The organism is Cupriavidus necator (assembly GCF_040578825.1).
GTDB lineage: Bacteria > Pseudomonadota > Gammaproteobacteria > Burkholderiales > Burkholderiaceae > Cupriavidus > Cupriavidus necator_E.
On record NZ_JBEFLI010000042.1, the window covers coordinates 1 to 55,336 of the forward strand.

At 66.8% G+C, this 55,336-nt stretch carries 54 protein-coding genes, 1 tRNA gene and 1 pseudogene (1 of these 56 cut by a window edge); 37 read left to right on the plus strand and 19 right to left on the minus strand.

Annotated features, from left to right (window positions below):
* From AB1I47_RS20305 to AB1I47_RS20320, 4 genes and pseudogenes are all read right to left on the minus strand, one after another.
* Positions 1-219, minus strand: a pseudogene (locus AB1I47_RS20305) (hypothetical protein); the annotation flags it as partial.
* Positions 216-719 (minus strand): MarR family winged helix-turn-helix transcriptional regulator, encoded by a 504-nt coding sequence (locus AB1I47_RS20310; protein WP_354685527.1) that lies wholly within the window; start codon positions 717-719, stop codon positions 216-218. The pseudogene AB1I47_RS20305 and the gene AB1I47_RS20310, both read right to left, overlap by 4 nt.
* A gap of 111 nt (positions 720-830) precedes the next feature.
* Entirely contained in the window at positions 831-1,832 is a 1,002-nt protein-coding gene (locus tag AB1I47_RS20315) for a tripartite tricarboxylate transporter substrate binding protein (protein WP_354685528.1), read from the minus strand.
* Between the two features lie 167 nt (positions 1,833-1,999).
* Positions 2,000-3,139: a porin gene (locus tag AB1I47_RS20320; protein ID WP_354685529.1), complete on the minus strand. Its 1,140-nt coding sequence runs from the start codon at positions 3,137-3,139 to the stop codon at positions 2,000-2,002.
* Positions 3,140-3,474: 335 nt separating this feature from the next.
* Between AB1I47_RS20320 and coq7 the strand changes: the two genes are divergently transcribed.
* The 18 genes from coq7 to lpxC all read left to right on the plus strand — a co-directional run bounded on the left by coq7 (position 3,475) and on the right by lpxC (position 24,096).
* Complete coding sequence (gene coq7 / locus AB1I47_RS20325) at positions 3,475-4,098, plus strand: 2-polyprenyl-3-methyl-6-methoxy-1,4-benzoquinone monooxygenase (RefSeq protein WP_354685575.1); 624 nt, start codon at positions 3,475-3,477, stop codon at positions 4,096-4,098.
* Positions 4,099-4,517: 419 nt separating this feature from the next.
* Positions 4,518-4,946 (plus strand): division/cell wall cluster transcriptional repressor MraZ, encoded by a 429-nt coding sequence (gene mraZ, locus AB1I47_RS20330; protein WP_116296185.1) that lies wholly within the window; start codon positions 4,518-4,520, stop codon positions 4,944-4,946.
* Between the two features lie 7 nt (positions 4,947-4,953).
* Positions 4,954-5,955, plus strand: coding sequence for a 16S rRNA (cytosine(1402)-N(4))-methyltransferase RsmH (rsmH, locus tag AB1I47_RS20335; protein WP_354685530.1), 1,002 nt, complete (start codon positions 4,954-4,956; stop codon positions 5,953-5,955).
* Positions 5,952-6,269, plus strand: coding sequence for a cell division protein FtsL (gene ftsL, locus AB1I47_RS20340; protein WP_354685531.1), 318 nt, complete (start codon positions 5,952-5,954; stop codon positions 6,267-6,269). The genes rsmH and ftsL overlap by 4 nt, the downstream gene beginning before the upstream one ends.
* Positions 6,266-8,071: a peptidoglycan D,D-transpeptidase FtsI family protein gene (locus AB1I47_RS20345; RefSeq protein ID WP_354685532.1), complete on the plus strand. Its 1,806-nt coding sequence runs from the start codon at positions 6,266-6,268 to the stop codon at positions 8,069-8,071. Before ftsL ends, AB1I47_RS20345 begins: the two co-directional genes overlap by 4 nt.
* Positions 8,068-9,630: a UDP-N-acetylmuramoyl-L-alanyl-D-glutamate--2,6-diaminopimelate ligase gene (locus AB1I47_RS20350; protein WP_354685576.1), complete on the plus strand. Its 1,563-nt coding sequence runs from the start codon at positions 8,068-8,070 to the stop codon at positions 9,628-9,630. Before AB1I47_RS20345 ends, AB1I47_RS20350 begins: the two co-directional genes overlap by 4 nt.
* On the plus strand, positions 9,627-11,027 hold the full coding sequence (locus tag AB1I47_RS20355) for a UDP-N-acetylmuramoyl-tripeptide--D-alanyl-D-alanine ligase (protein WP_354685533.1): 1,401 nt from the start codon (positions 9,627-9,629) through the stop codon (positions 11,025-11,027). Before AB1I47_RS20350 ends, AB1I47_RS20355 begins: the two co-directional genes overlap by 4 nt.
* A 13-nt stretch (positions 11,028-11,040) precedes the next feature.
* Positions 11,041-12,210 carry a phospho-N-acetylmuramoyl-pentapeptide-transferase gene (gene mraY, locus AB1I47_RS20360; protein WP_354685534.1) on the plus strand — a complete coding sequence of 390 codons (1,170 nt, stop codon included), beginning with the start codon at positions 11,041-11,043 and terminating at the stop codon, positions 12,208-12,210.
* 71 nt (positions 12,211-12,281) lie between these two features.
* Positions 12,282-13,793: a UDP-N-acetylmuramoyl-L-alanine--D-glutamate ligase gene (murD, locus tag AB1I47_RS20365; RefSeq protein WP_354685535.1), complete on the plus strand. Its 1,512-nt coding sequence runs from the start codon at positions 12,282-12,284 to the stop codon at positions 13,791-13,793.
* Entirely contained in the window at positions 13,790-15,031 is a 1,242-nt protein-coding gene (gene ftsW, locus AB1I47_RS20370; RefSeq protein WP_354685536.1) for a putative lipid II flippase FtsW, read from the plus strand. The genes murD and ftsW overlap by 4 nt, the downstream gene beginning before the upstream one ends.
* Positions 15,028-16,098 (plus strand): undecaprenyldiphospho-muramoylpentapeptide beta-N-acetylglucosaminyltransferase, encoded by a 1,071-nt coding sequence (gene murG / locus AB1I47_RS20375; RefSeq protein WP_354685537.1) that lies wholly within the window; start codon positions 15,028-15,030, stop codon positions 16,096-16,098. Before ftsW ends, murG begins: the two co-directional genes overlap by 4 nt.
* A gap of 22 nt (positions 16,099-16,120) precedes the next feature.
* Positions 16,121-17,539 carry a UDP-N-acetylmuramate--L-alanine ligase gene (murC, locus tag AB1I47_RS20380; protein WP_354685538.1) on the plus strand — a complete coding sequence of 473 codons (1,419 nt, stop codon included), beginning with the start codon at positions 16,121-16,123 and terminating at the stop codon, positions 17,537-17,539.
* Positions 17,536-18,519 (plus strand): D-alanine--D-alanine ligase, encoded by a 984-nt coding sequence (locus AB1I47_RS20385; RefSeq protein WP_354685539.1) that lies wholly within the window; start codon positions 17,536-17,538, stop codon positions 18,517-18,519. The genes murC and AB1I47_RS20385 overlap by 4 nt, the downstream gene beginning before the upstream one ends.
* A 29-nt stretch (positions 18,520-18,548) precedes the next feature.
* On the plus strand, positions 18,549-19,451 hold the full coding sequence (locus AB1I47_RS20390) for a cell division protein FtsQ/DivIB (protein ID WP_354685540.1): 903 nt from the start codon (positions 18,549-18,551) through the stop codon (positions 19,449-19,451).
* Positions 19,448-20,680 (plus strand): cell division protein FtsA, encoded by a 1,233-nt coding sequence (gene ftsA, locus AB1I47_RS20395; protein ID WP_022536678.1) that lies wholly within the window; start codon positions 19,448-19,450, stop codon positions 20,678-20,680. The genes AB1I47_RS20390 and ftsA overlap by 4 nt, the downstream gene beginning before the upstream one ends.
* 193 nt (positions 20,681-20,873) lie before the next feature.
* The gene (gene ftsZ / locus AB1I47_RS20400; RefSeq protein WP_022536677.1) at positions 20,874-22,067 is read left to right on the plus strand and encodes a cell division protein FtsZ; all 1,194 of its coding nucleotides are present in this window, start codon (positions 20,874-20,876) and stop codon (positions 22,065-22,067) included.
* Between the two features lie 451 nt (positions 22,068-22,518).
* Positions 22,519-23,025: a peroxiredoxin gene (locus AB1I47_RS20405; protein WP_354685541.1), complete on the plus strand. Its 507-nt coding sequence runs from the start codon at positions 22,519-22,521 to the stop codon at positions 23,023-23,025.
* Between the two features lie 153 nt (positions 23,026-23,178).
* Positions 23,179-24,096, plus strand: a complete 918-nt coding sequence (gene lpxC / locus AB1I47_RS20410; RefSeq protein ID WP_354685542.1) for a UDP-3-O-acyl-N-acetylglucosamine deacetylase — start codon at positions 23,179-23,181, stop codon at positions 24,094-24,096.
* A 62-nt stretch (positions 24,097-24,158) separates the two neighbouring features.
* On the opposite strand, the gene AB1I47_RS20415 is transcribed toward lpxC, so the two are convergent.
* Positions 24,159-24,662, minus strand: a complete 504-nt coding sequence (locus tag AB1I47_RS20415; protein WP_354685543.1) for a hypothetical protein — start codon at positions 24,660-24,662, stop codon at positions 24,159-24,161.
* Between the two features lie 282 nt (positions 24,663-24,944).
* Here AB1I47_RS20415 and secA point away from each other — a divergent pair, with 282 nt between their 5' ends.
* The 5 genes from secA to AB1I47_RS20440 all read left to right on the plus strand — a co-directional run bounded on the left by secA (position 24,945) and on the right by AB1I47_RS20440 (position 32,682).
* Positions 24,945-27,722, plus strand: coding sequence for a preprotein translocase subunit SecA (gene secA, locus AB1I47_RS20420; RefSeq protein WP_354685544.1), 2,778 nt, complete (start codon positions 24,945-24,947; stop codon positions 27,720-27,722).
* Positions 27,723-27,875: 153 nt separating this feature from the next.
* Positions 27,876-29,102, plus strand: a complete 1,227-nt coding sequence (argJ, locus tag AB1I47_RS20425) for a bifunctional glutamate N-acetyltransferase/amino-acid acetyltransferase ArgJ (protein WP_354685545.1) — start codon at positions 27,876-27,878, stop codon at positions 29,100-29,102.
* A gap of 126 nt (positions 29,103-29,228) precedes the next feature.
* On the plus strand, positions 29,229-30,140 hold the full coding sequence (locus tag AB1I47_RS20430) for an ATP-binding protein (protein ID WP_354685546.1): 912 nt from the start codon (positions 29,229-29,231) through the stop codon (positions 30,138-30,140).
* Positions 30,137-30,583, plus strand: coding sequence for an NUDIX domain-containing protein (locus AB1I47_RS20435; RefSeq protein WP_354685547.1), 447 nt, complete (start codon positions 30,137-30,139; stop codon positions 30,581-30,583). Before AB1I47_RS20430 ends, AB1I47_RS20435 begins: the two co-directional genes overlap by 4 nt.
* A 59-nt stretch (positions 30,584-30,642) precedes the next feature.
* On the plus strand, positions 30,643-32,682 hold the full coding sequence (locus AB1I47_RS20440; RefSeq protein WP_354685548.1) for an OPT family oligopeptide transporter: 2,040 nt from the start codon (positions 30,643-30,645) through the stop codon (positions 32,680-32,682).
* Positions 32,683-32,704: 22 nt separating this feature from the next.
* On the opposite strand, the gene AB1I47_RS20445 is transcribed toward AB1I47_RS20440, so the two are convergent.
* From AB1I47_RS20445 to pilB, 6 genes are all read right to left on the minus strand, one after another.
* On the minus strand, positions 32,705-32,896 hold the full coding sequence (locus tag AB1I47_RS20445) for a DNA gyrase inhibitor YacG (protein WP_354685549.1): 192 nt from the start codon (positions 32,894-32,896) through the stop codon (positions 32,705-32,707).
* A gap of 17 nt (positions 32,897-32,913) precedes the next feature.
* Complete coding sequence (zapD, locus tag AB1I47_RS20450) at positions 32,914-33,672, minus strand: cell division protein ZapD (RefSeq protein WP_354685550.1); 759 nt, start codon at positions 33,670-33,672, stop codon at positions 32,914-32,916.
* A 310-nt stretch (positions 33,673-33,982) separates the two neighbouring features.
* Complete coding sequence (gene coaE, locus AB1I47_RS20455; protein WP_354685551.1) at positions 33,983-34,621, minus strand: dephospho-CoA kinase; 639 nt, start codon at positions 34,619-34,621, stop codon at positions 33,983-33,985.
* A 51-nt stretch (positions 34,622-34,672) separates the two neighbouring features.
* Positions 34,673-35,572, minus strand: a complete 900-nt coding sequence (locus tag AB1I47_RS20460) for a prepilin peptidase (protein WP_354685552.1) — start codon at positions 35,570-35,572, stop codon at positions 34,673-34,675.
* Positions 35,573-35,574: 2 nt separating this feature from the next.
* The gene (locus AB1I47_RS20465) at positions 35,575-36,846 is read right to left on the minus strand and encodes a type II secretion system F family protein (RefSeq protein WP_354685553.1); all 1,272 of its coding nucleotides are present in this window, start codon (positions 36,844-36,846) and stop codon (positions 35,575-35,577) included.
* A 71-nt stretch (positions 36,847-36,917) separates the two neighbouring features.
* On the minus strand, positions 36,918-38,642 hold the full coding sequence (pilB, locus tag AB1I47_RS20470) for a type IV-A pilus assembly ATPase PilB (protein WP_354685554.1): 1,725 nt from the start codon (positions 38,640-38,642) through the stop codon (positions 36,918-36,920).
* Between the two features lie 157 nt (positions 38,643-38,799).
* Here pilB and AB1I47_RS20475 point away from each other — a divergent pair, with 157 nt between their 5' ends.
* Complete coding sequence (locus AB1I47_RS20475; protein WP_354685555.1) at positions 38,800-39,165, plus strand: VapC50 family PIN domain-containing toxin; 366 nt, start codon at positions 38,800-38,802, stop codon at positions 39,163-39,165.
* Positions 39,166-39,247: 82 nt separating this feature from the next.
* Here AB1I47_RS20475 and AB1I47_RS20480 read toward each other — a convergent pair.
* Positions 39,248-39,324, minus strand: a tRNA-Pro gene (locus AB1I47_RS20480).
* A 143-nt stretch (positions 39,325-39,467) separates the two neighbouring features.
* Entirely contained in the window at positions 39,468-40,397 is a 930-nt protein-coding gene (ispB, locus tag AB1I47_RS20485) for an octaprenyl diphosphate synthase (protein WP_354685577.1), read from the minus strand.
* Positions 40,398-40,927: 530 nt separating this feature from the next.
* On the opposite strand from ispB, the gene rplU reads away from it, so the two are divergent.
* From rplU to proB, 4 genes are all read left to right on the plus strand, one after another.
* On the plus strand, positions 40,928-41,239 hold the full coding sequence (rplU, locus tag AB1I47_RS20490) for a 50S ribosomal protein L21 (RefSeq protein ID WP_006576525.1): 312 nt from the start codon (positions 40,928-40,930) through the stop codon (positions 41,237-41,239).
* 39 nt (positions 41,240-41,278) lie between these two features.
* Positions 41,279-41,539, plus strand: a complete 261-nt coding sequence (gene rpmA / locus AB1I47_RS20495) for a 50S ribosomal protein L27 (RefSeq protein WP_011299102.1) — start codon at positions 41,279-41,281, stop codon at positions 41,537-41,539.
* A gap of 195 nt (positions 41,540-41,734) precedes the next feature.
* Complete coding sequence (gene obgE / locus AB1I47_RS20500; protein WP_354685556.1) at positions 41,735-42,832, plus strand: GTPase ObgE; 1,098 nt, start codon at positions 41,735-41,737, stop codon at positions 42,830-42,832.
* Between the two features lie 95 nt (positions 42,833-42,927).
* A complete protein-coding gene (gene proB, locus AB1I47_RS20505) occupies positions 42,928-44,046 on the plus strand; it encodes a glutamate 5-kinase (protein WP_354685557.1) in 1,119 nt (372 codons plus the stop codon).
* Between the two features lie 89 nt (positions 44,047-44,135).
* Here proB and AB1I47_RS20510 read toward each other — a convergent pair whose 3' ends face one another.
* Both AB1I47_RS20510 and AB1I47_RS20515 read right to left on the minus strand, forming a co-directional pair.
* Positions 44,136-44,717, minus strand: coding sequence for a CNP1-like family protein (locus AB1I47_RS20510; RefSeq protein WP_354685558.1), 582 nt, complete (start codon positions 44,715-44,717; stop codon positions 44,136-44,138).
* Positions 44,710-45,432, minus strand: coding sequence for an RNA pyrophosphohydrolase (locus AB1I47_RS20515; protein WP_354685559.1), 723 nt, complete (start codon positions 45,430-45,432; stop codon positions 44,710-44,712). Before AB1I47_RS20515 ends, AB1I47_RS20510 begins: the two co-directional genes overlap by 8 nt.
* 195 nt (positions 45,433-45,627) lie before the next feature.
* On the opposite strand from AB1I47_RS20515, the gene AB1I47_RS20520 reads away from it, so the two are divergent.
* From AB1I47_RS20520 to AB1I47_RS20540, 5 genes are all read left to right on the plus strand, one after another.
* Entirely contained in the window at positions 45,628-47,349 is a 1,722-nt protein-coding gene (locus AB1I47_RS20520; RefSeq protein WP_354685560.1) for a proline--tRNA ligase, read from the plus strand.
* A 5-nt stretch (positions 47,350-47,354) separates the two neighbouring features.
* The gene (locus tag AB1I47_RS20525; protein WP_354685561.1) at positions 47,355-48,095 is read left to right on the plus strand and encodes a lytic transglycosylase domain-containing protein; all 741 of its coding nucleotides are present in this window, start codon (positions 47,355-47,357) and stop codon (positions 48,093-48,095) included.
* Positions 48,092-48,988, plus strand: coding sequence for a 2OG-Fe(II) oxygenase (locus tag AB1I47_RS20530; RefSeq protein WP_354685562.1), 897 nt, complete (start codon positions 48,092-48,094; stop codon positions 48,986-48,988). Before AB1I47_RS20525 ends, AB1I47_RS20530 begins: the two co-directional genes overlap by 4 nt.
* Entirely contained in the window at positions 48,952-49,818 is an 867-nt protein-coding gene (locus tag AB1I47_RS20535) for an AraC family transcriptional regulator (RefSeq protein ID WP_354685563.1), read from the plus strand. Before AB1I47_RS20530 ends, AB1I47_RS20535 begins: the two co-directional genes overlap by 37 nt.
* A gap of 88 nt (positions 49,819-49,906) precedes the next feature.
* Positions 49,907-50,566, plus strand: coding sequence for a LysE family translocator (locus AB1I47_RS20540; RefSeq protein ID WP_407935875.1), 660 nt, complete (start codon positions 49,907-49,909; stop codon positions 50,564-50,566).
* Between the two features lie 3 nt (positions 50,567-50,569).
* Here AB1I47_RS20540 and AB1I47_RS20545 read toward each other — a convergent pair whose 3' ends face one another.
* Complete coding sequence (locus AB1I47_RS20545; protein WP_354685564.1) at positions 50,570-51,088, minus strand: GbsR/MarR family transcriptional regulator; 519 nt, start codon at positions 51,086-51,088, stop codon at positions 50,570-50,572.
* 99 nt (positions 51,089-51,187) lie between these two features.
* Positions 51,188-51,862 carry a lytic polysaccharide monooxygenase gene (locus AB1I47_RS20550; RefSeq protein ID WP_354685565.1) on the minus strand — a complete coding sequence of 225 codons (675 nt, stop codon included), beginning with the start codon at positions 51,860-51,862 and terminating at the stop codon, positions 51,188-51,190.
* Positions 51,863-52,456: 594 nt separating this feature from the next.
* Between AB1I47_RS20550 and AB1I47_RS20555 the strand changes: the two genes are divergently transcribed.
* The 4 genes from AB1I47_RS20555 (at position 52,457) to AB1I47_RS20570 (ending at position 54,493) form a co-directional block, all read left to right on the plus strand.
* Entirely contained in the window at positions 52,457-52,798 is a 342-nt protein-coding gene (locus AB1I47_RS20555) for a type II secretion system protein GspG (RefSeq protein WP_354685566.1), read from the plus strand.
* Positions 52,799-52,801: 3 nt separating this feature from the next.
* On the plus strand, positions 52,802-53,533 hold the full coding sequence (locus tag AB1I47_RS20560; protein ID WP_354685567.1) for a GspE/PulE family protein: 732 nt from the start codon (positions 52,802-52,804) through the stop codon (positions 53,531-53,533).
* 137 nt (positions 53,534-53,670) lie between these two features.
* The gene (locus AB1I47_RS20565; RefSeq protein WP_354685579.1) at positions 53,671-53,853 is read left to right on the plus strand and encodes a hypothetical protein; all 183 of its coding nucleotides are present in this window, start codon (positions 53,671-53,673) and stop codon (positions 53,851-53,853) included.
* A gap of 25 nt (positions 53,854-53,878) precedes the next feature.
* A complete protein-coding gene (locus AB1I47_RS20570; protein ID WP_354685568.1) occupies positions 53,879-54,493 on the plus strand; it encodes a LysE family translocator in 615 nt (204 codons plus the stop codon).
* A 96-nt stretch (positions 54,494-54,589) separates the two neighbouring features.
* Here AB1I47_RS20570 and AB1I47_RS20575 read toward each other — a convergent pair whose 3' ends face one another.
* Together AB1I47_RS20575 and ffh are read right to left on the minus strand one after the other, a co-directional pair.
* Positions 54,590-55,132 carry a hypoxanthine-guanine phosphoribosyltransferase gene (locus tag AB1I47_RS20575; protein WP_354685569.1) on the minus strand — a complete coding sequence of 181 codons (543 nt, stop codon included), beginning with the start codon at positions 55,130-55,132 and terminating at the stop codon, positions 54,590-54,592.
* A 58-nt stretch (positions 55,133-55,190) separates the two neighbouring features.
* Positions 55,191-55,336 carry the 3' end of a signal recognition particle protein gene (gene ffh, locus AB1I47_RS20580; RefSeq protein WP_354685570.1) on the minus strand. The gene runs 1,249 nt beyond the window's last position, so the window shows 146 of its 1,395 coding nt (coding positions 1,250-1,395); its start codon lies off the right edge, out of view — the gene reads right to left on this strand; the stop codon is at positions 55,191-55,193.

The following is a 55,336-nucleotide window of genomic DNA, read 5'->3' on the forward strand; positions in this document are numbered from 1 at the left end:
ACCCCTGCCCCCGCTCGCGGCCCCCACGCCGACGCTGGTGCCGCCGCCATAGTAGGCGGGGACCTGCGCCACATCCATGCGCGTCAGGAAAGTCTTCTCGGTCACGCGGCCGAGCTGGATGGTGGCGTTTACGGGCGTGACCTGCGGCGGCTGCGGCGTGCTGCATGCGGCCAGCACCGGTGCCAGGCCGCACAGGGTGAGGTAAGTCAGCGTTTTCATGGCGAGATCAGGCCGGCCTTGAGACGGCCCAGCAGTCGGAACAGCGCGCGCCGGTCGGTCTCGGCCAGGCCCGAGAACAGTTGCTCGATCCAGTCCTCGTGCGCGCGCGCCATGCGCGAGAACGCGGCGCGCCCCGCCGGCGTCAGGCGGATCAGGTAGGCGCGCCGATCGCTGGGCAGGGCCTCGCGCGAGACCAGTCCTTCCTGCTGGAGCTGGTCGGTGATGCCGGTAACGTTGCCGCCGGTCACCATCATGCGACGCGAGAGCTCGCCCATCTTCAGCCCTTCGGGATGGCGATCGAGCTGCGCCATCAGGTCGAAGCGGGGCAGCGTGCAGGCGAAATCCTGGCGCAGCCGCGTGCGGATATCGCTCTCGACCAGGTTGGTGCAGGTCAGCAGCCGCAGCCACAGCCGCAGCGCCTCGTGCTCGGTCTGGTCGGCACGGGTTTCAAGGTCCACCGGCGCGCTCTCGGCGCCGGTGTCAGGGGACAGGTTGGGCATCTTCAGGGCAACGGTGCGCGGCGGCCGGTCGGTGGCGCCGAAATTTGATACCTCAAGTATATGCCCGTTACGAGTCCGTGCCTTGACCGCCGGCAAGCAGCCAGGTCGCCGTCAATCCACCTTGGCGCCCGAATCCTTGACCACCTTCGACCACTTGGCCGTCTCGGCGCGGATGAACGCGGCAAACTGCTCCGGCGTGTTGCCGACCGGCTCGGCGCCCTGTGCCTGCAAGCGCTCGCGCACCGCCGGCGCGCTCAGCGCTTTCGTCACTTCCTGGTGGATGCGCTGGATGACGTCGGGCGGCGTCCCGGCCGGCGCCAGCATGCCGAACCACGAGCTGGCTTCATAGGTGGGCAGGCCGGCGGCCTGGGCCACCGTAGGCACGCCCGGCAGCGCCGGCGACGGCTTGGCGCTGGTCACCGCCAGCGCCTTGAGCTTGCCGCCCTTGATCAGCGCCATCGACGAGGGCAGGTTGTCGAACATCACCTGCATGGTGCCGCCGGTCATGTCAATCAGCGCCGGGCCGCTGCCCTTGTACGGGAAGTGGACCATATAGGTCCTGGTCTGGGTCTTGAACAGTTCCCCGGCCAGGTGGATCGAGGTGCCGTTGCCGCTCGACGCCATATTGAGCTTGCCGGGATTGGCGCGCGCGTAGTTGATCAGGTCCCTGACGCTGTCGATCTTGTTCTGCTGCGCAAAGGCGGGATTGATCACCAGCACGTTGGGCACGGCCGCCACCTCGGTGATCGGCGCGAAATCCTTGATCGGATCGAATGGCAGCTTGCCGTACAGCGACTGGTTGATGCCGTGCGTGCCTACGGTGCCCATCAGCAGCGTGTAGCCGTCAGGCGCGGCCTTGGCCACGATGTCGGCGCCGATATTGCCGCCCGCGCCGGGTTTGTTGTCGACCACCACGTTCCACCCCGGCAGCTTGGCCAGCTCCGCCGCCACCGCCCGCGCCAGGATATCGGTGGTGCCGCCGGCGGCAAACGGGACCACCAGCCGGATCGGCTTGGCCGGGTAGGGGTCGGCCGCCAGGCCCGGGTGGCTGGCGAGCGCGGCCAGGCTGGCGGACAGCAGCAGCGCGACGGCGCGCCGGCGATTGACTTGCATGGATGAGTCTCCTGGTGGGCGCCGCTCCCGTGTCCGTTGGCGGCTATGGTGAGTGCATTCTAGTCGGCGGCCCCGGGTGGCGCCGATGAGGTGATGCCCTATGGGCGTGGGGCCGTGCCAATGAAAAAGGCACCCGAAGGTGCCTTTCCAGTTCAGGCCGGGTTTGCTCAGAACTTGTGGCGGATGCCGATGGCGGCGCCGATCATCTTGTCTTCGCCGGTACCCAGGAAGTAACCGTTGGCGAAGCTGATGGCCGAGGTGTCGAAGTTCAGGCCGGCGTTCTTCGCGAAGGCTGCGGTCAGGTACACGTCGGTGCGCTTGGACAGGTTGTAGTCGGCGACGAACGAGATCTGCCAGGGGTTCTTGATGTTGTTGGTGGCGTTGGTGGTGGCGGCGGCCGGGTTGAAGTTCTTGACGTCGTCGTAGTAGTACGCGAGCGTCAGGCCCAGTGCCGGCGTGGCCTGATAGTTTGCACCGACCCAGTAGTAGTTGTCCTTCAGGATCGTATTGTCGTTGGCATGCTTGTTCATGCCCCAGCGATAGCCGGCCATCAGCTTGGCGGGGCCGAAGGCATAGCTGGCAGCGACCGCGGCCTTCTTGAATTCGCCAGTGGCGCCGCCGGCGGTCAGGGTCGGGTTGTACTGGTCATAGGCGCCGGTGATGCCGAACGGGCCGGCTGCCCATGCCACGCCGGCACCGTAGCCGGTGTCGCGGCGGAACTGGCCGGGGACTTCGCCACCGCCGGCAACGCCGTTGCCGAACGACCAGTGCGCGACCGCTGTCACCGGGCCGAACTTGCCGGTGTACTTGGCGGTGTTGTCCGAACGGAAGTTCAGGCCCAGTTGAGCGACCACCGGCTCGTACTGGGTGGCATAGCCGGTCGGCGAAAAGTTGGCCATCATGTCGAACAGCGAGGTGTACTGGCGACCGAAGGTCACGCGGCCCACCTGAGCGCTTTCCAGGCCGACGTAAGCCTGACGACCGAACAGGCGGCCGCCTTGCTGCGAGCGCCCGTCATCCAGGCCGAAACCGCTTTCCATCACGAACAGCGCCTTCAGGCCGCTGCCGAGGTCTTCCACGCCGCGCAGGCCCCAACGCGAACCGGACAGGCCGCCGGACGACATGCGGAAGAGATTTTCCGACGGGCCGGTCGCAAAGCCATTGGCCGCCGACGGCGTAACGCTCGACATATTGCTCACGTATTCGATGTTGGCATCGACCACACCGTAGAGCGTCACGCTCGATTGGGCCTGCGCCGCCCCAGCAAATGCGCCAAGCGCTGCCAGCGCCAGAAGCGATTTCTTCATGCTCGATGATCTCCACTGTAAGAATTATTGGTGACGCTGCAAGGGAACCTCCTTTTGGTCTCCATCCCCCGTACGTCAAACTTCCTGCGAAGTTGCGAAGTAATGTAACAAACAACCTTTCGTTCACCATTCGGTCGCAACCCCCTTGTCTGCTTTTAACAACTCAGGGTTTTTGAGTAGCCATACGCATCAATGCAAGGCGTGGTGCGGGCTGGCGCCGATTAGAGGCAAGCTACAATACGGGTAATCCCGATGGATGCCCTGCATGCCGCGCCGCGGCCATGTACCCCACCATGGCAGGGCGCCCGGGAACCGAGACCAACCGCTTCTGCGACATGGACACCCTGATCAAAGAATTCGACGTGGCATTGCGCGCCATTGCCGGCGCGACCCGCTCCGCGCGCGACAACCCGGCCGACCGGCTGACTCCGGACACCGAACAGATGAGCGCCGACGAACGCCGCCATGTGGCCGGCCTGATGCGCATCAACCATGTCGGCGAGGTGTGCGCGCAGGCCCTGTACCAGGCGCAGAAGTTGACCGCGCGCAATGCAGCCGTACGCGCGCAGATGGACGCCGCCGCGCGCGAGGAAGAAGACCACCTGGCCTGGTGCGCCGAGCGCCTGCGCGAGCTGGGCTCGCGCCCGAGCCTGCTGAACCCGCTGTGGTACGCCGGCGCATTTGCCATCGGCTGGGTAGCCGGCCGCGCCGGCGACCGCGTCAGCCTGGGCTTCGTCGCCGAAACCGAGCGTCAGGTCGAGCACCATCTGGGCGGTCACCTGGACCGCCTGCCCGAGGCCGATGGCCGCTCGCGCGCCATCCTTGAGCAGATGCGCGACGACGAGATCCGCCACGGCGACGCCGCGCGCGATGCCGGTGGCATCCCGCTGCCCGCGCCGGTGCGCGCACTGATGCGCGGCGCTTCGCGCGTCATGACCACCGCCGCCTACCGGATCTGATCGCGTTGGTGCGGTCCGGCCCCGCCTGCCCTTGATTTGCCGGGGCTGGCGGGCAATTGTTGTATCCTTTCCTCGTGTGGCGGGACAGGTCGTCCCCGCGCCGTCGGCAGCTCTCTTCCCGGCAGTTCTCAGGTGGTTTCTCCGCATTCCTCCCTAAGATCTTCATTTCATTAAGGATTCACTTTTTCGGTGCGTGAAGTGTGCGCGCTAAGTCATTGTTCTTATTCACAAATTCTCGTTTGCTGCTGTGCAACCAGCCTTGACCGCCCATATCGCTTCCTCTAAAGTGGGAAATAGTGTGAGGAAGTGTATTTTTGTGTGAAATCGGGCCCCGGCCGTGGGATCATCTCCACAGTCGGGAACAGAAGGATCGAGCGCATGCTGGCCGCCAACGGCGCCGGCAGTGACCGGGAGCAAGCTTGTTTCAGGGAGCATCGGCACTCTCGCTGGATGCCAAGGGACGGATGTCCATTCCGTCGCGGCATCGCGAGGCGCTGCAACAGCAGGCCGAAGGCCGGGTGACGCTGACCAAGCACCCGGATGGCTGCCTGCTGCTGTTTCCCCGGCCCGAGTGGGAAAACTTCCGCACGCGCATTGCCGCGCTGCCGATGGATGCGCACTGGTGGAAGCGCATCTTCCTGGGCAACGCCGCCGACGTGGAGATGGACGGCGCGGGCCGGGTGCTGATCGCCCCGGAGCTGCGCAATGCCGCCATGCTCGACAAAGAGGTCATGCTGCTCGGCATGGGCAGCCATTTCGAAGTTTGGGATGCCGCGACGTACGCCGCCAAGGAACAGCAGGCGATGGCGCAGGGCATGCCCGAAGCATTGAAGAATTTCTCTTTCTGAAGAGGTCATGAGTCCAACCGGAACGCCGGCAACCCCCGCCCTGCGCCATCGCACCGTGCTGCTGGACGAAGCCGTCGATGCGCTGGTCTGGCGCCCCGACGGCGTCTATGTGGACGGCACCTTCGGCAGGGGAGGGCACAGCCGGGCGGTGCTGGCCCGGCTGGGGCCAGACGGGGCCCTGGTCGCGTTCGACAAGGACCCAGCAGCAATCGCAGAAGCGGGCACCATCGGGGATGCCCGCTTCTCCATTGAGCACGCGAGCTTTGCGGCGATGGCCGAGCGCCTGGCCGGGCGCGGCCACGTGGCTGGCGTGCTGCTCGACCTGGGGATCAGCTCGCCCCAGATCGACGAGGCGGCGAGGGGGTTTTCCTTTCGTTTCGAGGGCCCGCTGGACATGCGCATGGACACCACGCGCGGCATCACCGCCGCCCAGTGGCTGGCGCAGGCGGATGAGCAGGACATTGCCAGGGTGATACGAGACTATGGGGAAGAACGGTTTGCTGTACAGATTGCAAAGGCGATTGTTGCTCGCCGCAGCGATCCCGGCGATGGCGGACCCATCGCCACTACTGCCGACCTTGCCGCGCTCGTGGCGAAAGCCGTCAAGACACGCGAGAAGGGTCAGGACCCTGCGACCCGCACCTTTCAGGCTCTACGGATTCACGTCAATCAAGAGCTTGAGGACCTCGAAAGAGGGCTGAAGGCGGCGTATGAACTGCTGCAGGTCGGAGGGCGCCTGGTGGTGATCAGCTTCCACTCGCTGGAGGACCGCATCGTCAAGCGGTTCATGGCGGCGCACGCCCGTCCCCAGCAGGATGCCGACCCCGCGCTGCGGCGCGCGCCGCTGCGCGCGGCCGACCTGCCGCAGCCGACGCTGCGCCTGCTCGGCCGCTACAAGCCCGGCGCCGAGGAGGTGGCCGCCAACCCGCGCGCGCGCTCGGCCGTGATGCGCGTGGCGGAAAAGCTTGCCCCCGCTGTGACACCCGCTGGCGGAGGTGCGCGCGCATGAACCGCCTGACCTTCTTCCTGCTCGCCGCGCTGATCCTGTGCGCGCTGTCGCTGGTGAGCGCACAGCACCAGGCGCGCACGCTGTTCGTCGCGCTCGAGCGCGCGCAGGCGGAAGAGCGCCAGCTCGATGTCGACTGGTCGCGGCTGCAGTACCAGCAGAGCGCGCTCGGCAAGAGCGCGCGCATCGCCGATGCGGCGCGCGCGCAGCTCAAGATGTCGCCGGTCAATCCCGGCAAGACCCAATACCTGTCCGGCATCGTGCTGCCGCCGCCCGCCGAGTCGGCGCCGGCCAGTGCCGCGGAGGCGCGCCGATGAGCATGGCCCGCCCCAATCCGCCCCGCCGCGACCGCACCGGCACCGCCTCGCGCCCGCGCAGCGGCCAGTTCTCGGCCAGCCCGGTGCTGGGCCTGCGCCTGCCGATGTGGCGCTCCAAGCTGGTGGTGTTCCTGATGTTCGCGGCCTTTGCCGCGCTGGCCGTGCGTGCCGCGTGGATCCAGGGGCCGGGCAACCAGTTCTACGAGGCCGAGGGCAAGAAGCGCTTCCAGCGCACGCTGGAGCTGCCGGCCACGCGCGGCAAGATCCTGGACCGCAACGGCCTGGTGCTGGCCACCAGCCTGCCGGTCAAGGCGATCTGGGCGGTGCCCGAAGACGTTCCCAACCAGGTCGAGGCGGCCAAGATCCGCCAGCTCGCCAAACTGCTCGGCATGTCAGAGAAGGACCTGGGCAAGAAGCTGTCCGAAGACAAGGGTTTCGTCTACCTGAAGCGCCAGGTGCTGCCGGACGTCGCCGAAAAAATCGCCGCGCTCAAGATCGAAGGCATCCACCAGACCCCCGAATACAAGCGCTTCTACCCGGAAGGGGAGGCGATGGCGCATATCGTCGGCTTCACCAACGTCGAAGACCGCGGCCAGGAAGGCGTGGAGCTGGCGCGCGAGACCGGCCTGGCCGGCCGCCCCGGCGCGCGCCAGGTGATCAAGGACCGCCTGGGCCGCGTGGTCGAGGACATCGGCATCCTGAAGACCCCGCGCGACGGCGAGGACATCCAGCTCTCGATCGACGCCAAGATCCAGTACCTGGCGTACAACGAACTCAAGGCCGTGGTCGACAAGCACAAGGCCAAGGCCGCCAGCGCGGTGGTGCTCGACGCCCAGACCGGCGAGGTGCTGGCACTGGCCAACTGGCCCACCTACAACCCGAACGACCGTACCCGGCTCTCTGGCGAGCAGTTGCGCAACCGCGTGCTGACGGACACCTTCGAGCCCGGCTCGATGATGAAGCCGATCACCGTGGGCCTGGCGCTGCAGCTCAAGCGCGTGACGCCGTCGACGGTGATCACCACCACCGGCAAGTACCAGTTCGAAGGCGCCACCATCACCGATACCCACAACTACGGCGCGCTGACCGTCACCGGCGTGATCCAGAAGTCGTCCAACATCGGCACGACCAAGATCGCGATGATGATGAAGCCGCAGGAGATGTGGGACATGTACACCAGCATCGGCCTCGGCCAGGCGCCCAAGATCGGCTTCCCCGGCGCGGTGGCCGGCCGCGTGCGCCCGTACAAGAGCTGGCGCCCGATCGAGCAGGCCACCATGTCGTACGGCTACGGCCTGTCGGTGTCGCTGTTCCAGATGGCGCATGCCTACACCATCTTCGCGCATGACGGCGAGCTGATCCCGGTGTCGATGTTCCGCACCAACGGCCCGGCCACCGGCGAGCGCATCCTGTCCCCGCAGGTCGCGCGCGACGTGCGCGCGATGATGGAAACCGTGACCGCGCCCGGCGGTACCGCGCCCGAGGCGCAGGTAATGGGCTACCGCGTCGGCGGCAAGACCGGCACCGCTTACAAGCACGAAGGCCGCGGCTACAACCGCAGCAAGTACCGCGCTTCGTTTATCGGCCTGGCGCCGATGTCGAATCCGCGCATCATCGTGGCCGTCAGCGTGGACGAGCCCACCGCCGGCAGCCATTACGGCGGCTTGGTGGCAGGCCCCGCGTTCGCGGCCATCACGGGCGGCACACTGCGCGCCCTGAATGTCCAGCCCGATTCGCCGATCCGCCAGCTGGTGGTCAGCGACAAGGTGCCGGAAAGCGAACCATGGAGCGCGACGCAATGACGGCCAAGCCCCTGCTCCCGCTCGAGGTCACCGCCCAGGCCAGCAACGCGCTGGCCTGGCTGCGTACCAACGTGGCCCCTGCCGCGCAGCTCACCGGCGATACGCGCCGGCTGGCGCGCGGCGACGTATTCTTTGCCTACGTGCTCGGCAACGCGCGCCTGGCCACCGATGGCCGGCCCTATATCCAGCAGGCGATCGCCGCCGGCGCGGGCGCCATCGTCTATGAGGCCGAGGGTTTTGACTGGCCTTTCGGTGACACCGTGCCGCACCTGGGCATCAGCAACCTGCACCAGCTCGTCGGCCCGATCGCGGCCGGCTGGCATGGCAACCCGGCGCGCGGCCTGGCCGTGACCGGCATCACCGGCACCAACGGCAAGACCTCGTGCAGCCAGTGGCTGGCGCGCGTGCTGCAGGCCGCGGGCATGCCGTGCGCGGCGATCGGCACGCTCGGCACCGGTTTTCCCGGCGCGCTGCAGGCCACCGGCTTTACCACGCCCGACGCGGTGCAGTTGCAGGCAAGCCTCGCCGCGCTGCACGACGCCGGCGCGCGCGCGGTGGCGATGGAAGTGTCCTCGCACGGCCTGGAGCAGGAGCGCGTCGCGGGCACGCATTTCTCGGTGGCGGTGCTGACCAACCTGACGCAGGACCACCTCGACTACCACGGCACCATGGCCGAGTACGAGGCCGCCAAGGAGCGCCTGTTCCGCTGGGACGGCCTGCGCACCGCGGTCATCAACCGCGACGACGCCATGGGCCAGCGCCTGCTGGCGGCGGATGCCGCCGCCGTCGGCGCGCCGCACGTGATCGAATACGGCATCGACGGCCCCGCCGGCGCCACGGTGCGCCGCCCGCGCGGCGAGTGGCTGCGCGCCACCAACGTGCGCGCCACGGCCACCGGCACCGCGTTCCATGTCGACGGCAGCTTCGGCAGCGCCGAGATGGCCACGCCGATGATCGGCGCCTTCAATGTCAGCAATCTGCTGGCGGTGCTGGGCGCGGCGGTCGCCAACGGCGTGGCGTGGAACGCGGCCATTACGGCGCTGCGCGCGCTGACGCCGGTCGAAGGGCGCATGGAGTTGTTCGGCGCCAACGGCGGGGCGGATGCGCCGCTGGCGGTGGTCGACTACGCCCATACGCCCGACGCGCTCGAACAGACCCTGGCCGCGCTGCGCCCCGTGGCGCAGGCGCGCAACGGCCGGCTGTGGTGCGTGTTCGGCTGTGGCGGCGACCGCGATCCGATCAAGCGCCCGCTGATGGGCGCGGTGGCCGAGCGCCTGGCCGATGAAGTCATCCTGACCAGCGACAACCCGCGCAGCGAGGATCCGCAGGAGATCCTCGACGCCATCGCCGACGGCATGGCCGATCGCGCGCGCGGGCGCCAGATCGAAGACCGCGCCGCCGCCATTCTCTATGCCATCAAGCACGCGGCCGCGGCCGACGTGGTGCTGGTGGCGGGCAAGGGCCACGAGGCCACGCAGGAGATCCAGGGCCGCAAGCGGCCGTTCTCCGACCGCGAACACGTACGCCTGACCCTCGGCACACGGGGGGTATCGGCATGAGCCAGTCCATCATGACCACCTTGCAGCAGGCCGCCGGCTGGATCGCCGGCGCGCGCATTTCGGGCGACGGCGCCGTGGCGTTCTCGCGCGTGCATACCGACAGCCGCACCGTGGAGCCCGGCGACCTCTTCGTCGCGCTCAAGGGCGAACGCTTCGACGCGCATGACTTCATTGCCGATGTGGTCGCGCGCGGTGCCGCCGCGGTGCTGGTCAGCCGCGAGGTCGACAGCGGCGTGCCCGCCATCGTCGCGCCCGACACCCGCATCGCGCTGGGCGAGCTGGGCGCCGGCTGGCGCCGCCAGTTCGCGCTCCCGGCCGTGGCGGTGACGGGCAGCAACGGCAAGACCACGGTCAAGGAAATGATCGCGGCGATCTTCGCCGCGGCGGTGGGCGAGGACCAGCGCCTGGCCACCGGCGGCAACCTGAATAACGATATCGGCCTGCCGCTGACGGTGCTGCGGCTGCGCGCGGCGCACAAGCTGGCGGTGCTCGAGCTCGGCATGAACCATCCGGGCGAGACCGTCTACCTGGCCGGCATCGCCCAGCCCACCGTGGCGGTGATCACCAACGCGCAGCGCGAGCACCAGGAGTTCATGGTCAACGTGGAAGCCGTGGCGCACGAGCACGCGGCCGCGATCGCGGCGCTGCCGGCCGACGGCGTGGCGGTGTACCCGCTCGACGCGGAAAGCGGCGGCGCCTACGCCCCGGTGTGGCGCGAAGCTGCCGGCGCGCGCCGCGCGCTGTCGTTCGGCACTTCACAGAGGGCCGATGTGCATGCCACCGTGGCGCTGGTCGACGGCGTGCAGGTGATGCAGGTGCGCGCACCGGGCCATGCATTTGAAGTCAGGCTCGCGCTGCTGGGCGAGCACAACGTGCGCAACGCGCTGGCCGCGATCGCCTGCGCGCTGGCGGCGGGCGTGCACGTGCCGGCGATCCAGGCGGGCCTGGCTGGCTTCAAGGCGGTCAAGGGCCGGCTACAGGTCAAGTACACGCCGCGCGGCAAGGTGGTGATCGACGATTCGTATAACGCCAACCCCGACTCCATGCGCGCCGCCATCGACGTGCTGGCCGGCTTTGCCGCGCCGCGCGTGCTGGTGCTGGGCGATATGGGCGAAGTAGGCGACCAGGGCCCGGCGTTCCACGAGGAGATCGGCGCCTACGCGCAGGCGCGCGGCATCGACACGCTGTGGGCAACCGGCGAACTGGCCGTGCATGCGGTGCAGGCCTTCGGCGCGGGCGCCCGCCATTTCGGCACGGCCGAGGCACTGGTCGGGGCACTGGAGGAAGACAGCGGGGGCATGGTGGCGCAGGCGGGCGCCGTGCTGGTGAAGGGATCGCGCTTCATGCGCATGGAACGGATAGTCGCGGCGCTGGTCGCAGACTCTTCCGCACATTAAATAAGACAACACGATGTTATTGGCTCTGGCCCAGTGGCTGCAAAACGACTACAGCTTCCTCCGGGTCGTCAACTACCTGACTTTCCGCGCGGTGATGGCCAACCTCACCGCGCTGCTGATCGGCCTGACGTTCGGGCCGTGGGTGATCCGCAAGCTGACCGAACTGAAGGTAGGCCAGGCCGTGCGCACCATCGGCCCGCAGACGCATTTGGTGAAGTCCGGCACGCCGACCATGGGCGGCGTGCTGGTGCTGGTGTCGATCGCGGTGTCGACGCTGCTGTGGTGCGACTGGGGCAACCGTTTTATCTGGGTGGTGATGCTGGTCACCTTCGGCTACGGCGCGATCGGCTGGGTCGACGACTACCGCAAGGTGGTGTATCGCGACCCGCGCGGCATGTCGAGCCGCGAGAAGTTTTTCTGGCAGACGCTGATCGGCCTGGTGGCCGCGGTCTACCTGGCGTTCTCGGTGTCGGAAAGCAGCAATGTCCGGGTCTGGGAGCTGTTCCTGAACTGGGTCGAGGGCGGGCTGTCGCTGGACATGCCGTACAAGTCCAACCTGATCGTGCCCTTCTTCAAGGAGATCAGCTACCCGCTGGGCGTGGCCGGCTTCATCGTGCTGACCTACCTGGTGATCGTGGGTTCGAGCAACGCCGTCAACCTGACCGACGGCCTGGACGGGCTGGTGATCATGCCGGTGGTGCTGGTCGGCGGCGGGCTGGGCGTGTTCGCCTACGTGATGGGCAATGCGGTCTACAGCAAGTACCTGCTGTTCCCGCATATCCCGGGTGCGGGCGAGCTGCTGATCTTCTGCTCGGCGCTGGGCGGGGCGGGACTGGCCTTCCTCTGGTTCAACGCGCACCCGGCGCAGGTGTTCATGGGCGATGTGGGCGCGCTGGCGCTGGGCGGCGCGCTGGGCACGGTGGCGGTGATCGTGCGCCAGGAGATCGTGCTGTTCGTGATGGGCGGCATCTTCGTGGTGGAAACGCTGTCGGTGATGCTGCAGGTGACGTGGTTCAAGATCACCAAGCGCCGTTATGGCGAGGGCAGGCGGCTGTTCCGGATGGCGCCGCTGCACCACCATTTCGAGCTGGGCGGCTGGAAGGAAACGCAGGTCACGGTGCGCTTCTGGATCATCACCATGCTGCTGGTGCTGATCGGGTTGTCGACGCTGAAGTTGCGCTGAAGTTGCCACTGAAGCTGCGGCTGATGGCGCGCTCTATATAGATACAGGAAACCAAAAGGCAGGAAATCGAAGTGTTTGGCGAGCTGCAAAAACCTCATGTGCTGGTACTGGGCCTCGGCGAGTCGGGCCTGGCCATGGCGCGCTGGTGTGGCCTGAACGGCTGCGCGGTGCGCGTGGCCGACACGCGCGAGGCGCCCGCCAACCTTGTCTTCCTGCAGGCCGAGCTGCCCTCGGCCGAGTTTGTCGGTGGCGAGTTTGCCGACGGCCTGCTGGACGATATCGGCCTGGTCGCGATCAGCCCCGGTTTGTCGCCGCTGGAAAGCGCTACCGCCGCGCTGCTGGGTGCCGCGCGCGAGCGCGGCATTCCGGTGTGGGGCGAGATCGAACTGTTTGCCCGCGCGCTGGCGCACCTGGAAGCCGGGTCGGGCTACGCGCCGAAGATCCTCGCGATCACCGGCACCAACGGCAAGACCACCACGACCGCGCTGACCGGCCGGCTGGTGGAGCGCGCCGGCAAGAGCGTGGCGGTGGCGGGCAATATCAGCCCGTCGGCGCTGGACAAGCTGTCTGCCTGCATCGCCTCGGCAACGCTGCCCGATGTATGGGTGCTGGAGCTGTCGAGCTTCCAGCTCGAAACCACGCATACGCTGGCGCCGCATGCGGCCACCGTGCTCAACGTGACCCAGGACCACCTGGACTGGCACGGTTCGATGGAGGCCTATGCCGCGTCCAAGGCGCGCATCTTCGGCCCGGCCGGGAGCCGGTGCGCGCAGGTGCTGAACCGCAATGACCGCCTGACCATGGACATGGCGCGCCCGGGTGCCACACCGGTGACCTTTGGCGTCGACCTGCCGGAAACGCCGGGCAGCTTCGGCATTCTGCGCGAGGGCGGCATGCCCTGGCTGGTGCTGGCCGAACCCGATCCGGACGCGGAAGGGGAGGGCAAGCCGCGCCGCCGCAAGGCCGCCGAAGTGGCCGCTGAAGCCGTGCCGGTACGCCACAAGCGGCTGATGCCGGCCGACGCGCTGCATATCCGCGGCATGCACAACGCCACCAATGCGATGGCGGCGCTGGCGCTGTGCCGCGCCATCGACCTGCCGATGAATGCGCTGCTGCACGGCCTGCGTGAGTACCGCGGCGAGCCGCACCGCGTAGAGTGGGTCGCCACCATCGACGATGTCGAGTATTTCGACGACAGCAAGGGCACCAATGTTGGCGCCACCGTGGCCGCGCTGTCGGGGCTGGACAAGCGCGTGGTGCTGGTTGCCGGCGGCGAAGGCAAGGGCCAGGATTTCTCGCCGCTGGCCGCGCCGGTGGCGCAGTACGCGCGCGCGGTGGTGCTGATCGGCCGCGCCGCGGCTGAACTGCGCGACGCGCTGCAAGGCAGCGGTGCCAGCCTGGTCGATGCCGCCACGCTGGAAGAAGCCGTAAGCAAGGCCACCGAGCTGGCCGAGGCCGGCGACGTGGTGCTGCTGTCGCCGGCGTGCGCCAGCCTGGATATGTTCCGCAATTACGTGCATCGCGCCGAGGTATTCCGCGCCGCGGTGGAAGAACTGGCCCTGTCCCGGGGGATCCTGCCATGAGTGAAGCCCAGGTCAAGCGCAGCGGTTTCATTGGCGCCACCATCGGCAATGCCTGGGGTGGCCTGCGTGACGCGGTCTCCGGCGTCAAGCCGACCCGTTCGCGGATGATGGAGTACGACCAGCCGCTGCTGTGGGTGTCGATCGTACTGCTCGCGCTCGGCCTGGTGATGGTCTACTCGGCCTCGATCGCGCTGCCGGACTCGCCGCGCTACGCCAACTACCGCGAGAGCCACTTCCTGGTGCGGCACGCGTTTGCGCTGTTTATCGGCCTGTCGGTCGGGCTGGCCGCGTTCCAGATCCCCGTCAAGGTGTGGGACCGCTATGCGCCCAAGCTGTTTATCGTCGCGCTGATCCTGCTGGTGATCGTGCTGGTGCCGTTTGTCGGCAAGGGCGTCAACGGCGCGCGGCGCTGGATCCCGCTGGGCGTGATGAACTTCCAGCCATCCGAGCTGATGAAGCTGGCGGTGGTGCTGTACGCGGCCAACTACACCGTGCGCAAGCAGGAGTGGATGCAGACGGTGTCCAAGGGCTTCTTGCCGATGGGCGTGGCGGTGGTGGTGGTTGGCATGCTGCTGCTGCTCGAGCCAGACATGGGCGCGTTCCTGGTGATCGCCGCGGTGGCGATGGGCATCCTGTTCCTCGGCGGCATCAACGGCAAATTGTTCGCCGGGCTGGTGGGGGTGGCGATCGGCGCGTTCGCGCTGCTGATCACGGCGTCGCCCTGGCGGCGCGAACGGATCTTTGCCTACCTGAACCCGTGGGAAGAAAGCAATGCGCTGGGCAAGGCCTACCAGCTCACGCACTCGCTGATCGCCTTCGGCCGCGGCGAATGGACCGGGGTGGGGCTGGGCGGCAGCATCGAAAAGCTGCACTACCTGCCCGAAGCGCATACCGACTTCATCCTCGCCGTGATCGGCGAGGAATTCGGCTTTATCGGCGTGCTGGTGGTGATCGTGCTGTTCTACTGGCTGGTGCGGCGCGCATTCAATATCGGCCGCACCGCGCTGCAGCTGGACCGCACCTTTGCGGGCCTGGTGGCCAAGGGCATCGGCGTGTGGATCGGCTGGCAGACCTTTATCAATATGGGCGTGAACCTGGGCCTGCTGCCGACCAAGGGGCTGACGCTGCCGCTGGTGAGCTATGGCGGGTCGGGGATTCTGATGAACTGCGTGGCGTTGGCGATCCTGTTGCGCATCGATTATGAAAATCGCGTGCTGATGCGTGGAGGGAAGGTATGACGCAGTCGCGCACCTTGCTCGTGATGGCCGGCGGCACCGGGGGGCACGTGTTCCCGGGGCTGGCGGTCGCGCACGCGCTGCGCGAGCAAGGCTGGAAGGTGGTCTGGCTGGGCAACCGCACGGGCATGGAAGCCACGCTGGTGCCGAAGCACGACATCCCGATGGAGTTCATCCAGTTCGGCGGGCTGCGCGGCAAGGGGCTGGTGACCAAGTTCCTGCTGCCGCTGAACCTGCTGCGCGCATTCTGGCAGAGCATCGGCGCGCTGCGCCGGGTGCGCCCGAGCGTGGTGCTGGGGATGGGCGGCTATATCACGTTCCCGGCCGGCATGATGGCGTCGCTGCTGGGACGCCCGCTGGTGCTGCACGAGCAGAACTCGATCGCCGGCCTGGCCAACAAGGTGCTGGCCAAGGTGGCCGACCGCGTGCTGTGCGCGTTCCCGGACACGCTGCCCGGCGGCGAATGGACCGGCAACCCGGTGCGCGAGGAACTGGCGCACCTGGACGCGCCCGAAGCGCGCTATGACCAGCGCAGCGGCCCGCTGCGGATCCTGGTGGTGGGCGGCAGCCTGGGCGCTGCCGCACTGAACGAGGTGGTACCCAAGGCCATCGCGCTGTTGCCGGAGGGCGAGCGCCCGGTGGTCACGCACCAGGCGGGCGCGAAGCAGATCGACACGCTGCGGGCCAACTACGCGGCGGCGCAGGTGCCGGCGCAGACCTTGCCGTTTATCGACGACATGGCGCGCGCCTATGCCGAAGCGGACCTGGTGATCTGCCGCGCCGGCGCGATGACCGTGTCCGAAGTGGCCGCGGCGGGCGTGGCCGCGCTGTTCGTGCCGTTCCCGCATGCGGTGGACGACCACCAGACCACCAACGCGGAATTTTTGTCGAAGCAGGGCGCGGCCCTGCTGGTGCAGCAGAAAGACCTGACGGCCGAAGGGCTGGCGCAAACCATCGCCAGCCTGACCCGGCCGCAGCTGAAAGACATGGCGCGCCTGGCGCGCGGACTGGCCAAACCTGAGGCAACCCGGCGCGTCGCCGAGATCTGCAGTCAGCTGGCCAGGGACTGAAGCCAATTTAAGCAGCAATCGAATGAAGCATATCGTCAAGAACATCCACTTCGTGGGCATCGGCGGGGCCGGCATGAGCGGCATCGCCGAGGTCCTGCTGAACCTGGGATACAAGGTCTCGGGTTCCGACGTGGGCAGCAATGCCGCCACGCGGCGCCTGGCATCGCTCGGCGCCACGGTCATGCACGGGCATGACGCGGCCAACGTGACCGGCGCCAACGCCGTGGTGGTGTCGACCGCGGTGAGCGCCGACAACCCCGAAGTGCTGGCCGCCCGCAGCAAGCGCATCCCGGTGGTGCCGCGCGCGGTGATGCTGGCCGAACTGATGCGCCTGAAGCAGGGCGTGGCCATCGCCGGCACGCACGGCAAGACCACCACCACCAGCCTGGTGGCGTCGGTGCTGGCCGAGGGCGGGCTGGACCCCACCTTCGTGATCGGCGGCCGGCTGAACTCGGCCGGCGCCAACGCGCGGCTGGGCACCGGCGACTTCATCGTCGCCGAGGCCGACGAGTCCGACGCATCGTTCCTGAACCTGTTCCCGGTCATCGAAGTCATCACCAATATCGATGCCGACCACATGGACACCTACGGGCACGACTTCGCCCGGCTCAAGCAGGCGTTCATCGAGTTCACGCAGCGACTGCCGTTCTACGGCATCGCGGTGCTGTGCGTCGATGATCCCAATGTGCGCGAGATCCTGCCGCTCGTGTCCAAGCCGGTGGTGCGCTACGGCTTTGCCGAAGACGCGCAGATCCGCGCGGTGGATGCGCGCGCGGTCGATGGCCAGATGCACTTCACCGTGCTGCGCCACCTGAACAACCATGCCGAGCCGCCGCTCGAGATCGTGCTGAACCTGCCGGGCATGCACAACGTGCAGAACGCGCTGGCGGCGATCGCCATCGCCACCGAACTGGAAGTGCCCGACGCCGCCATCGTCAAGGCGCTGCGCGAGTTCCACGGCGTGGGCCGCCGCTTCCAGCGCTACGGCGAGGTCGCTACGCCCGACGGCGCCGGCACCTTCACGCTGGTGGACGACTACGGCCACCACCCGGTGGAAATGGCGGCGACGCTGGCCGCGGCGCGCGGCGCGTTCCCCGAGCGCCGCCTGGTGCTGGCCTTCCAGCCGCACCGCTTTACCCGCACGCGGGATTGTTTCGAGGACTTCGTCAAGGTGCTCGGCACGGTCGATGCGCTGCTGCTGTCCGAGGTCTACGCCGCCGGCGAGGCGCCGATCGTGGCCGCCGACGGCCGTGCGCTGACCCGCGCGCTGCGCGTGGCCGGCAAGGTCGAACCTGTTTTCGTGGAGCAGATGGAAGAGATGCCGCAGGCCATCCTGAATGCCGTCCGGCCCGGCGATGTGGTCGTGACGATGGGCGCGGGCTCGATCGGGGCCGTGCCGGGACAACTGGTGTCGCACCAGCAAGCGGGAGGCCAGCAATGAGCTTCGTCGCCCATCCCAATATCGATCCGAAATCGCTGGGCAAGGTCGGCGTGCTGCTGGGCGGGCGCTCGGCCGAGCGCGAGATCTCGCTGATGTCGGGCAACGGCGTGCTGGCTGCGTTGAAGTCGCGCGGCGTCGATGCGCACGGCTTCGATCCGGCCCTGCAAGGCGTGGCCGAGCTGGCCGCTGCAGGCTTTGACCGTGTCTTTATCGCGCTGCATGGCCGCTACGGCGAGGACGGCACCATGCAGGGCCTGCTCGAGCAACTCGGCCTGCCGTACACCGGCAGCGGTGTGCTGGCCTCGGCCATGGCGATGGACAAGCAGGCCACCAAGCGCCTGTGGATGACACACGCGCTGCCCACGCCGCGCTTTGCCATGCTGCACGCGGATACCGACTTCGACGCCGTGGTTGCCGAGCTGGGCCTGCCGCTGATCGTCAAGCCGGCGCGCGAGGGCTCGTCGATCGGCCTGACCAAGGTGACCGCCGCCGACCAGATGCGCGCCGCCTTCGAGAAGGCCGCGGCGCTGGACAACGACGTCATCGCCGAGACCTTTATCGACGGCGCCGAGCTGACCTGCCCGATCGTGGGCGAGGGCGACAGCGCCGAAGCGCTGCCGGTGATCCGCATCGTTGCGCCCGAAGCCAACTACGACTATCAAAATAAGTACTTTACTGACGATACCCAATACTTGTGTCCGTCAGGTCTGGACCCCGAGGTCGAACGCGAAGTCCGGGCGCTGGCGGTGCAGGCCTACCGCGTACTGGGCTGCCGCGGCTGGGCGCGCGCTGATCTGATGCTGCGCGCCGACGGCACGCCTTTCCTGCTCGAGATGAATACCTCGCCCGGCATGACCGGCCATTCGCTGGTGCCGATGGCGGCGCGCGCGGTTGGCATCAGCTACGAGGACTTCGTGCTGCAGGTGGTGGCCGCGGCCACGCTGGACCTGCACCCGAACGAGCATTGGAAACCCGAATAACACCGCAACCGACAGGATCGCCCCCGACCATGTGGCATAACGCACGCCTGCTCAACCTGATCGCCTCCACGCTGTACGCGGTGGTGGCGCTGATGGCGCTCGCGGCGGGCCTGCTGTGGCTGGCGCAGCGGCCGGTGTTTGCCATCACCCATGTGGAAGTCGCGCCGATGGACGACGGCGCGCTGCGCCACGTGAACGCCCCCAGCGTGCGCGCGAGCGCCCTGGGCAAGCTGTCGGGCAACTTCTTCACGCTGGACCTGAACGCGGCGCGGCAGGCGTTCGAGTCGGTGCCGTGGGTGCGGCGCGCCAGCGTGCGGCGCGAATGGCCCAACGGCCTGGCCGTCGAGGTCGAGGAACACGAGGCGCTGGGTACCTGGGGCCCGCCGGAAAGCGGGCGCCTGCTCAATACCTACGGCGAAGTGTTCGTCGCCAACACCGCCGAGGCGGAAGAGGATGCACAGCTGCTGGCGCTGGACGGGCCGCCGGACAGCGAGGGCGACGTGATCGAGAAGCTCGAGGTAATGCGCCAGTGGTTCAAGCCGCTCAAGGCCGAGCCGCTGGCGGTGGCGCTGTCCGGCCGCTATGCCTGGCGCGCGAAGCTGTCCAACGGCATGGTGGTCGAACTGGGCCGCGAGCAGAACGACGAGGAACGCATGGCGATGGAGCAGCGGGTCAGGCGCTTCGTCGCGGCCTGGCCGCAGGTCACCGAGCAGTGGGGCAGCCAGATCGACTACGCCGACCTGCGCTACCCCAACGGCTTTGCGATCCGCGCGGCCAATGCGCGCTTCCTGACCGATGCCCAGATTGCCGCGGCAGCCCGGGCGGCCAAGGCGGCGGCGAACAACGCAGCAACGAATGCAGCAAACAATGCCGGCAAATCCAACAACAATCCGACGCGACTGAAGAGCAAGAACGCGGAGAAAACCCGATGAGCAAGGAATACAAGGACCTGTTGGTCGGTCTCGATATCGGCACCTCGAAGGTGGCGGCGGTGGTCGCAGAACTGCGCCCCGACGGCAGCTACGAGGTGATCGGGATGGGCCAGTCGGAGTCCAAGGGTCTGAAGAAAGGGGTCGTGGTCAATATCGAGGCCACCGTGCAGTCGATCCAGAAGGCGCTGGAAGAGGCCGAGCTGATGGCCGACTGCAAGATCTCGGAGGTCTTTACCGGCATTGCCGGCAGCCATATCCGCAGCTTCAACTCGAGCGGCATGGTGGCGATCAAGGATAAGGAGGTCACGCAGACCGACGTGGCGCGCGTGATCGAGACCGCCAAGGCGGTCAATATCCCGACCGACCAGCAGATCCTGCACATCCTGACGCAGGAATTCATCATCGACGGCCAGGAAGACGTGCGCGAGCCCATCGGCATGAGCGGCATCCGGCTGGAAGTGAAGGTGCATATCGTCACGGGCGCGGTCAGCGCCGCGCAGAACATCGTCAAGTGCGTGCGCCGCTGCGGCCTGGAAGTGCATGACCTGATCCTGCAGCCGCTGGCATCGAGCCTGGCGGTGCTGACCGAGGACGAGAAGGAACTGGGCGTGGTGCTGGTCGATATCGGCGGCGGCACCACCGACATCGCCATCTTCAGCGAAGGCGCGATCCGCCATACGGCCGTGATCCCCATCGCCGGCGACCAGATCACCAACGACATTGCGATGGCGCTGCGCACGCCGACGCCCGACGCCGAGGACATCAAGATCCAGTACGGCATCGCCAAGCAGGCGATCGCCGATCCGGAAGACATGATCGAGGTGCCCGGCGTGGGCGACCGCGGCACGCGCACGCTGAGCCGCCAGGCGCTGGCCGCGGTGATCGAGCCGCGCATCGAAGAACTGTATTCGCTGGTGCACCAGGTGGTGCGCGAGTCGGGCTATGAAGAACTGTTGTCATCCGGCGTGGTCATCACCGGTGGGACCGCGATGATGCCGGGCATGGTCGAGCTGGGCGAGGACATCTTCCTGAAGCCCGTGCGCGTGGGCGTGCCGGAGTACCGCGGCAACCTGCACGAGGTGGTGAAGAGCCCGCGTTACGCGACCGTGATGGGCCTGCTGCTGGAAGGCCGCGTGCAACGCATGCGCGGACGCAAGGTGGCGGTGCAGAGCGGATCGGTCAAGCAGGTGTGGGCCCGCATGAAGGAATGGTTCGTCGGCAATTTCTAAGCATTACTGAAATTGACCGCATAAAGATGCAACGGCGCGCGTGCGCTCCTGTCTACCGCACAGGGCGTCGCGCGTTGAGCGTAGGTTCAGCAGTTTTCTGGTTCTTTTCTTTTTAATGGTTTCTTGTTCAGGAACCAGGGGTTGCGGCGGGGAGGCTGCATCGTCTGGGGACTGATTTTTCTCGGAGGCAGTGATGGACTTTGACATGATCGAAACGGAAGTGCAGGACGGCACCATCATCAAGGTGGTCGGCGTGGGCGGTGCGGGCGGTAACGCCGTGCAGCACATGATCAGCCGCGGCGTGCAAGGCGTCGAATTTATCTGCATGAACACCGATGCCCAGGCGCTCAAGCGTTCGAGCGCTTCGCGCGTGCTGCAACTCGGCAACACGGGTCTGGGCGCCGGCGCCAAGCCGGAAGTCGGCCGCAACTGCGCGGACCAGGCGCGGGAGCAGATCGCCGACGCCCTGCGCGGTGCGCACATGGTCTTCATCACTGCCGGCATGGGCGGCGGTACCGGTACCGGTGCCGCGCCGATCGTGGCGCAGGTTGCCAAGGAAATGGGCATCCTGACCGTGGGCGTGGTCAGCAAGCCGTTCGAGTTCGAAGGCGCGCGCCGCGCCAAGGTGGCCGAGCATGGTTCGAGCGAGCTGGAATCGTCGGTCGATTCGCTGATCGTTGTGCTCAACGAGAAGCTGTTCGAAGTGATGGGCGACGACGCCGAGATGGACGCGTGCTTCCAGTGCGCCGACGACGTGCTGCACAACGCGGTGGCCGGCATTGCCGAGATCATCAACGTGGACGGCCTGGTGAACGTCGACTTCGAAGACGTGAAGACGGTGATGGGCGAGCAGGGCAAGGCCATGATGGGGACGGCCACCGTGTCGGGCGTGGATCGCGCCCGCCTGGCGGCCGAGCAGGCCGTTGCCAGCCCGCTGCTGGAAGGCGTTGACCTGTCCGGCGCGCGTGGCGTGCTGGTCAACATCACCGCCAGCCGTTCGCTGAAGCTGTCGGAAACGAAGGAAGTCATGAACACCATCCGCAGCTATGCCGCGGAAGATGCGACCGTGATCTTCGGTACGGTGTACGACGATTCGATGAGCGACGCGCTGCGCGTGACCGTGGTCGCGACCGGCCTGGGCCGCTCGGCCAAGAAGCAACAGCCGATGACGCTGCTCAAGACCGGTACCGACAACATGCCGGTGCAGATGATGAGCGGCATGACCGCGGCCGCGGCCACGCACCACTCGCCGGACTACAGCGGGCTGGACACGCCGGCGGTGTGGCGCAGCTCGCGCGAGTCGGCATCGGCTCACGTGGCGGCGCTGCAAGAGAAGGGTGTGGATACGTACGACATCCCGGCCTTCCTGCGCAAGCAGGCAGACTGAGCCCCGACCGGCGCTGCATCGGTGCTTCCACCGGCCGCCTGACGGATCGCGTCGCCTTGTCGCGATGCACGTGCGCTCCCCATCCGCGCGTGCCTTGCATGGACTGACGTGACCCGGCAGGCAGCCGGCGGTGCCGCGCCGCCCGCCGGAACGAGGCTTCACCCGCATCCCGTCGCCGGGCAAGGCGTGCCGCTGGCCGCCTCCCCGGACTGGTTTCCCGCCTTCCCGGTCGGGATGTATCGACGTCCGCGCGGCGCACCCACAAGGTGCGTCGCGCGGACGTCTTTGTAGCAAGCTGTATCAGATTGCTCGCGAATGTCACCGGATGTGATCCGTCTTTGGCATCGCCGGCGAGGCGCCTATGATCGTGAGGTTGCCCGCCGCCAGGACGCTGACATGCGTCCCGGCACATTCGACCTATTCTTCAGAAAACCCAGGAAGACCACGAGCCATGATCACTGTCGGATCCCGCGTCCCGGACGCCACGCTGCAGGAATTCTTTGAAACGGAAAGCGAGGGTTGCGTACTGGGACCCAACGCCTTCAAGGTGGCCGACCTGGTGCGCGGGCGCAGGATCGTGGTGTTCGGACTGCCCGGGGCATTCACGCCGACCTGCTCGGCCAAGCATGTACCCGGCTATGTGCAGCATGCCGCGGCGCTGCGTGACGCCGGCATCGACGAGGTCTGGTGCGTGTCGGTCAACGACGCCTTTGTCATGGGCGCGTGGGGTCGCGAACAGCAGGTCGCCGGCAAGGTGCGCATGATGGCCGACGGCAGCGCGGAATGGACGCGCGCGCTCGGTCTCGAACAGGACCTGACCGCGCGCGGCATGGGCGTACGCTCAAAGCGCTACGCGATGGTGATCGACGATGGCGTGGTAACCCGGCTCGAGGTGGAGGCGCCGGGCGAATTCCGCGTCAGCAGCGCCGAGGCAGTGCTGGAGGCGTTGCGCGGTTGACACAGTCATCCGGGTAAACGTGGATAATACGCAACTTGTAAAGGGTGTGTTAACGGCCGGAAACAAAACCCGGCTGCATCGCCCCTAAGGTGGTGGTAAAATCCCTTAATCAAAAAAATCATACGATAGATTTTAATAATAGTTGAGGCTGTCATGCTCAAACAGCGCACGATCAAATCCCTGGTGAAGACGGTTGGCATCGGGCTGCACTCGGGCCGCAAGGTCACGCTGACCCTGCGCCCGGCGCCGGCCGATACCGGCATCGTCTTTACCCGCGTCGACCTGCCCGAGGCCGTCGAGATCCCCGTGGCCGCGTCGGCCGTCGGCGACACGCGCCTGGCGTCGGTGCTGCAGAAGGATGGCGCGCGCGTTTCGACCGTCGAGCACCTGATGTCGGCATGCGCGGGCCTGGGCATCGACAACCTCTATGTCGATGTCGACGCCGAGGAAATCCCGATTATGGACGGCAGCGCCGCGTCCTTCGTATTCCTGCTGCAGTCGGCCGGCATCGAAGAGCAAAACGCGCTGAAGACCTTTATCCGCGTGAAGAAGGCGGTGGAAGTGCGCGAGGGCGACAAGCTGGCGCGGCTGGAGCCGTATTTCGGCTTCAAGCTTTCGTTCACCATCGATTTCCGCCATCCGGCGGTCGACAAGACCGGCCAGACCTTCGAGATCGACTTCGGCGATACCAGCTACGTGCGCGAGATCGCCCGAGCCCGCACCTTCGGTTTCGCCCATGAGGTAGAGGCGCTGCGCGAGATGGGCCTGGCGCGCGGCGGCAGCCTGGACAACGCGATCGTGCTGGACGAGCACCGCATGCTCAACAACGAAGAGCTGCGCTATGGCGACGAGTTCGTGCGCCACAAGATCCTGGACGCGATCGGCGACCTGTATGTGGTGGGCCATCCGCTGATCGGCGCCTATGTGGCGAACAAGTCGGGCCACGGGCTGAACAACCAGTTGCTGCGTGCGCTGCTGGCTGACCAGGAAGCGTACGAGCTGGTTACCTTCGATCGGGTCGAGGAAGCCCCCGCGGCGTTCCTGCCGCAGGCGCAGCCGGCGTTTGCCTGAGCCCGGGCGAACTGGCGAAAAAAAGCCGACCTGAGGGTCGGCTTTTTTATCTCGGCACTGGCTTAGCGATGGTGCGCCAGCAGCGTATTCAGCGCGTCCCGCAGCGGCGAATCCGGCAGGCTGCGCGCAAGCTGGTCCAGGTTGGCAAGCCCCGTCGGCGTCATCCGCCCGCTGGTGCGCTGGCGCGGCGCCGGCTCCACCTCCCAGTCCGCATGGCGCGACACCTCCGGCTGCACCCGCACCCGGATCGCGGTGATGTTCGAGCCGCGCTGCTGCAGGCGGTTCAGCAATGTCGGCACCACCTGCCGTACCCGCGCCGCGGCCGCGCCATGGGCGGCCAGCAACAGCAGCACCTGGGCGTTCGGGTCGCTGGCGTCGCGCTTGACGCCGGCCACGGCCAGGCCGTCGCGCATGCCGGCGGGCAGCAGCGACAGCACCTCGCCCTCCAGCACCGAAAGCTGGCGCGCGGTCTGCATCAGCGTCGAGACCGGGCCGGCCTTGGCCAGCCAGTCGTTGAGCGGCTTGGCGGCAGGGGTTTGCAGGGCGTGGTGGGTGAAGCGGCGCATGGGTGCATTCTAGCAAGGGGCGCGGGGGACGCCTTGCCCAACTCTGGATTGAAGCTGCGGCGGCCGCCCCAAACTGGGATGGGTGCGGCGCGCAGCCAACACGCGTGGTCGACATTCGGCAGGCTTGCCCGCCCTTGCCGGACGGGGCCCGGCGCGTTCCGGCCGTGACCCCGGCACATGATAAACTCGGCGTTTCGCGCCAATCTATCCATTCCTCGCCCGGCCGCCGGAGCAGCCCGCATCCCTGGGGGGCATCCGGTTCCGCGCAGGTGAAAGCAATCGATGATCACCGGCCTTCTCAAGAAAGTCTTCGGCAGCCGCAACGAGCGGCTGATCAAACAATATCGCCGCACGGTAGCGCAGATCAATGCGCTGGAGCCGAAGTTCGAGCAGTTCTCGGACGACGAGCTGCGCGGCATGACCGAGACCTTCCGGCAGCGCCACGCCGCTGGCGAGTCGCTCGACGCGCTGCTGCCCGAGGCGTTTGCCGTATGCCGTGAGGCCAGCAAGCGCGTCATGAAGATGCGCCACTTCGACGTGCAGCTGATCGGCGGCATGGTGCTGAACGACAACAAGATCGCCGAAATGCGCACCGGCGAAGGCAAGACGCTGACCGCGACGCTGGCCGTGTACCTCAATGCCATCACCGGCCAGGGCGTGCATGTGGTGACCGTCAACGACTACCTGGCGCAGCGTGATGCCGAGTGGATGGGCCGGCTGTACAACTTCCTCGGCCTGTCGGTGGGCGTGAACCTGTCGCAGATGCCGCATGACGCCAAGCAGGCGGCCTACAACTCGGACATCACCTACGGCACCAACAACGAGTTCGGCTTCGACTACCTGCGCGACAACATGGTCTACGACCCGTCGCAGCGCGTGCAGCGGCCGCTGAACTACGCCATCGTCGATGAGGTGGACTCGATCCTGATCGACGAGGCCCGTACCCCGCTGATCATCTCCGGCCAGGCCGAGAACCAGACCGACCTGTACCAGCGCATGAACGGCATCCCCAAGCTGCTCGAGCGCCAGATCGGCGAGGAAAAGGCCGACGGCACGGGCGTCGAGAAGCCGGGCGACTACTACGTCGACGAGAAGGGCCACCAGGTCTACCTGACCGAAGCCGGCCACGAGAAGGCCGAAGAGATCCTGTCGCAGCAGGGCCTGATCGGTGAAGGCGAGTCGCTGTACGCGCCGCAGAACATCACGCTGATGCACCACCTGTACGCCGCGCTGCGCGCGCACAGCCTGTTTCATCGCGACCAGCACTACGTGGTGCAGAACGACGAAGTCGTCATCGTCGACGAATTCACCGGCCGCCTGATGACGGGCCGGCGCTGGTCCGACGGCCTGCACCAGGCCGTCGAGGCCAAGGAAGGCGTCACCGTCCAGCAGGAAAACCAGACGCTGGCGACGATCACCTTCCAGAACTACTTCCGGATGTACAACAAGCTGGCCGGCATGACCGGCACGGCCGACACCGAAGCGTACGAGTTCCAGGAGATCTACGGCCTGGAAGTGGTGGTGATCCCGACTAACCGCCCGGCCCAGCGCAAGGACCAGCAGGACCAGATCTACAAGACCTCCACGGAGCGCTACGACGCGGTGGTGCGCGATATCCGCGACTGCCACGAGCGTGGCCAGCCGGTGCTGGTGGGTACCACCTCGATCGAGACGTCGGAATACCTGTCGCGCCTGCTCGACAAGGAACAGCTGCCGCACCAGGTGCTCAACGCCAAGCAGCACGCGCGCGAAGCCGAGATCGTGGCCCAGGCCGGCCGTCCCAAGATGATCACCATCGCCACCAACATGGCCGGTCGCGGTACCGACATCGTGCTGGGCGGCAATGTGGAGAAGCAGGCCGGCTTTATCGAGGCCGATCCGAACATGGCCGACGCAGAGAAGGCCGTGCGCATCAAGCAGCTCGAGGACGAGTGGCAGTCGCTGCACGAGCAGGTCAAGGCCGCGGGCGGCCTGCATATCGTCGGCACCGAGCGCCATGAATCGCGCCGCATCGACAATCAGCTGCGCGGCCGAGCCGGGCGCCAGGGCGACCCGGGTTCGTCGCGCTTCTACCTGTCGCTGGACGACCAGTTGCTGCGCATCTTCGCCGGCGACCGCGTGCGCGCCATCATGGAGCGCCTGAAGATGCCCGAGGGCGAGCCGATCGAAGCCGGCATCGTCACGCGTTCGATCGAATCGGCGCAGCGCAAGGTGGAAGGCCGCAACTTCGATATCCGCAAGCAGTTGCTGCAGTACGACGACGTCGCCAACGACCAGCGCAAGGAAATCTACAAGCTGCGCAACGACGTGCTCGAAGCGCAGGACGTCGGCGACATGGTGGCCAACCTGCGCCAGAGCGTGCTGGTGGAGCTGTTCCGCGACCATGTGCCGGCCGACACCATGGAAGAGCAGTGGGACATCGCCGGCCTGGAAACGCACCTGCGCGAGGACTGGGGCCTGGAACTGCCGCTGGCGCAGACCATCGAAGGCGCGCAGAGCATCGAGGATGAAGAGCTGCTGAACCTGATCATGCAGGCGGCCAAGGAGCGCTACGACGGCAAGGTGGCGATGGTCGGCCGCGAGTCGTTCGCCGGTTTCGAGCGCTCGGTCATGCTGCAGAGCATCGACACGCACTGGCGCGAGCACCTGGCCGCGCTGGACCACCTGCGCCAGGGTATCCACCTGCGCGGCTATGCGCAGAAGGATCCCAAGCAGGAATACAAGCGCGAGTCGTTCGAACTGTTCGCACGCCTGCTGGACGTGATCAAGAACGAAGTCACGCGCGTGACCTTCAACGTGCAGATCCAGTCGCCGGAAGAACTGGAACAGGCTTCGGAGCAGATCGAAGAGGGCCTGTCGCACCTGGAGAACGTGCAGTACAAGCACGACGAGTTCGCCGAAGGGCGCGAGCCGGTGGAGGAAGCGCCGTCGCCGCGCACCGGCACGGCCATGGCCGCCGCCGAGCTGGCGCTGGCGGGCATGCCCAAGGTCGGCCGCAACGACCCGTGCCCGTGCGGTTCCGGCAAGAAGTTCAAGCAGTGCCACGGCAGGCTGAGCTGAGCCGCGTGCCGATATGACGTCGCGCCCTTTGCAAGGGGCGTGACGCGCAAGGAAACGACATGCCCGCCCTCCGCGGGCATGTTCGTCTGAGACAAGCAATTCGCTGGCAAAAACCGCAAGCAGATATCCGCGAACAGGAACAGAGGAGTCCACATGCCCGTCAACCTTCCGCTGCCGCAGGCAGAAAACCTGAAATCCGTCGCCGGCGTGGAACTCGGCTGGGCCGAGGCGGGCATCCGCAAGGCCAACCGCAAGGACGTGCTGGTGGTGCGCGTGGCCGAGGGCAGCACCGTGGCCGGCGTCTTCACCAACAACCGCTTTTGCGCCGCGCCGGTGCAGGTCTGCCGCGAGCATCTTGCCGCTGGCAGGGGCATCCGCGCGCTGGTGGTCAACACCGGCAATGCCAACGCCGGCACCGGTGAACCGGGCCTGGCCAATGCACGTGCCACCTGCGACGCGCTGGCCGCGCAACTGGGTATCGCCGTCGACCAGGTGCTGCCGTTCTCGACCGGCGTAATTCTCGAGCCGCTGCCGGTGGAGCGCCTGGTGGCCGGTCTGCCCGCGGCCATCGCCAATGCGAAGGCCGACAACTGGCTGCCCGCCGCTGAATCGATCATGACCACCGACACGCAGCCCAAGGCCGCGTCGCGCACGGTGCAGATCGACGGCAAGACCGTGACGATGTCTGGCATCAGCAAGGGCGCCGGCATGATCCGCCCGAACATGGCGACCATGCTCGGCTTTATCGCCATGGACGCCGCGGTGGCGCAGCCGGTCCTGCAGGCGCTGGTGTCGCACGCCGCCGACCACTCGTTCAACAGCATCACCATCGATGGCGATACCTCGACCAATGACTCCTTCGTGCTGATCGCGACCGGCAAGTCCGGCGCCGTGGTCGACCGCGCCGAAGGCCCGGCCTTCGAAGCGCTGCGCGACGCGGTGACCGCGCTGGCGCAGGAACTGGCGCAGATGATCGTTCGCGACGGCGAAGGCGCGACCAAGCTGATGACCATCCGCGTCGAAGGCGGCAAGGACGTCACCGAGTGCCGCCAGATCGCCTATGCGGTCGCGCACTCGCCGCTGGTGAAGACCGCGTTCTACGCCTCGGACCCCAACCTGGGCCGCATCCTGGCCGCGGTGGGCTATGCCGGCGTCGATGACCTCGACGTCAACCGCGTCAACCTGTGGCTGGACGATGTCTGGGTCGCCCGCGATGGCGGCCGCAACCCCGACTATCGCGAAGAAGACGGCCAGCGCGTGATGAAGCAGGCCGAGATCACGGTGCGCATCGCGCTCGGCCGCGGCAATGCCGAAGCGACCGTATGGACCTGCGACCTGTCGCACGACTACGTGTCGATCAACGCCGACTACCGCTCTTAAGCATCCCGGGTTTGCTCCCCTCTCCCGCATGCGGGACAGGGGCCGGGGGAGAGGGCAGGCGTTTCCGGATACGCGATGCCCCGCTCATCCACCCCTCTCCCCAACTACTGACACCGTCACGCCGCCATGTCCGACCTCGCCTCCCGTCTCGACAACTTCCTCGCCCGACTCGAACAATGGCTGCCGCCGCAACTGAGCGATGCCGACTGGCAGGAGGCCGTAGCGTTCCGCTGGCGCAAGCGGCAAAGCCTGTTCGGCAATATCGGCTACCTGCAGCCGGTGCGCCAGTTGCCGCCGATCCACCTGGACGACCTGAAGAATATCGAGCGCCAGAAGGACGCCATCGTCGCCAACACGCGCCAGTTCGTGGGCAAGCTGCCTGCCAACAACGTGCTGCTGACCGGCGCGCGCGGCACCGGCAAGTCGTCGCTGATCAAGGCCTGCCTCAACGCCTTTGTCGACGAGGGGCTGCGCCTGGTTGAAGTCGACAAGGACGACCTGGGCGACCTCGGCGATATCGTCGAACTGGTCTCGCAGCGCCCCGAGCGCTTCGTGATCTTCTGCGACGACCTCTCGTTCGAGGAGGGCGAGTCGGGCTACAAGTCGCTCAAGTCGGCACTGGACGGCTCGGTCGCGGCGCAGTCGGACAATGTGCTGATCTATGCCACTTCCAACCGCCGGCACCTGCTGCCGGAGTACATGAAGGACAACGAGACCTACCGCCACACCGACGACGGCGAGATCCATCCCGGCGAAGTGGTCGAGGAAAAGATCTCGCTGTCCGAGCGCTTCGGGCTGTGGCTGTCGTTCTACCCGCCCAAGCAGGACGAGTACCTGACCATCGTCGCGCACTGGCTCAAGCATTTCGGCTGCACCGACGAGGACATCGCCGCGGCGCGCGGCGACGCGCTGGTATGGGCGCTGGAGCGCGGTTCGCGCTCGGGCCGCGTGGCGTGGCAGTTCGCGCGCGACTGGGGCGGCAAGCATGGCAAGCCCTATATCGCCGACGTGGGCCAGGGCGGCGGCAGCAAGGCATGAGCGAAGCCATGAACCAGGCCGCCGACACCGCGGGCAAGCCGCCGCGCAAGGTCACCGAAGTCGCCGTAGGCGTGCTGGTGCAGCCCGACGGCCATTTCTTGCTGGCGCAGCGCCCGGACGGCAAGCCCTACGAGGGCTACTGGGAATTCCCGGGCGGCAAGCTGGAGCCCGGTGAAACGGTGGAAGCCGCGCTGGCGCGCGAGCTCCATGAAGAGCTGGGCCTTGACGTAACGCAATGCGAGCGCTGGCACATCCTCGAACATGACTACCCGCACGCCTATGTGCGGCTGTATTTCTGCAAGGTCACGGCCTGGCGCGGCGACCCCGTCGGCCGCGAAGGCCAGGCCTTCTCCTGGCAGCGCACGCCGGTGACGGTCGGGCCGCTGCTGCCGGCCACCATCCCGGTGGTGCAATGGCTGGACGAGGAATCGCACAACGGCTGACCACGCCATGCGACCGCGGCCGCGCCGGAGCGCCGCCAGTTCACAGGAAAGGAACCTGCATGCTCCGCGTCGATCTGATCGCCGAAGACATTTCCCTGCCTGAACTGACCCTGCGCGGCATCATCCTCGGTGCGCTCATCACGGTCGTGTTCACCGCCTCGAACATCTACCTGGGGCTGAAGGTCGGCCTGACCTTCTCGTCGGCGATCCCGGCGGCCGTCATCTCGATGGCCGTGCTGCGGCTCTTCCCCGGCGCCAATATCCTCGAGAACAACATGGTGCAGACGCAGGCCTCGGCCGCGGGCACCCTGTCGTCGATCATCTTTATCCTGCCCGGCCTCGTGATGCTGGGCCACTGGCAGGGCTTCCCGTTCTGGCAGACGCTGGCGATCTGCGTGGCCGGCGGCATGCTGGGCGTGCTGTTCAGCATCCCGCTGCGCCATGCGATGGTGGTGCAGAGTACGCTGCCGTATCCCGAAGGCGTGGCCGCGGCGGAAATCCTGCGCGTGGGCAGTGCCGCGCCGGATGATGTGGTGCCGGGCCGCAAGCGCCAGGCGACCGGCATGGCCGACCTGATGGCGGGCGGGCTGGTGGCCGGGCTGTTCAGCTTCGCTGCCGGCGGACTGCGGCTGCTGGCCGAGGGCGCCAACTTCTGGCTGTCGGCCGGGACGTCGGTGGTGCGGCTGTCGATGGGTTTCTCGCTGGCGCTGGTCGGTGCCGGCTACCTGGTGGGCATCGTGGGCGGGCTGGCGATGCTGCTGGGGCTGGTGATGACCTGGGGCGTCGCGGTGCCGTGGCTGACCGCGATCACGCCGCGGCCGGATGGCGCTACGCTGTCCGCGTTCGGCACCCTGGTGTGGAGCCAGCAGGCGCGCTTTATCGGCGCCGGCACCATCGGCATCGCCGCGATCTGGACGCTGCTGTCGCTGGCCAAACCGATGCTGTACGGCATTCGCGCCTCGTTCGGCGCGCTGCAGTCCGGTGCTGGCGGTGAGGGCAACCTGCCGCGCACGCAGCAGGACATGCCGGCCAGATGGATCGGGCTGGTGATGCTGGGTTTGCTGGCGGTGCTGGTGGCGGTGTTCGCGTATTTCCTCGCACCCGCGCCGGTCGCGGGCGGCGCGCGCTGGCGGCTGGTGATCTATGCGGTGGTATTCGCCTTTGTCTTCGGCTTCCTGGTGGCCGCGGCGTGCGGCTATATGGCCGGACTGGTGGGTTCGTCGGCGAGCCCGATCTCCGGCATCGGCATCATCGCCGTGATCCTGGTGTCGCTGCTGATCCTGCTGGCCGGCAACGCCGACGGGCTGCTGGCGACGCCCGAGGGCAGCAAGTTCGCGATTGCGCTGGCAATCTTTACCACCTCGGCGGTGGTGGCGGTGGCGTCGATCGCCAATGACAACCTGCAGGACCTGAAGACCGGCTGGCTGGTCGGCGCCACGCCGTGGCGCCAGCAGGTGGCGCTGCTGATCGGCTGCGCGGTGGGTGCCGCCGTGATCCCGCCGGTGCTGGAGCTGCTCTACAACGCCTACGGCTTTGCCGGTGCCCTGCCGCGCGCCGGCATGGACCCGAACCAGGCGCTGGCCGCACCGCAGGCGACGCTGATGACCGCGATCGCCACCGGCATCTTCACCCACCAGCTCAACTGGAACATGATCCTGATCGGCATCGCGCTGGGCGTGGTGCTGATCGCCGTCGACGAAGTGCTGCGCCGCCGCGGCGGCGTGGCGCGGCTGCCGGTGCTGGCGGTGGGTATCGGCATCTACCTGCCGCCGACAGTCAGCTCGGCGCTGGTGGTCGGGGCGGTGCTGTCGTGGGTATTGCTGCGTGCCGAACGCCGCCGCGCCACCGCCCGTGGCGATAACGTCAAGCTGGCGCTGGAACATGCCGAACGGCGCGGCACGCTGCTGGCCTCAGGCCTGATCGTCGGGGAAAGCCTGGTCGGCGTGATGCTGGCCGCGGTGATCGGCTTGTCGGGCAAGGATGCGCCGCTGGCACTGGCCGGCGCAGGGTTCGAAGCGACCGCGCAGTGGCTGGGCCTGGCGGTGTTCGTGCTGGTGTGCGTCGCGTTCTACCGCCGCGTGCTGGCGGCGGCGCACTAAGCCGGACCGGTGAGGACGACGCTCAGTCGTCCTCTTCGTCGGACAGGTCGGCGGACTGGGTCTCGCCCGGCTTGCCGCCGATCACGTATTTCTCTGACGCCCACGCGCCGAGATCGATCTGCTTGCAGCGTTCGGAACAGAACGGGCGGAACTTGTTGTCGGGCACCCAGGCCACCTCGGTGCCGCAGGTGGGGCATTTGACGACGGCAGGCATAGCTTTAAACGCGGGCTTCAGAAATTGCAGAGTTTCAGCAGGAAGGGGATGTCCGCATCAACCGAGCGCGGTCGCAGGTCGCCGTCCTGCTGCGTGAAGCGCACCCACAGCATGTACTTGTTGGCGCTCATCTCCGGGATAAACGCCAGCAGCGAGTCATCCAGGTAGACCTGCATCAGCTGGTAGCTGCGCCCGGACAGCATCTGCTGGTAGCTGCCGCCGGTGGCGATCACCTTGCCACTCTGGCCGGCTTCGCGCAGCAGGCGCAGCACGATGGTGGTGCCCATGCGCAGCGATACCAGTGGGCGCGCCCACTTGAGGATATCGGCGCGGCGGTCTTCGGCGGGGCGGTGCTGCCAGGCGTAGTAGGCCGGCAGGTCGAACTCGCAGGTGCCGCCGGGGATGATGGCGCGGCTGCGGATGCTGGTCAGCCACTCGTTGTCGGCCAGCAGCTGGCCGGCCTTGCCCACGGTCTGGTTGAGCATGGCGATGCCCTGCTCGATCTCGCCGATGACGGCGTCCAGCGTTTCCTGGTCGATCTGCGGATTGGCCCGTAGCGGCGCCAGCGCCTGGCGCTGGCGTTCCAGTTCCTTGATCAGGTCGGTCTTCAGGTCGGCGCGGCCGGCCACGTCGATGATCTCGAACAGCGTGGTCAGCGCGACGTGGTGCTGCTGGGCATGATCCTGGGCGAGGAAGTAATCCAGCCGATCGAACAGGTCTTCCAGGCGCAGGAGCGTCCTGATGCGTTCGTTGAAAGGATATTCGTACAGAATCAAGTGCTATGTCCGTGCAGCGCGTCGGGCGGTCTCCGTGTCAGGAGTTCGCCCGGTGCAGAAGGTGGCCCGGGTAATGCGGGAGGGTACTAGCGGTAAAGTCCAGAGGGACGTACCGGCATTGCAAGGTGCATGCATGGGGCGCATCGGGTTGATCGAGAGGCGCATCATGTGGCGATCCGTGCAGTATGCGGCTATTTGCCGGCATGTTCCAGCGCATTCTATGCGAGTCGCGGGCACAGGACAATGTCATGTGCATGATGCGGTGCGTTGTCCGGCCTGCTTATTCCTGATACGTCGACTGCAAGGCGGCTTATACGCCGACCTCGGGATGGACCTCTCCGGCCGCCGACAGTTCACGGTAGTAGCGGTCAAGCTGGTCGACCTGCGCCACCAGCGCGTCCACCGGGCCGTCGTTGTCGATGACGTCGTCGGCACATGCGAGGCGCGCGCCGCGCGTTGCCTGCTTCGCCATGATCGCCTGCACCTGCTCGCGGCTGAAGCCGTTGCGCGCCATCACGCGCGCCACCTGGGTGGCCTCGCTGCAGTCCACCACCAGCACGCGGCCCACGCGCTCGCGCCACGAGCCGGATTCCACCAGCAGCGGCACCACGTAGATCAGGTAGGGGTGTTCGCCGGCGTCGCGCACCGCCTGGGCGTGCTCGTTGGTCAGCGCGCGGATCAGCGGATGGGTGATGCCTTCGAGCCGCGCCTTGGCGGCCGGATCGGCGAACACCAGCGCGCGCATGGCGTCGCGGTCCATGGCGCCGTCAGGGCGCAGGCAGCCGGGGCCGAAGGCCTCGACAAGCGCCGGGATGGCCCTCCCCCCGGGGGCGGTGATCTGGTGCGCGAGCAGGTCGGTGTCGATGATCGCGGCGCCGCGTGCGGCAAACATGTCCGCGACGCGGGACTTGCCGCTGCCGATGCCGCCGGTCAGTCCGATTTCCAGCATGTGAAGATCCGTGTGCGATTCGATGGCGATGTTGCCGTCACGATACCAGCTTCACGGCAGCCACAGCGGCAGTACGCCCGGACCGAACACCAGCACCACGGCCCCTGCCAGCGCGATAAACGGGCCGAAAGGGAAGGGCGTGTCCCGTTCCTGCCGGCGCAGCGCGATGCTGGCCAGCCCGAACACCACGCCCGCCACCGAAGACAGCAGCACCAGCGCCGGCAGCGCCTGCCAGCCGAACCACGCGCCCAGCGCCGCCATCAGCTTGAAGTCGCCGAAGCCCATGCCTTCCTTGCCGCGCACCAGCCGGAACAGCCAGTATGCCGCCCACAGCACCAGGTAGCCGGCGGCCGCGCCGATCACGGCGTCGGACAGCGGCACGAACAGTCCGCCGAGATTGAGCAGCAGCCCCAGCCACAACAGCGGCAGCGTGATCTGGTCGGGCAGCAACTGCGTATCGGCATCGATCATGGTCAGCGCCAGCAGCGACCACACCAGCAGCAGCGCCGCCAGCATTTGCCAGCCCGGTCCGAAGCGCCACGCTACCAGCGCGCTCAGCACGCCGCAGGCCAGCTCCACCAGCGGGTAGCGCAGCCGGATCGGCGTCTTGCACGCCGAGCAGCGCCCGCGCAGCAGCAGCCAGCTCAGCACCGGCACGTTTTCCCACGGCGCGATCGCGTGGCCGCAATGCGGGCAGGCCGAGCGCGGCACCATCAGGTTGTAGCGGGCAGGGTAGGGCAGCGGGTCGCCGCGCAGTTCGGCGATATAGTTGGCCTCGTCGCGCTCCATCATGCGCGGCAGCCGGTGGATAACCACGTTCAGGAAGCTGCCGACCACCAGCCCGAGCAGCGCCGCGGCGGACACCAGGAAGGCTGGCGGCAGCGCCGCCAGCGCGTCAACCAGCGGACCGTTGCCGGCCGGGAACGGCGAAGTCGACCATGCAAACGCCATGCTTACACCACTTGTCCCAGCTTGAAGATCGGCAGGTACATCGCCACCACCATGCCGCCGATCAGCACGCCCAGCACCACGATGATCAGCGGCTCGATCAGGCTTGAGATCGCGGCGACGGCGTCGTCTACCTCGCGCTCGTAGAACTCCGCCACCTTCAGCAACATATTGTCCAGCGCGCCGGATTCCTCGCCGATCTGCGTCATCTGCAGGACCATGTTGTCGAACACGTGCGTGGCCTGCATCGCATTGGTCAGGCTGGTGCCGATGCGCACCGACTGCTCGATCTCGCGCGTGGCGTCGTAATAGACCCAGTTGCCGGCGGCGCCGGCCACCGACTCCATCGATTCCACCAGCGGCGTGCCGGCGGCGAACATGGTCGCCAGCGTGCGCGTCCAGCGCGCGATCACGGCCTTGCGGAACAGGCTGCCGAAGATCGGCAGCTTCAGCAGCGTGCGGTCGGTGGCGCGCTGCACCTTCTCGGAACTCTTCAGCGCACGCAGGTAGAACATGATGCCGGCCACCGGTATCCCGACCACCAGGTACCAGAACTGGACAAAGAAGTCCGAGATCGCGATCACGACCAGCGTCGGCGCGGGCAGGTTGGCGCCGAAGCTCGAGAACACGCCCTTGAACGCGGGGATCACGAACAGCATCAGGATCACCGTGACCGCGAAGGCCACGGTCAGCACCGCGATCGGGTAGATCATCGCCGACTTGATCTGGCTCTTCAGCGCGATGGTCTTTTCCATGTAGAGCGACAGGCGCTCCAGCAGCGAATCCAGGATACCGCCCTGTTCGCCGGCATCGATCAGGTTGCAATACAGCGTGTCGAAGTACTTCGGATGGCGCCGGAACGCCGCCGCCATGCTGCTACCGGATTCGATATCGAAGCGGATGTCGGCCAGAAGCTGGGTGAAGTTGGGGTTCACATGCCCGCGCCCGATGATGTCGATCGACTGCAGCAGCGGAATGCCGGCCTTGAGCATGGTCGACAGCTGCCGTGTGAAATAGGCGATGTCCTTCTCGGTGATCTTGCGCCCGCGCGCGGCCTTGCGCTTCTTGAGCTTGACGATGGTCAGGCCCTGCTTGCGCAGCGTGGCGGTGACCTCGGCCTGGTTCTCGGAGCGCAGCTCGCCGGTGAAGGTCTTGCCCTTGCGGTCCTTGCCTTCCCACTCAAAGATGTACTGGGTGGGGGCCTTGCGCCCCTTCCCTGATTTCGCCCGCGACGCCGCTGCTGTCCGGGCGCCCGCTGCTGGTGAGCGCGTCGCCATGATATTGACCCCCGATGACAATGACGTTTGTCGTACGTCTTGTATTTACGTTGTTTCCTACGTGTTTTTTGCTACGTATTCGTGGTCGCCAGCACTTCTTCGAGTGACGTGACGCCCTGCTTTACCTTTAGCAGTCCCGCTTCCCGCAACGATAGCACGCCGTCCTTGCGCGCCTGCTCGGCGATCTGCAAGGCCGTGCCGTGCGTCAGGATGATCTCCTGCATCGCCTCGGTGATCGGCATGACCTGGTAGATGCCGCAGCGCCCCTTGTAGCCGCTGCCGTTGCAGCGCTCGCAGCCGACCGGATGGTAGGGCTGCCAGCTACCGTCGAGGTCGCGCTCGCGAAAGCCCGCCTCGAGCAGCGCTTCGCGCGGGATTTCGCCGGGGCGCTTGCAGGTGCAGAGCCGCCGCGCCAGCCGTTGCGCGGTGATCATCAGCACGCTCGAAGCGATGTTGAAGGCCGCGACGCCCATGTTCATCAGCCGCGTCAGCGTGGTCGGTGCATCGTTGGTGTGCAGCGTGGACAGCACCAGGTGGCCGGTCTGCGCGGCCTTGATCGAGATATCCGCGGTTTCCAGGTCGCGGATTTCGCCGACCATGATGATGTCCGGATCCTGGCGCAGGAACGAACGCAGCGCCGCGGCGAAGGTCAGGCCGGCCTTGTCGTTGACGTTGACCTGGTTGATACCGGGTAGCTGGATTTCGGCCGGGTCTTCCGCGGTCGAGATATTGATGTCGCCCTGGTTCAGCAGGTTCAGGAAGGTGTACAGCGACACCGTCTTGCCGCTGCCGGTGGGGCCGGTCACCAGCACCATGCCGTACGGGCGCTTGATCACATCCAGCAGCAGGGCCTTCTGTTCGGGCTCGTAGCCGAGCTGGTCGATATCGAGCTTGTCGGACGAGGATTCCAGGATCCGCATCACGATCTTCTCGCCGAACAGCGTCGGCAGCGTCGACACGCGGAAGTCCACCGCCTTTTCGACCGTCTCCTTGGCGTCCTTGTCCTTGGGCAGCGAGAGCAGCAGCTTCATGCGGCCGTCCTGCGGCACGCGCTTTTCAGAAATATCCAGCCGCGACAGCACCTTGATGCGGGTCGCGATTTTGTCGCGGATATCCAGCGGCGGGCGCGCGACCTCCTGCAGCACCCCGTCGACACGGAAACGGATGCGGTAAAAGGTCTCGAACGGCTCGAAGTGCAGGTCGGACGCGCCGCGGTGGAAGGCCTCGGTCAGCAGCTTCTGCAGGAAGCGCACCACCGGGGCGTCGTCGATGGCGTCGGCGGCGGTGCGGTTGCGCTGCGCGCTGGCGGCAGCCACCGGGTCGTACTCGATCAGCTTGCGCTGGACCTGCACCGGAGAGATGTTTTTCATCGTGCCCAGCGCCTCGCCGGCGGAGCGCACATGCTTCATCAGCTTGTCGTGCTCGACCACCACCGCTTCGATCGGGAGCTTGTACTTTTCCTTGATCGCCTCCAGCCCGGCCTGGTTGGACGGGTCGGACATCGCCAGCACCAGCCGGTTCTCGCGCCGGCCCAGCGGCAGCAGCCGGTGCGCATGGAATTCGCGATTGCCGGCCAGCGCCGGCGGCACTTTGTTCAGGTTGTACTGGGCCAGGTCCAGCAGCGGCATCTGGTATTTGTCGGCCGCGAACAGCGCGAGGTCATGCGCGCTCATGGTGCCGCTGCCGACGATCTCGTCGATGAGCTGCGACTGCTTTTCGCGCGCGGCCTGCTCCAGCTGAGCAAGCAGTGCGGGCGCGATACGCCGGCTCTGGGCCAGGGCAAGACCGAGTGTCATGGCAGGTGCGCTGTGCGGTTGGACGGTGGCCATCGGCCACAGAAGGGGCGGGACAGACCCACGTCCCCGGATCGGGGCAGTTTGCCGCCGGGGTCACTTTTTGTAAAGGCGACGGCGGGACGCTGTTGGCGTTTGCGCGACACGGGCGCAACCCTACTTGCGCGGGGAGATTTGCAGCGGCGGGGCTGCAATACAGCAGTGCACGGAGGTTCCACATTTTGTTTCACTTGTTGCGGATATTGCGCGCTACACTGCGGTTGCCGGTCATGCGGATTGCATCGTTACACGCAATCGCCGTGATTTCCCCTCAGAGATCGTGAGGCCATGCGGCATCGAAGTGGTCGACCCCGATATCTTCATCATCCACCAGTGGGATCTGGAACCGCTCATCGCGATCGCGGCGTTCAGGCAGATGCGTGCGCGCCGGAAAAAACCTCAGGCAACACCAGAGGATTTTGCGCGTGCACTTGAGCGAAGCGGTTGCCGGCCACCGGACAACGGATACGCGAGGCGTCGGAATTGATTTAGCGTGCCGGCTGTGATCGATGCCGCCGGCACAAAGACAAAGAGCCGAATCAACTCACGTCGATTCGGCTCTTTAAATCTGGTCGGGGTGAGAGGATTCGAACCTCCGGCCTCTACGTCCCGAACGTAGCGCTCTACCAGGCTAAGCTACACCCCGATTTGGTCTTGCTGGCCGACGTTTTGGCGTCAGCAGCAAAGAAGATAAGTGTAGCAGCGTTTTTTTGGAAATGGAAGAGGGAAGGCAAAATCGCCGCTCGTTGGCGCCCTTCGTTCCGCTTCCGTTGCCTACGCCGCTGTTGTTTACGACTGCCGCTGCAGCGAAAATTCGCAAAGCTGGATCAGCGTCTCTTTGAGCGGCGAAGCCGGGAAGCGCAAGGCGGCCTGTTCCGCGGCCTCGGCTTCGCGGCGTGCCGCTTCGAACGTGACATCGAGCGCGCCGCTGGCGTGGATGGCCGCGAACACCGCATCGAAATGCTCGGTGCCGCCTTGCACGATGGCGTCGCGCGCGAGCTGGCGCTGCTCGGGCGTGCCGTGTTCCAGCAGGTGCAGCAGCGGCAGCGTGGGCTTGCCTTCGCGCAGGTCGTCGCCGGCGTTCTTGCCCATCTGCTCCGCGCTGGCGGTGTAGTCGAGCATGTCGTCGATGAGCTGGAAAGCGGTGCCGATGCGGCGGCCGTATTCGGCTGCGGCTTCTTCCATTTCGGCGTCGGCGCCCGCAAGCACGGCGCCCAGCTGGGCGGCGGCCTCGAACAGCTTGGCGGTCTTGTAGCGGATCACCTGCAGGTAGCGCTCGACGGTGACATCCGGGTCGTGCATGTTCAGCAGCTGCAGCACCTCGCCCTCGGCGATTACGTTGGTCGCGTTGGACAGGATTTCCATGATGCGCATGCTGCCCGCATCGACCATCATCTGGAACGCGCGCGAATAGAGGAAGTCGCCCACCAGCACGCTGGCGGCGTTGCCGAACACCGCGTTGGCGGTGTCGCGGCCGCGCCGCAGCTCGGATTCGTCGACGACATCGTCGTGCAGCAGCGTGGCGGTGTGGATGAACTCCACGACCGCGGCCAGTTCATGGTGGCGGTTGCCGTCGTAGCCCAGCGCGCGCGCCGTCAGCAGCAGGATCACCGGACGCAGGCGCTTGCCGCCGGCGCCGATGATGTATTCGCCGATCTGCTCGATCAGCGGGACTTCAGAAGACAGCCGCTGGCGGATGACAGCATCGACCGCGCGCATGTCTGCAGCGACCGGGGCAAGCAAGGCAGTGGCGGAAGGCTGGGACAAGATGATCACCGTTACGCAAAACCGGACGATTATATGCGATGCGCGCAGCGTTCTACGCATGCGGCGCGTTCTAAAGATGGCTGCTCAGGGTATGCGTGAAGGGTGTTCGGGCGGGGCGCCTCTATAATTCGGCCATGAACAAGCCCGCATCTCGTCGCCAGTGGCGCCGCACCGCTTTGTGGGTGGCGTTTGCCGCACTGGCCGGATTCCTGCTCGCCGACCTGACCTGATCCGGGCGCTGTCCCATTGTGGCGATGCCGCCGCTCACAGGCTATGTGCCTGTTTTCTTTGCGCTTTTCCCCAACCTCGTTTACAATTCCCGGTTTCCTCCGGTTGCTACGCTCGCTTTGCGGGTTCTGACCGGCGGGAGATAACCGGGCCGCAGTGAGCCCGCCCGTACGCCAGGCCGTGCAGTTGAGCGGCCGTGCAGGGCGCGCCAGTGCAGGCATTCGGCGTTTTATTCACATCCGAGAGGTTCGACAATGTACGCGGTCGTAAAAACCGGCGGCAAGCAATACAAGGTTGCTGCTGGCGAAAAACTGAAAGTAGAACAGATACCGGCAGACATTGGCGCAGAAATCACGCTCGACCAGGTGCTCGCAGTGGGCGCCGGCGACCAAATCAAGTTTGGTACGCCGCTGGTTAGCGGGGCTTCCGTCAAGGCTACCGTTATCTCCCAAGGTCGTCACGACAAGGTGAAGATCTTCAAGATGCGCCGTCGCAAGCACTATCAGAAGCGTCAGGGCCATCGTCAGAATTACACCGAACTGCGCATCGAAGCGATCGTTGCCTGATCGATCGAGCGTAACCAGGTAAAGCGACAGGAGTAAGACATGGCACAGAAAAAAGGCGGCGGTTCCACGCGGAACGGCCGTGATTCCGAATCGAAGCGTCTGGGCGTCAAGGTGTTTGGTGGCCAGGCCATCAACGCCGGCGGCATCATCATCCGCCAGCGCGGTACCCGCGTGCATGCCGGCGACAACGTCGGCGTGGGCAAGGACCACACGCTGTTTGCCCTGGTGGACGGCCACGTGCAGTTCGCCGTCAAGGGCCCTGCCAAGAAGCAGCACGTCAGCGTCGTTCCGGCGGCCTGATAACAGCCTTTGCAGGATGAAGGCCCCGCAACGCTTGCGGGGCTTTTTCTTTTCTGGCCACAATTAGAGGCACTATCAAAGCGATCCTGGCGAGATGGTCCGTTCGCATCGTTTTGATAGCGCCTTTTGCGGTGCGCCCGGCAGGGTTTGCGGCATCCGGCCGCCAGCCCGCCGATCCATCACGGAAAACCCATCATGAAGTTCATCGACGAAGCCCGAATCGAAGCCATCGCCGGCAACGGCGGCAATGGCAGCGCCTCGTTCCGGCGCGAGAAGTTTGTGCCCTTCGGCGGCCCGGATGGTGGCGATGGCGGCCGGGGCGGCAGCGTGTTCGCCGTGGCGGACCGCAATATCAATACGCTGATCGACTTCCGCTATGCCAGGAAGCATGTGGCGCGCAACGGCGAGAATGGCCGCGGCTCCGACTGCTATGGCGCGGCGGGTGAAGACATCACGCTGCGCATGCCGGTGGGCACGCTGATCACCGACATGGATACCGGCGAGGTCATCGCCGACCTGACCGAGCACGGCCAGCGCGTGTGCCTGGCCGAGGGCGGCATGGGCGGCTGGGGCAACCTGCACTTCAAGTCCAGTACCAACCGCGCGCCCCGTCAGCAGGTGGACGGCAAGCCGGGCGAGCGCCGCATGCTCAAGCTTGAGTTGAAGGTGCTGGCCGACGTCGGCCTGCTGGGCATGCCCAATGCCGGCAAGTCGACCTTTATCTCGCATATCTCCAATGCGCGCCCGAAGGTGGCGGACTATCCGTTCACCACGCTGCATCCCAACCTGGGCGTGGTGCGCGTGGACCATGAGCAGTCGTTCGTGGTCGCCGATATCCCCGGCCTGATCGAAGGCGCGGCCGAAGGCGCGGGCCTGGGCCACCAGTTCCTGCGCCACCTGCAGCGTACCGGCCTGCTGCTACATATCGTCGACCTGGCGCCGTTCGACGAGGCGGTCGACCCGGTTGCCGAGGCCAAGGCCATCGTCAACGAGCTGAAGAAGTACGACGAAACGCTGTACGACAAGCCGCGCTGGCTGGTGCTGAACAAGCTGGACATGGTGCCGGAGGAAGAGCGCGCCGCGAAGGTGAAGGACTTCCTCAAGCGCTACAAGTGGAAGGGCCCGGTGTTCCAGATCTCGGCGCTGACCGGCGAAGGCTGCCGCGAGCTGATCTACGCGATCAAGGACCACCTGCAGGCGATCAAGGCCGAAGAAGCTGCGGCGCTGGCCGAGCCGGACATCCGGCTGGACGAGCGCCTGCACAACGTCGACCAGGGTACGGGCGAGGCATAAGGGGCCGCCGACGGCTGGCCTCACCGCAATAAAACACAACGGACAATTCGGGCGCGGCGCCCGCCGCCGGCTGCCCGGGAGACAGGATTCCCGCCATGCAATCGGTCATCGCGCAGGCAAAGCGCATCGTCGTCAAAGTCGGCTCCAGCCTGGTTACCAACGACGGCAAGGGGCTGGACCACGACGCCATCGCCCGCTGGGCGGCCCAGATCGCCAAGCTGCGCGTGGCGGGCAAGGAAGTGGTGCTGGTCAGCTCCGGCGCCATCGCCGAAGGCATGCAGCGCCTGGGCTGGGTGCGCCGCCCGAAGGAAATCCACGAGCTGCAGGCCGCCGCCGCCGTCGGCCAGATGGGCCTGGCGCAGGTCTATGAAAGCCAGTTCGGCCGCTATGGCATCCGCACCGCGCAGGTGTTGCTGACCCATGCCGACCTGGCCGACCGCGAGCGCTACCTGAACGCCCGCTCCACGCTGCTGACGCTGCTGTCGCTGGGCGTGGTGCCGATCATCAACGAGAACGACACCGTGGTCACCGACGAAATCAAGTTCGGCGACAACGACACGCTGGGCGCGCTGGTCACCAACCTGATCGAAGGCGATGCGCTGGTGATCCTGACCGACCAGCGCGGCCTGTACACCGCCGACCCGCGCAAGGACCCCGCCGCGCAGTTCGTCGACGAGGCGCTGGCCGGCACGCCCGAGCTGGAAGCGATGGCCGGTGGCGCCGGCACGTCGATCGGCCGCGGCGGCATGCTGACCAAGATCCTGGCGGCCAAGCGCGCGGCCAAGTCGGGGGCGCATACCACCATCGCCTCCGGGCGCGAGGCCAACGTGCTGGAACGGCTGGCCGCCGGCGAGGCCATCGGCACGCAGCTACTGGCGCCGACCGGGCGCCTGACCGCGCGCAAGCAGTGGATGGCAGATCACCTGCAGCTGCGCGGCCGCGTGGTGATCGACAACGGCGCGGTCGAGAAGCTGACCAGCGGCGGCAAGTCGCTGCTGCCGATCGGCGTGGTCGAAGTGCAGGGCGAATTCGCGCGCGGCGAGGTGATCGCCTGCGTCAATCCGCAGGGGAAAGAGGTCGCCCGTGGCATCACCAACTATTCCAGCGCCGAGGCGCGGCTGATCGCGCGCAAGCCCTCGTCCGAGATCGAAACCGTGCTCGGCCACCTGAACGAGCCCGAGCTGATCCATCGCGACAACCTCGTGCTGGTCTGAGCGATGGTCTGGCGCCGGCCTGGCGCAGCATAAAAAAACGGCGGGACTGGATGACAGTCCCGCCGTTTTGCCTTTCGATGACCGACCGGTCAGCGCATCCGCGGCGCCCGCGACTTCAGCTCGCGCACCATATCGTCCGGCGTGCCGGCCACGGTGCGGCCTTCACAGAAGAAATCGACCGCCAACGTGGCGGCGTAGGCATTGCGCACGCTGGTTTCCATCCGGTGCCAGTTCTCGCCGTAGTCGCTCTGGTTGGGAATCCACTCCTTGGCGCCGGCCGGCAGCGTGGCGTAGAGCTTGCGCTCGAACGCATCGCAGCGCATGCCTTCGAAGGTCACGTTGCGCGCGCCGCTCTGGCTGCTGGTGACCACGGTGTAGCGCACCACGTTGTCCTTGCCGACCGAGATCGACTTGCTGTCCACCGCGAACGACAGCGTGCCCGTGCCCGACACCGAGAACGGGATCAGGTTGGCGTCCTGCGGCACCGGCGGCAGCATCGCCTTGGCTTCCTCGAACGTCTTGGGCGCGAACGGGTTGAGCCACGTGCTCTCTTCTTCAGCCATCTGCTTGGTGGTGCTCTTGCAGCCGGCCAGCACAAGGCAGGCGGCGGCAAGCAGCAGTCCGGCAGCGCTCAGGCCGCCGCGGCGGCCCGGGCCCGTGAAACTAGTCATCAGTGCTCCGTGAGGTGGATACCGGCGCTGCCGGCGAAACAGATACAGGCTCGGAAGCCGGCGCAGGGGCAGGCTCCGGTTCCGCCGCGCCATCGCAGTCGGCCGCGGCGACTGCCGGCTGAGCTTGCGGGGACCGGCCTTGCGGATGGCTGCGCGGACCGCCCTGGCGCCCGTGCAGGCCCGGCGCGCCATGGGCACCATGGCTGCCGTGGGTCCCATAGGGGCTCAGCGGCACGCGCGGGTGCCGGTTCAAAAAGCGCGACAATTCCGTCAGCGCCATCTGGTAGACATCGCGCTTGAACTCGATCACCGCCTCCAGCGGCACCCAGTAATGGCTCCAGCGCCAGGCGTCGAACTCCGGATGGTCGGTGGCGCGAAGGTGGATATCGCAGTCCCTGCCGGCCATGCGCAGCAGGAACCAGATTTGTTTCTGGCCCTTGTAGTGGCCGCGGATCTCGCGGCGGATGAACTTGTCCGGCACCTCGTAACGCAACCAGTCGCGCGTGCGACCAACGATCCTGACGTGCTCCGGAAGCAGGCCGATTTCCTCATGCAGTTCGCGGTACATGGCCTGTTCCGGCGTTTCGCCGTACTTGATGCCGCCTTGCGGGAACTGCCAGGAGTGTTCGCCGATTCGCTTGCCCCAGAAAACCTCGTTGCGTGCGTTGAGGAGGATGATGCCGACGTTCGGGCGAAAGCCTTCACGATCGAGCATGACTGCACCTCGAATCCTTTAGAATTACGCTGATTATAAAGGAAGCGCGCAGCCGGGCTCAGGCGGGGGGATGGTGGTTTTCCCCGAGCGGAAGGGCAGTTTCAGGCGCGTGCGCGACAAACCTGTGCCGCCGCACCCCGGATTTTGCCGGGCGGGTTTTTCCCGCACCGTGGCGGCCTCGAGAGAAAGCAACGAATGAAAGCCTCGCAATTCTTCATTTCCACACTCAAGGAAGCGCCCGCCGACGCGGAAATCGTGTCGCACAAACTGATGATGCGCGCCGGCATGATCAAGAAGCTGGGCGCCGGCATCTACAGCTACATGCCACTCGGGCTGCGCGTGATCCGCAAGGTGGAAAACATCGTGCGCGAGGAAATGAACCGCGCCGGTGCGGTCGAACTCTCGATGCCGGTGATCCAGCCGGCCGAACTGTGGCAGGAAACCGGCCGCTGGGACAAGATGGGCCCCGAGTTGCTGCGCCTGAAGGACCGCCATGAGCGCGACTTCGCCGTGCAACCGACCTCGGAAGAGGTGGTGACCGATATCGCCCGCACCGAAATCCGCAGCTACAAGCAGCTCCCGGTCAATTTCTACCAGATCCAGATCAAGTTCCGCGACGAGCGCCGGCCGCGCTTTGGCATCATGCGCGGGCGCGAATTCACGATGAAGGATGCCTATTCCTTCGACCGCGACGCCGACGGCCTGCGCAAGTCGTACGAGAACATGTACGACACTTACGTGCGCATCTTCCGCCGCTTCGGGCTGGAATTCCGTGCGGTGGCGGCCGACAACGGCGCCATCGGCGGCTCGGGCTCGCATGAATTCCACGTGATTGCCGAGACCGGCGAAGACTCCCTGGTCTACTGCCCGAACTCGGCCTACGCCGCCAACATGGAAGCCGCCGAGGCCCTGCCGCTGCTGGCCGAGCGCGCCGCGCCCAGGGAAGACCTGGTCAAGACCTTCACCCCGGAGAAGGTCAAGTGCGAGCAGGTGGCCGAGTTCCTGGACATCCCGCTGGAGCGCAACGTCAAGTCGATCGTGCTGGCCAAGGATACCGAAGCCGGCGCCGAGATCTGGCTGCTGCTGATCCGCGCCGACCATGAGCTGAACGAGATCAAGGCTTCCAAGGTGCCGGGCCTGGCCGACTTCCGCTTCGCCACCGAGAACGAGATCGTCGACGCCTTCGGCTCGCCCCCGGGCTACCTGGGCCCGATCGGCGCGAAGAAGCCGGTCAAGGTGGTGGCCGACCGCACCGTCGCCAACATGAGCGACTTCGTCTGCGGCGCCAACTACCGCGACTACCACTACACCGGCGTCAACTGGGGCCGTGACCTGCCCGAGCCGATCGTGGCCGACTTGCGCAACGTGGTCGCCGGCGACGCGTCGCCGGATGGCCAGGGCACGCTGGAGATCTGCCGCGGCATCGAGGTGGGCCATGTATTCATGCTGGGTACGCGTTATTCGGAATCGATGAACGCCACCTTCCTCGACGAGAACGGCAAGACCCAGCCCATGCAGATGGGCTGCTACGGCATCGGCATCACCCGTATCCTGGGCGCCGCGATCGAGCAGAACTTCGATGAGCGCGGCATTATCTGGCCGGCCGCGATCGCGCCGTTCGCGGTGGTGATCTGCCCGGTTGGCTATGACCGCTCCGAAGCCGTCAAGGCCGAGGCCGACCGCATCCATGCCGAGCTGCTGGCCGCCGGCGTCGACGTCATCATCGACGACCGCGGCGAGCGCCCCGGCGTGATGTTCGCCGACTGGGAACTGATCGGCGTGCCGCACCGCGTGGTGGTGGGCGACCGCGGCCTGAAGGAAGGCAAGGTCGAGTACCAGGGCCGGCGTGACGCGCAGGCCACCGCCGTCAGTGTGGCCGAGGTGGTCGGCTACGTGCGCAACCAGCTCGCCAACTGACCTGCATGCGCGCCGCTCGGGGGATGACGGACGCCGGCCGGCGCATCGCCGCCGGCCTGCTGCTGGCGCTGGCCGCGACGGCCGCGCACGCCGGCGCGCAGAAGGAAGAAGACCTGGCCCATTCGGTGCGCGGCGCGCTGGCCGCCGCCATTGCCGACGACCGGCCCACGCGGCCGGTCTTTGCTTCCGGCGGCGAGCGCCTCGCGTACCTGAAGTGGCTGGGCGAGATGTCCTCTCGCCTGTCATCGCGCATCCCCGAGCCGCAGATGCGGGTGGAACTGATCGAGACCGCCTACTACGAGGCCAAGCGCGCCGGGCTCGAGCCCGCGCTGGTGCTGGGCCTGATCCAGGTCGAGAGCAATTTCCGCAAGTACGCGATCAGCTCGGCCGGCGCGCGCGGGCTGATGCAGGTGATGCCGTTCTGGGTGCGCACCATCGGCGATAACGATCCGCGCAAGCTCTTCCACCTGCAAAGCAACCTGCGCTACGGCTGCACCATCCTGCGCTACTACCTGGACCGCGAGCAGGGCGACCTGTACCTGGCGCTGGGCCGCTACAACGGCAGCCGCGGCCGGGCGGAGTATCCGAACGCGGTGCTGGCGGCGTGGAAGCGCTGGCAGTACTCAGAAGCCTCGGTCACCGTGGCAGGCGATGCCGAGATCGCGCCGTCGCGTCCGCGCGCGCCAGTGTCCGAGCCTCCCGAACGCAATCCCTTCTCGCCCCGGCGCGTCGCCAATCCCTCATGATCCGCGAAGCATCCGCTGCCGGTGGCAAGACCGGCTATACCGAATCCTCGCCCGAACTCGAGCAATGGCTGGCGCGGCATATCGCGCAGGGCTTCGGCGCCGATGCGCTGGTGCTGTCGATGCTGCGTTCCGGCTATGACGATGCCTTTGCGCGCCAGGTCGTGGCCGCGGCGTTCGGGCAGGGCGCCGGGGCGCCCGCGTTGCCCCCGGCGCATCGCAAGGCGCCGGCCACTGCCGCCGAGGCCGAGCCGCGGCTCTACGTCGCGCACGGCGGCGACCGCGAGGTCCAGATCCTGTTCCGGCTGGCGTCGCCCCGCATCCGGCTGTTCCAGCAGCTGCTGACCGGCGACGAGTGCGATGCGCTGGTGGCGCTGTCGCGCGGCCGGCTGGCGCGCTCGCCGGTGGTCAACCCGGATACCGGCGACGAGAACCTGATCGATGCCCGCACCAGCATGGGGGCGATGTTCCAGGTGGGCGAGCACGCGCTGATCTCGCGCATCGAGGCGCGTATTGCCGCGGTCACCGGCGTGCCGGCCGAACACGGCGAAGGCCTGCAGATCCTGAACTACAAGCCCGGCGGCGAGTACCAGCCGCACTTCGACTACTTCAACCCGCAGCGCCCCGGCGAGGCGCGGCAGCTTTCCGTCGGCGGACAGCGCATCGCCACGCTGGTGATCTACCTGAACACGCCCGCTGCCGGCGGCGCCACCGCGTTCCCGCGGGTGGGGCTGGAGGTGGCGCCGGTCAAGGGCAACGCGGTGTATTTCAGCTACCTGCTGCCCGACGGCGCCCTTGACGACCGCACGCTGCATGCCGGCCTGCCGGTGGCATCGGGCGAAAAATGGATCGCCACCAAATGGCTGCGCGAACGGCCGTACCGCAGCGAGGCCTGAGCCTGCCGGCCAGGGCCACCGAAGGCGCCGCGCGCTGCTGGTTCGATCCCGCGCTGCCGGTCGCCGAGAGCCGGCGCGCCAGCCAGAGCAGCGCCAGCTACCTTTCCCATACCCATCCCACGTTGTCGGTTGGCGCCGTCGACGGCGGCACCAGCCGCTTTACCTGCGGCGCCGATGCCGCGCTGCTGCATCCCGGCGCGGTGGTGGTGATTCCGGCTGGCCAGGTGCACGCCTGCAATCCGGTGCCTGACGGCCGCTGGAGCTACCAGATGCTGCATTTCGATCCGGCGTGGGTGGCATCCGTGCTCGACGAGGATGGACCCGTTCGTGCCGGACTGGCAGCGCGCGTGACGTCGATGCCCGCGGTCTACCGGCTGGTCTGCGCGCTGAACGCGACCTTGTTCTCGCCGGCCGACAGCCTCGAAAAGGAAGCCGCGCTGGTGGCGTTTATCGGCGACCTGCACGCCGCGCTGGAGTCGGGCGATGACTTGCACACGCTGCCCGCGCCCGCCGCCGTTTCCGCGCGCGTGGCGTACCTGTGCGAACTGCTGCACGCGCGCCACGCCGAACGCCTGCCACTTGCCGAGCTGGCGCGCGCTGCGGGCCTGAGCCGCTACCACCTGGTGCGCGCCTTTCGCGCCGAGACCGGCATGACGCCGCATGCCTACCAGCTCGATATCCGCATCCAGCACGCACGCCGGCTGCTGCGCCAGGGCGCGGCATTGGCCGAGGTGGCGCTGGACCTGGGCTTTGCCGACCAGAGCCACTTCCAGCGCGCCTTCAAGCAGCGCGTGGCGCTGACCCCGCGCAGCTACCAGCGCGCCGCCTGAGGGGGCCGCTTAGCGCTACAGCAACTTTCTTCAAGACCGGCGCCGTCCCCCGGCCTGACACTGCGGGCTCTCTTGATGGAGGGCCGGCATGGACATGCCTCTCAATCCCGCCCCGCTGCAGCAGTTCGCGATGGTGGCCGGCGCCCACGCGCTGGCGCTGCTGAGCCCGGGGCCTGACTTTTTCCTGGTAGTGCGCAGCGCGCTGCTGCACGGGCCGCGGCGTGCCAGCGGCGTGTGCCTGGGCATTGCGCTGGGCAACGGCGTCTTTATCGGCCTGGCGCTGGCCGGGTTTGCCGCGATGCGCGACTATCCGCCGCTGTTCGCGGCGCTGCAGTGGGCGGGCTGCGCTTACCTGGCGTGGCTGGGCTGGCGTCTGCTGCGCGCCAGCGGCGAGCTGTCGCTGCCGCAGACCGATGCCGCATCGCCGGCCGCGCCGGCATCGTGGCTCGCGCAGATCGCCAGCGGCTTCCTGTCGGCGGTGCTGAACCCGAAGAACGGGCTGTTCTACGCCAGCCTGTTCTCGGTGCTGGCGGCCAGCCGCACGCCGCCCGCGGTGCAGCTTGCCTACGGCGCCTGGATGTTCGCCGTGGTGCTGGGCTGGGACCTGCTGGTGGCCTATGGCATCGGCCATCCGGCGGTGGCGGCGCGCTTCGGGCGCGTGGGGCGCTCAGTGCGATGGGTGGAGCGCCTGACCGGCGCCATCCTGTGGCTGCTGGCGCTGGCCGTGGGCTGGCACGCGTTGCGCTGATGTTCACGGAGTCTCCTGCGAAGGGTCGTGGCGCAGCACGCGCCGCAGGGTTTCGTCATCGAGCCGTTGCACGCCGTCGAGCCAGGTGCCGAGCAGCGTCAGCAATTCCAGCAGGGCATCGACGCGCGCGAGCAGGTGGGCATCGTCGCCGGCCGGCGCAGCTTCTTGCCGCAGCGCGCGCAACGCCGCCGCGGCGGGGTCGATCTCGCGGCGCTTGCGCTCCGCGGCCATGGTGCGGAAGTTCAGCCAGACATCGGCCGGCACGCGCACATACTCGCGCCGGTCGCGCGGAGCATCGGCATGCGACGGGCGCGTCAGGTTCCAGGAGTCAAGTTCGCGCAGCCCGACGCTGATATTGGAACGCGAGCGGTTCAGCGCGTGCGCGATCTCGTCGGCATTGAGCGGACGCGGCGCGATATAGAGCAGGCCCAGGATCTGGCTGGCGGTGCGGGTCAGGCCGCAGTGGCTGCCCAGTTCCCCGAGGTGGCCGATCAGCAGGTGGGCAAGCGGTGAAAGATGCATGGTGTCGTGGTAGGTCGGTCGCGGCCGCACTGGCGGCCGGGCTTCTGGTCGGGCGCGGCGTGGCGGGCGTGGCGGGCGTGCGCCCGCCACGCCGTGCCGCTACTGTGCGGGCGTCCAGGCTTGCGCATCCACCTCCTTGGGCACCTGCGGACCGCCGGGCGTGTAGGCCGGATGCTGGATGTTGCACCAGCCGCCGAACGGGAACGGCCGGCAGCGCCACAGCTTGCCGTCCACGCCGATGATGGTCTGCGGCGCCGGCGCAGCCCCGCTGTAGACCAGTTGCAGGTCCGCCCAGCGCAGCGGGTCGCCGTAGACGTACGACGCCTTGGTCAGGTAGATGCGCACGAACGACGGGTTATGCGCCGCGGTGGCGTAATACATCATGCGGATCTTGCCGTTCTGGGGCTTGATCGGGGTCTTGTGCCACTGGCTCGAGCGCACGTCCAGCCCGGCCTTCTTGGGATTGCCGCCCGCGCACAGCGTGCCGTCCTTGACGGCCTGCTCGACCGACGCCTGGCTGTTGTAGTCCTGCGGGAAACCGGTGACTTCGTTCCATTGCTGGAAGGGATAGGCGCCGCTGCGGCGGAACGCCTCGCGGCAGCCGGCGTTGGGCACGCCCGAGCCGTCGGCCGGCCACCAGAAGCCGCCGTCCTGGAAGCACTTGAGCTGCCGGGCGATGGGGAACTCCACCACGCCGTGCGCCCGCGCGGGTGTGGCGATGAATCCGCTGCTCAACAGCAGGCGAGCGGGGAACACGGTCTGCTTGATCCTCATTGCGTAGTCTCCGGTGACTGGCCAGCGTTTCCGGCAGGAGGTCCGGTGCCACGCCGGCATTGGCGCGTGCGGGTCAGCCGGGCCGCAGTGCGGTCCCTGGCTTTTGCGTCGATTTTCCGGCGCCGTTCACGGCGGATGCCAATCGCAATTCCCACGGTGCGCTATTGGTATTGAAATGTCCTGTTTCCCGTTTTCACCAATTTCTGAAATTGCGGAAATAATTGGATCGGTTCGGTATTTTCTGAAATTCTTGAAATTAGCCATGCAACGGATTGCGGGACAATTTCGCCGGCCGTGGTATCGCTTCATGATGATCCCGAAATCTGGCGTCAATGCTGGCTTTTCGGCCGATCCGCGGCGACTTTGCCGGCGTCGTGCGCGCACCATGGCGGTCCCATGAATGAGACAAAGCGCGCAAAAAACGGGTAGTCAAATGTATGCGGAGCGGCGCCGTTGCCGTCTTGCTTTTTGAATAAGCATTGTTATATTTCCTGCGTTGCCGCAACTCAAGAATTTTCTTTTGACTCGCTTATTCCGATGACTGGAATTGCCATCAACTCCGCAGGCAGCGGCAATGCAAATTCAGATGGCGCTATGGCGGCAAGCCGGTTCCCGGGCACGGGCAGCGCAGGACAAGGACAGGCGGTTCGCGGCAGGCACGCGACGGCTCAGGCGGCTTTCACGCTGCTCGAACTGCTGGTGGTGCTGCTGATCATCGCGTTGCTGGCGGGCTATGTCGGGCCGCGGCTGTTCTCGCAGGTAGACAAAGCGCGGGTCAAGTCGGCCAATGCGCAGATGAAGACCCTGGCGGACGCGGCGACCCAGTTCCGGATGGATACCGGCCACTACCCCAGCGAGCAGGAAGGGCTCAATGCGCTGGTGCAGAAGGGCAGCGATCCCGGCTGGGACGGCCCCTACCTGGTCTTCCACAGGTAGGCGTTGCCCCACGGGTCGGCGGGCAGGCCCTGGACCTACGCGGCGCTGTCGGAGACCAATACCGGCGAGCGCAAGATCATCACCATCGAGGATCCGGTCGAATACGAGCTGGCCGGCGTGCTGCAGATCCCGGTTAACGACAAGAAGGGCCTGACCTTCGCGCGCGGCCTGCGCTCCATCCTGCGGCACGACCCCGACACTGTGCTAGTCGGCGAGATCCGCGATGATGAGACCGCCGGCATCGCGGTGCAGGCGGCGCTGACGGGGCACCTGGTGATGTCGTCGGTGCATACCAACACGGCCTTCAGCGTGCTGGAGCGCTTCCTTTACATGGGCGTCGAGCCGGCCAGTTTTGTCGAGGCGCTGCAGGGCGTGGTGGCGCAGCGGCTGGTGCGGCGCATCTGCGAGCACTGCGCGCGCGATGACCGGCCCGATGCCGAGCTGGCGGGCAAGGCAAGGCTGACGGCCGAGCAACTGCGCGCGGGGCGCTTTCGCAAGGGCCGCGGCTGCGAGGCGTGCCGCGGCACCGGTTTCCATGGCCGGCTGGCGCTGGCCGAGGTGCTGCGCATCGACGACGCGCTCAAGGACGCGCTGCTGCGGCGCGAGTCCGCGGCGTCGCTGCGCGAGATTGCCCGGCGCGGCGGCCATGTGGGCGTGCGCGAGATCGCGCTGGAGAATGCTGCCGCCGGCCTTACCACACTGCAGGAGATCCTCCGTGTCATCCCTCTCGGTTGAACTGAACGCACGCCTGGACGAGTCCTGGTCGACGAGCGCCTGAACGGCGTGGTGGTGCGCGACAGCGTCGAAACGCTGCAGGCGATCGAGCGGCTGATCCAGGCGCTGGACCTGCCGCAATCGGAGTCACCCTCGACGTGCAGGTGCTGGAGGTGGCGCGCAACGACCTGCTCAACCTGGGCATCCGCTATCCCGGCAAGATCACCGGCACGCTCGACGAACTGGTACAGCGCCGCTACCTGCGCGAGCTGCCGCTGCCTGTATCGGCGTATTTCCGCCAAACTGTACCGGTACTGTACCGCTCACTGACCGTAGACTGATTTCCTGAATGCCCTGGAGTCAGTCATGGAAGTATCCCAACTCGCCGCCGGCACCGGTGTCTTTGCCGCGTTTGCCGGCTTTGCGCTGGTGTCGTCGATCACCCCCGGTCCCAACAACACCATGGTTCTCGCCTCCGGCGTGAACTTTGGCTTCGCGCGCACGGTGCCGCATGTGCTGGGCATCAGCATTGGTTTTGCCTTGATGGTGGCGATGGTCGGCCTGGGGCTGGGATCGCTGTTTCACGCGTTTCCGTGGACCTGGCAGCTGCTGCGCGTGGCGGCCACCGTCTACCTGTTGTGGCTGGCGTGGAAGCTGGCCACCGCCGGCGGCGTGCAGGACCAGAAGGTCGGGCGCCCGATGGGCTTCCTGGCCGCCGCGGCGTTCCAGTGGGTCAATCCCAAGGCGTGGGTGATGGCGGTGGGCGCGTGCAGCACCTACGTGCTGCACGGCAACCTGTGGCTGAACGTGTTGCTGCTGGCGGGGATCTTCGGCGTGGTCAACCTGCCGAGCGTCGCGATGTGGGCGCTGTGCGGCTCAGCGCTGCGGCGCTGGCTGGCGCGGCCGCGCGTGCTGCGTGCGTTCAATATCGGCATGGCGGTGCTGCTGCTGGCCTCGCTGTGGCCGATTCTCGGCGCTTGAGGGCGGCATCTATGTGCCACCGTGGCTTGAACCGCTGAATATGTGCTCCCCTCTCCCGCTTGCGGGAGAGGGGAGCAAACCGAGAGGCGATCTAAATCAAACCAGCGCCCGGATCGAACCCAGGTTGCGCCAGTACCCCTTGGCATCCATCCCGCACCCGAACACATAGCGGTCCGGCACGGCAAAGCCGCAGAAGTCCGGGTGCATCGGCTTGGCCTTGCTCAGCGTCTTCTCGCACAGCACCGCGGCGTGGAATTCCTTCGCGCCCATGTCCATGATGCGCTCGCGGATCGCGGCCATGGTCTCGCCTTCATCCAGGATGTCGTCCAGCACCAGCACCACGCGGTCCTTGACCGACTCGCGCGGGGCCACGCGCCACTGCATCTCGCCGCCCACGGTCTTGTTGTTGTAGCGAGAGAGGTGGATGTAGTCGAATTCCAGCGGGAAGGCCAGCTTGGGCAGCAGCATGCCGGTGAAGACCACCGCGCCGCCCATTACCGACAGCACCAGCGGGAAGGCATCGCCCATCCTGGCGGTGATGTCGGCCGCCATGCGGTCCAGCGACGCCTGGACTTCCTCGGCGGAGACGATTTCTTCGGAGTTGGCCCACAGCTCGCGGGCCTGTTCGGCGCTCATCATGATGTCTGTCCTGTTCTTTTGCGGGGGAGGGCGGATCGCGGCCGGATCTTAACGGTACTTAGCGGTTGAAGAGGCCCTTCATGCCGCCCTTCATCGCGCCCATCTGGCGCATCATCTTCATCATGCCGCCGCCCTTGAGCTTCTTCATCATGGATTGCATCTGGTCGAACTGGTTCAGCAGGCGGTTGACTTCCTGCACCGGCA

What these genes read in the sequence shown, in the direction of transcription:
- ftsL (WP_354685531.1), top strand. Translation starts at nt 5,952, where the DNA reads ATGAACCGCCTGACCTTCTTCCTGCTCGCCGCGCTGATCCTGTGCGCG.
- lpxC (WP_354685542.1), top strand. Translation starts at nt 23,179, where the DNA reads ATGCTCAAACAGCGCACGATCAAATCCCTGGTGAAGACGGTTGGCATC.
- AB1I47_RS20510 (WP_354685558.1), bottom strand. Translation starts at nt 44,717, where the DNA reads ATGACTAGTTTCACGGGCCCGGGCCGCCGCGGCGGCCTGAGCGCTGCC.
- obgE (WP_354685556.1), top strand. Translation starts at nt 41,735, where the DNA reads ATGAAGTTCATCGACGAAGCCCGAATCGAAGCCATCGCCGGCAACGGC.
- AB1I47_RS20575 (WP_354685569.1), bottom strand. Translation starts at nt 55,132, where the DNA reads ATGATGAGCGCCGAACAGGCCCGCGAGCTGTGGGCCAACTCCGAAGAA.
- AB1I47_RS20445 (WP_354685549.1), bottom strand. Translation starts at nt 32,896, where the DNA reads ATGCCTGCCGTCGTCAAATGCCCCACCTGCGGCACCGAGGTGGCCTGG.
- rplU (WP_006576525.1), top strand. Translation starts at nt 40,928, where the DNA reads ATGTACGCGGTCGTAAAAACCGGCGGCAAGCAATACAAGGTTGCTGCT.
- AB1I47_RS20545 (WP_354685564.1), bottom strand. Translation starts at nt 51,088, where the DNA reads ATGCATCTTTCACCGCTTGCCCACCTGCTGATCGGCCACCTCGGGGAA.
- AB1I47_RS20345 (WP_354685532.1), top strand. Translation starts at nt 6,266, where the DNA reads ATGAGCATGGCCCGCCCCAATCCGCCCCGCCGCGACCGCACCGGCACC.
- AB1I47_RS20550 (WP_354685565.1), bottom strand. Translation starts at nt 51,862, where the DNA reads ATGAGGATCAAGCAGACCGTGTTCCCCGCTCGCCTGCTGTTGAGCAGC.
- coaE (WP_354685551.1), bottom strand. Translation starts at nt 34,621, where the DNA reads ATGCTGGAAATCGGACTGACCGGCGGCATCGGCAGCGGCAAGTCCCGC.
- AB1I47_RS20415 (WP_354685543.1), bottom strand. Translation starts at nt 24,662, where the DNA reads ATGCGCCGCTTCACCCACCACGCCCTGCAAACCCCTGCCGCCAAGCCG.
- AB1I47_RS20530 (WP_354685562.1), top strand. Translation starts at nt 48,092, where the DNA reads ATGATCCGCGAAGCATCCGCTGCCGGTGGCAAGACCGGCTATACCGAA.
- ftsZ (WP_022536677.1), top strand. Translation starts at nt 20,874, where the DNA reads ATGGACTTTGACATGATCGAAACGGAAGTGCAGGACGGCACCATCATC.
- AB1I47_RS20355 (WP_354685533.1), top strand. Translation starts at nt 9,627, where the DNA reads ATGAGCCAGTCCATCATGACCACCTTGCAGCAGGCCGCCGGCTGGATC.
- AB1I47_RS20435 (WP_354685547.1), top strand. Translation starts at nt 30,137, where the DNA reads ATGAGCGAAGCCATGAACCAGGCCGCCGACACCGCGGGCAAGCCGCCG.
- rsmH (WP_354685530.1), top strand. Translation starts at nt 4,954, where the DNA reads ATGAGTCCAACCGGAACGCCGGCAACCCCCGCCCTGCGCCATCGCACC.
- ftsW (WP_354685536.1), top strand. Translation starts at nt 13,790, where the DNA reads ATGAGTGAAGCCCAGGTCAAGCGCAGCGGTTTCATTGGCGCCACCATC.
- rpmA (WP_011299102.1), top strand. Translation starts at nt 41,279, where the DNA reads ATGGCACAGAAAAAAGGCGGCGGTTCCACGCGGAACGGCCGTGATTCC.
- ftsA (WP_022536678.1), top strand. Translation starts at nt 19,448, where the DNA reads ATGAGCAAGGAATACAAGGACCTGTTGGTCGGTCTCGATATCGGCACC.
- secA (WP_354685544.1), top strand. Translation starts at nt 24,945, where the DNA reads ATGATCACCGGCCTTCTCAAGAAAGTCTTCGGCAGCCGCAACGAGCGG.
- proB (WP_354685557.1), top strand. Translation starts at nt 42,928, where the DNA reads ATGCAATCGGTCATCGCGCAGGCAAAGCGCATCGTCGTCAAAGTCGGC.
- AB1I47_RS20405 (WP_354685541.1), top strand. Translation starts at nt 22,519, where the DNA reads ATGATCACTGTCGGATCCCGCGTCCCGGACGCCACGCTGCAGGAATTC.
- AB1I47_RS20515 (WP_354685559.1), bottom strand. Translation starts at nt 45,432, where the DNA reads ATGCTCGATCGTGAAGGCTTTCGCCCGAACGTCGGCATCATCCTCCTC.
- AB1I47_RS20465 (WP_354685553.1), bottom strand. Translation starts at nt 36,846, where the DNA reads ATGGCGACGCGCTCACCAGCAGCGGGCGCCCGGACAGCAGCGGCGTCG.
- AB1I47_RS20570 (WP_354685568.1), top strand. Translation starts at nt 53,879, where the DNA reads ATGGAAGTATCCCAACTCGCCGCCGGCACCGGTGTCTTTGCCGCGTTT.
- AB1I47_RS20310 (WP_354685527.1), bottom strand. Translation starts at nt 719, where the DNA reads ATGCCCAACCTGTCCCCTGACACCGGCGCCGAGAGCGCGCCGGTGGAC.
- AB1I47_RS20320 (WP_354685529.1), bottom strand. Translation starts at nt 3,139, where the DNA reads ATGAAGAAATCGCTTCTGGCGCTGGCAGCGCTTGGCGCATTTGCTGGG.
- AB1I47_RS20385 (WP_354685539.1), top strand. Translation starts at nt 17,536, where the DNA reads ATGAGCTTCGTCGCCCATCCCAATATCGATCCGAAATCGCTGGGCAAG.
- AB1I47_RS20555 (WP_354685566.1), top strand. Translation starts at nt 52,457, where the DNA reads ATGGCGGCAAGCCGGTTCCCGGGCACGGGCAGCGCAGGACAAGGACAG.
- AB1I47_RS20440 (WP_354685548.1), top strand. Translation starts at nt 30,643, where the DNA reads ATGCTCCGCGTCGATCTGATCGCCGAAGACATTTCCCTGCCTGAACTG.
- pilB (WP_354685554.1), bottom strand. Translation starts at nt 38,642, where the DNA reads ATGACACTCGGTCTTGCCCTGGCCCAGAGCCGGCGTATCGCGCCCGCA.
- AB1I47_RS20350 (WP_354685576.1), top strand. Translation starts at nt 8,068, where the DNA reads ATGACGGCCAAGCCCCTGCTCCCGCTCGAGGTCACCGCCCAGGCCAGC.
- murG (WP_354685537.1), top strand. Translation starts at nt 15,028, where the DNA reads ATGACGCAGTCGCGCACCTTGCTCGTGATGGCCGGCGGCACCGGGGGG.
- AB1I47_RS20315 (WP_354685528.1), bottom strand. Translation starts at nt 1,832, where the DNA reads ATGCAAGTCAATCGCCGGCGCGCCGTCGCGCTGCTGCTGTCCGCCAGC.
- mraY (WP_354685534.1), top strand. Translation starts at nt 11,041, where the DNA reads ATGTTATTGGCTCTGGCCCAGTGGCTGCAAAACGACTACAGCTTCCTC.
- AB1I47_RS20390 (WP_354685540.1), top strand. Translation starts at nt 18,549, where the DNA reads ATGTGGCATAACGCACGCCTGCTCAACCTGATCGCCTCCACGCTGTAC.
- coq7 (WP_354685575.1), top strand. Translation starts at nt 3,475, where the DNA reads ATGGACACCCTGATCAAAGAATTCGACGTGGCATTGCGCGCCATTGCC.
- AB1I47_RS20535 (WP_354685563.1), top strand. Translation starts at nt 48,952, where the DNA reads ATGGCTGCGCGAACGGCCGTACCGCAGCGAGGCCTGAGCCTGCCGGCC.
- AB1I47_RS20430 (WP_354685546.1), top strand. Translation starts at nt 29,229, where the DNA reads ATGTCCGACCTCGCCTCCCGTCTCGACAACTTCCTCGCCCGACTCGAA.
- argJ (WP_354685545.1), top strand. Translation starts at nt 27,876, where the DNA reads ATGCCCGTCAACCTTCCGCTGCCGCAGGCAGAAAACCTGAAATCCGTC.
- ispB (WP_354685577.1), bottom strand. Translation starts at nt 40,397, where the DNA reads ATGCGCGCGGTCGATGCTGTCATCCGCCAGCGGCTGTCTTCTGAAGTC.
- AB1I47_RS20460 (WP_354685552.1), bottom strand. Translation starts at nt 35,572, where the DNA reads ATGGCGTTTGCATGGTCGACTTCGCCGTTCCCGGCCGGCAACGGTCCG.
- AB1I47_RS20525 (WP_354685561.1), top strand. Translation starts at nt 47,355, where the DNA reads ATGCGCGCCGCTCGGGGGATGACGGACGCCGGCCGGCGCATCGCCGCC.
- AB1I47_RS20520 (WP_354685560.1), top strand. Translation starts at nt 45,628, where the DNA reads ATGAAAGCCTCGCAATTCTTCATTTCCACACTCAAGGAAGCGCCCGCC.
- murC (WP_354685538.1), top strand. Translation starts at nt 16,121, where the DNA reads ATGAAGCATATCGTCAAGAACATCCACTTCGTGGGCATCGGCGGGGCC.
- AB1I47_RS20540 (WP_407935875.1), top strand. Translation starts at nt 49,907, where the DNA reads ATGGACATGCCTCTCAATCCCGCCCCGCTGCAGCAGTTCGCGATGGTG.